Here is a 56321-nt window from a genome sequence, read left to right as displayed (position 1 = left end):
CTTCGCGCTCACCTTCACGGTCATCATCGGTGCGCTCATCGGCGAGAGCATCGGGTTCGCCCTCGGCCGCTGGTTCGGCCCGCACATCCACCGCTCGTGGCTCGGCCGCAAGATCGGCGATGAGAACTGGTCTCGCGCCGAGCGCTACCTCGACCGCCGCGGCGGTCCGGCCGTCTTCATCTCGCGATTCCTGCCCGTGCTGCACTCGCTCATCCCGCTCACGGTCGGCATGAGTTCGATGCGGTACCGCAAGTTCATGGCGTGGACCGTGCCCGCGTGCGTCATCTGGGCGTTCTCCTACGTGACCGTCGGCTGGCTCGCGGCCGGCAGCTACCGCGAACTCAGCAGGGAGCTGCACTGGGCCGGCTACCTGTTCGTCGGCGTGATCGCCCTCTTCCTGGCAGCGGCCTGGGGCGTGAAGAAGCTCCTCGTGCGCTCCGAGGCCAAGCACATGGAGGCGACGGACGCCCCGGCGCAGGTACCTGAAACAGACGCCGACGCACGCGAAGACGGCGAAGGGCCGGATGCCGCGGCATCCGACCCCTCGAATCTCGACGCGAACCGCTAGAACAGCGCCTTCTCGGCGAGCCAGTCCTTCGCGATCTGGTCGGCCGACTGCTGCTCGTCGACGCTCAACGCGTTGAGTGCGACGAGGTCCTCTGCCGTGAGTGCGGTGCTGACGGTGTTGATCACGTCGGCCATCTCATCGGTGACCTTCTCGCTCACGACCGGAACGACGTGCGACGCCAGGAAGAGCCCTTCGGGATCTTCGAGCGTCACCAGGTCGTTGGCCTTGATGTTCGGGTCGGCGCTGTAGATGTTGACGAGCTGCACCTGGTCGTCGACGAGCGCCTTCAACGTCAGCGGACCGCCGCTGTCCTCGATCGGCGTGAACCCCACCTCGACGCCGTAGACCTCCTTCAGGCCCTCCGGGCCATAGGGGCGCGTCTCGAGCTCGGAGTTGCCGCCGAGGGTCAAGGGGGTCGTGACCTTCGCGAGGTCGGCGAGGCTCGTCACCCCGTTCGCGTCTGAGAACTCCTTGGTGACGTTGTACGAGTCCTGATCGGTCGCCGGCGACTGGTCGAGCACGCGCAGGCCCTCCGGCAGCGAGGTCTCGAGTTCGGCATAGACGTCGTCACTCGTCGTCGCCGCCGTGTCGGGCACGTAGTACTGCAGCAGGTTGCCCGTGTACTCGGGGAAGACGTCGATCTCGCCGGCCTCGATCTCGGGGATGTAGACCTCGCGCTGGCCGATGCGAGGCTGCAGCTCGACCGTGAAGCCGTTCGCCTCGAGCGCCTGCGCGTAGATCTCGGCGATGATCTCATTGGAGTAGTAGTCCTGCGAACCGACGACGATCGTCTCCGACGACGCGCCGTCGGAGTTCGATCCGCTGTCCAGCGGATCGCCCGACGCACACCCTGCCAGGGCCACTGTCGCCCCGACCGCGACCGCTGCGAGTGCAACGAGCCGGCCTTTTCCTGCGGTGTTCATTCTCGATTCCCTTCGGTGATGGGTTGCCCCACGACCGCCCGAGGCCGGGTCGGCCGCGAGCGGAGCTCTCTGGTTCTGGTCGCCTGGACCCCGGCGGGCACGACGAGGCGCTGAGTGATCGCGAAGACGCCGTCGATCGCGAGCGCGAGCAGGATCACGAGGATCGAGCCGCCGAGCATCTCGGCGTAGTCGCGGGTCTTCAGTCCGGCGAAGATGTACCGGCCCAGGCCTTCGTCCGCGATGTACGCGGCGAGCGTCGCGGTCGCGACGATCTGCAGGGTCGCCGAGCGGATGCCGCCGACGATGATCGGCATGCCGAGCGGCACCTCGACCTTGCCCACGATCTGCCCCTCGCGCATGCCCATCGCCCTCGCGGCGTCGATCGTGCGCCGGTCGACGGATTCGAGGCCGGAGTAGGCGCCGGCGAGCAGCGGTGGCAGTGCGAGCACGACCAGAGCGATGATCGGCGCCTGCAGGCCGATGCCGAGCCAGAGCGCGAGGAGTGTCAGCAGGCCCAGCGTGGGCAGGGCGCGCAGCCCGCCCGACACCATCACGGCGAGTTCCTTGCCTCGCCCCGTATGACCGACGAACATTCCGACCGGCAGCGCGATGAATGCGGCGATCAGGAGCACGGTCGCAGAGATCGCGAGATGCTGTGCGATGCGCTCGGGGATGCTCCCGGCCCCGGTCCAGTTGGCCGGGTCAAGGATCCAGGCGATGCCTTCGAGGAGGAGGTTCACAGGGTGTCCGCCGCCTTCACGAGCGTCGTCGACGCTGCCTTGCTCGTGTTCGCGTTCGGTCGCGACCACGGCATGAGCAACCGGCCGATCGCCACGCTCGCCCAGTCGAGCCCGATCGCGAGCACCATGGTGGCGACGATGCCAGTGATGATCTCGGCCTGGATTCCGCGCTGCAGGCCGTCGGTGAAGAGGCTGCCGAGGCTCTGCACTCCGATGACGGCGCCGATCGTCGCAAGGCTCACGGTGCTGACGATCACGACGCGCAGGCCGGAGAGCAGCACCGGACCGGCGAGCGGCAGCTCGACGCCCCAGAATCGGCCCGTTGCCGAGTAGCCGACGGCGGTCGCCGACTGCCGCACGTCGGGCTCGACCGCATCGAAGGCGTCGGCGGCGGTGCGCACGATCACGGCGATGCCGTACAGGGTCAGTGCGAACATCAGGTTGATCGGGGAGGTCGTTCGCTGCCCGGTGAAGACCGGGAGGGCGATGAGCAGCGGCAGCGATGGAATCGCGTAGAGCAGGCCGCAGAGCGCGAGCAGCACGCCCCGCGACCACCGCTGACGGTGCGCGATCCAACCGATCGGAATCGAGATCACGAAGCTCAGTATGATCGCGGGCACCGACAATGCCAGGTGCACGAGCATGAGCTCGCCGACCAGGTCGAGATTCGACCAGAGCCAGTTCACGAGGCGAGCACTCCCGCGGGTCGGCCGTCGTCGTCGACGACGATCCGGCGCCCGTCGACCTCGGTCAGGTGGAGGGCGCGCTTGCCCCGATTCGCGCCGACGAAGTCGGCGACGAAGTCGTCGGCCGGGTTCGCGAGGATCTCTGCCGGCGACGCGGCCTGCGAGATCTGCCCGCCGTGCTGCATGATCACGACCTGGTCGCCGAGCAGGAACGCCTCGTCGATGTCGTGCGTGACGAAGACCACCGTCTTGCCGAGCTCGCCCTGCAGGCGCAGCAGCTCCTGCTGCAGCTCGGCGCGCACGATCGGGTCGACCGCGCCGAACGGTTCGTCCATGAGCAGGATGTTCGGGTCGACGGCGAGACCTCGGGCGACGCCGACGCGCTGCTGCTGCCCGCCGGAGAGCTGGCTCGGGTACTTGTCGGCGAGCGAACGATCCAGCCCGACCGTATCGAGCAGCTCGAGTGCGTGCGCGTGCGCCGCGGCCTTCTTCTCACCGCGGAGCAGCGGCACCGTCGCGACGTTGTCGACCACCTTGCGGTGCGGCAGCAACCCGGAGTTCTGCATCACGTAGCCGATGCTGCGCCGGAGCCCGACGGGTTCGAGCGTCGCGACATCCGTGCCGTCGATGAGGACCTGGCCCGAGGTCGGATCGACCATGCGGTTGATCATGCGCAGCAGCGTCGTCTTGCCGGAGCCCGAGGACCCGACGAAGACGGTCGTCTTCCGGGGCGGGATGACGATGTCGACACCCGACACGGCGACGGTGCCGTCGGGGAACTGCTTCGTGACGCCTCGGAACTCGATCATGCCGCCTCACTCCACGCCCGGCGTTCGCCGGACCGACTCCCAGCCAAACACCAATCGGGTGTCGAGGCAACGAGCGTTGCGCGGCGCGTCGCGTCGCGGCGGGCCGTCAGGCGGCGTTGCTGGCGGCGCGCGCCTCGCCGAGGTGCTCGGTGAGGTAGTCGCGCACGAGGCGCTTCGCTTCGGCGAGGTACCGTTCGTCGCCGTCGGCATCGCGCTCGAAGGCCCGGCTGATGAGCGCGTCGCCGAGCTCGATCGAGACGCCGAGGCGGAACCTGAGCTCCGGCAGGTCGAGGTCGCCGCCGAACTCGGCCTCGATGAGGCGGGCGAGGCGGTGGGCGAGCTCGGGCTCGACGTCGCCCTCTGGAGTCTCGCGGCGCGCGGCGTGCACGACGCTGAACCCCGGCTCGTCGCGGTACATCGCGGCGCAGGCGTCGATCGCCAGGTCCATGACGTGCCACCAGCTGACGAGTTCGATGCCGTCCATGTCGTCGGCGACGCGTTCGCGGAAACGCCGGACCGAGCGCTCGCGCAGCGCGTAGAGCACGGCGACGCGGTCGGGGAAGTACCGGTAGACCGTGCCGATCGAGGCGCCGGCACGTTCGGCGACCATCTGCGTGGTCAGGCGCTCGAATCCGGACTCGTCGACGATCTCCGCCGCTGCATCCAGCAGCGCATCGAGCCGCTGCGTACTGCGTCGCTGCGTCGGCTCGGTTCGGATCGAGCGTCTCCGGCTCGGATCGGCCCCCAGGATCAGGTCGACATTCGGCACGGAACCTCCTCAGTTGCCCGTCCACTCTACCCGGAGCTCCGCGGGTCATCCGACCATTCCCGGCTCGTTTCGCGACGCGGCGTCGACGCATGACAGACTGAGTGGATGCCGGCGAGCTCCCCCCTTCCGGCCGGACAACGAGAGCGCCAGGTCCGGCATCGTGCCGCGCGCCTCGAAGACCGCGTGCACGAGATCCGCGAGCGCTGGGCGCGACGCCGAGGTCACGTGCCGACGGTCGTGCCGTACACCGGTTACGGATCGACCGAGTGGGTGCGCGTGCTCTGCCGTGTACTGCTCAGCAAACCGGTCGACCCCGACGAGACGTCGAAGCGTCGTCGCCGCCGCGGCGAGCAGGGCATCCGCGGATGGCGCAGCTTCACGAGCGTGCCCGTCGGCGACGTGCCCGTGGTGATCGAAGTCGGCGGCAAGCGCATCGAGGTGCTCGCCGACCGCGGCGGCGTGGTCGACACGAAGGTGCCGGTCTCGCTCGAGCCGGGATGGCATCAGGCGACGCTCCGCACCGAGGGATCCGAGCCGGTCGAGGCGCCGATCTGGATCGTCGGGCCCGATGTGCGCTTCGGCATCATCTCCGACGTCGACGACACGGTGATGGTCACCGCGCTCCCCCGCCCGTTGGTCGCGTTCTGGAACACCTTCGTGCTCGACGAGCACGCGCGCATCCCCACCCCCGGCATGGCGGTGCTGTTCGAACGCCTCGTTCGCTCGCACCCCGGCTCGCCGGTCATCTACCTGTCGACCGGCGCCTGGAACGTGGCGCCGACGCTCACGAGATTCCTGTCGCGCAACCTCTACCCGGCCGGGCCGCTGCTGCTCACCGACTGGGGACCCACGCACGATCGCTGGTTCCGGAGCGGTCATGAGCACAAGCAGGAGAACCTCCGGCGTCTCGCCGAGGAGTTCCCCGACATGCGCTGGCTCCTCATCGGCGACGACGGCCAGCACGACGAGGAGCACTACGAGCGCTTCGCGCTCGAGCATCCCGACCGGGTCGCCGCCGTCGCGATCCGCCGCCTCTCGAAGGGCGAGGCCGTGCTCGCCGGAGGCCGCACCAAGACCGAGCAGCACGGCTCCGGCGTGCCCTGGGTCTCGGCGAACGACGGATCGACGATCGCCGACCGGCTCGCCGACCTCGGCGTGCTCTGAGCGCCGTTACGCGGCGACTGCTGCGCGTCGGCTCCGCGCGAACCTCGCCAGCCCGCGGTTGACCTGCCTGGCCCAGAACGGACCCCGGTAGATGAACGCCGAGTAGCCCTGCACGAGCGTGGCGCCCGCGTCGAGCCGGTCCTGCACGTCGGCAGCCGTCTCGACGCCGCCGACCGAGACGACGCAGAGCTCGGCCGGCACCTGGGCGCGGATGAGTCGCAGCACCTCGAGCGAGCGGGCGGCGAGCGGCGCCCCAGAGAGCCCGCCTGCGCCGATCGCCTCGACGACGGATGCCTCGGCGCGGAGTCCCTCGCGGGAGATGGTGGTGTTCGTGGCGATGATGCCGTCGAGTCCGAGGCGGCCGACGAGTTCGCAGATGCGCACGATCTCGGCGTCGTCGAGGTCGGGCGCGATCTTCACGAGCAACGGCGTGTCGCCGGCGGCCGCACGCACCGTCTCGAGCAGCGGCGCCAGCGAATCGATCTCCTGCAGGCCGCGGAGCCCCGGCGTATTCGGTGAGCTGACGTTGACGACGAGGTAGTCGGCGAAGGGCGCGAGCACCCGCGCGCTCCGCTCGTAGTCGGCGACCGCGTCTTCGACCGCCGTGACCCGGCTCTTGCCGATGTTCACGCCGAGCACCGGCCGGTCGCGACGGCGCGACAGCCGTGAGAGACGGCCCGCCGCGGCATCCGCACCGCCGTTGTTGAAGCCCATTCGATTGACGAGTGCCCGGTCGCTCACGAGCCGGAAGAGCCGCGGCCGCGGGTTGCCCGGCTGGGCGATCGCCGTGATGGTGCCGACCTCGACGTGCCCGAATCCGAGCTGGCCGAGACCGCGCACCGCGAGACCGTCCTTGTCGAATCCGGCCGCGACGCCGAACGGCGACGGGAAGCGCAGTCCCAGTGCCTCGACCGCGAGCGACGGGTCGGGCGCGGTGAATCGCTCGACGAGCTTGCCGAAGCCCAGAGTCGGCAGGCCGCGGATGACCCGGAACGCGAGGTGGTGCGCGTCTTCAGGGTCCATGTGGGAGAGGAAGGCGGTGAAGAGAAGTCGATACATCGCGCCTCAGGCTACCGGAGTGGGAGCGGCCGCCCCGACGTCACTCGACCGGTCGCGCCGGCAGACGGCCGTGCTCCTCGCGGAGCTGGTCGATCGCGGACTCGAAATCGTCGAGCGAATCGAACGCCTGGTAGACGCTCGCGAAGCGCAGGTACGCCACCTCGTCGAGTTCGCGCAGCGGCGGCAGGATCGCGAGGCCGATGTCGTTCGCCTCGATCTGCGACGCGCCCGTCGAACGGATCGTCTCCTCGACCTTCTGCGCGAGCACCGCGAGGTCGGAGTCGGTCACCGGGCGCCCCTGGCACGCCTTCCTGACGCCCAGCACGACCTTCTCGCGACTGAACGGCTCGACCACGCCGGACCGCTTGATGACGACGAGGCTCGCCGTCTCGGTCGTCGAGAACCGGCGCCCGCACTCGGGGCACTGGCGACGGCGCCGGATCGAGAGCCCGTCGTCGCTCGTGCGGGAGTCGATGACGCGGGAATCGGGGTGACGGCAGAAGGGACAGTACATGGTGCTCCCAGCCTAGCGGCGGCGGTCGATGCAGCCGGTGACCATGCCGACCGACGTACGGGCGAAGCGCAGCGTGGTCAGTCCGCGACGCGGTCAGTCCGCGAAGCGGGCGGTGATCGCCTCGCCGTGCGCCGGCAGGTCCTCCTCGGCGGAGAGCGCCGCGATCACCGGGGCGACCTCGCGCAGCGCCGCCTCGTCGTAGCGCACGACCTGCTGCGGGCGCAGGAACGTCGACGCGGAGAGCCCCGAGGCGTGGCGCGCCTGGCCTCCGGTCGGCAGCACGTGATTCGAACCGGCCGCGTAGTCGCCGAGGCTGACTGGAGAGAAGGAGCCGACGAAGATCGCACCCGCGTTCTCGATGCGGGCGAGCGTCGCGTCGGCGTCGCGCACCTGGATCTCGAGGTGCTCGGGCCCGAAGGCGTTCGCGAAGTCGGCGGCCTGCTCGAGGTCGTCGACGAGCACGAGCGCCGACTGCACGCCGTCGATCGCCTCTCGCACGCGTGCACTGTGCCTGGTGGCCTCGACCCGGGCCTCGAGCCGCTCGACGACGCGAGCCGCGAGATCTCCGGAGTCGGTGACGAGCACCGCCGCGGCGAGCTCGTCGTGCTCGGCCTGGCTCACGAGGTCGGCCGCGACGAAGTCGGGGTCGGCACTGTCGTCGGCGATGACGAGGATGTCGGTCGGACCGGCCTCGGCATCGATGCCCGTGACCGCCTGCACGACCCGCTTCGCCGCGGCCACGAAGACGTTGCCGGGCCCGGTGACCCGCTGCACCGGCTCGAGCCCGATGCCCTCGACCCCGTACGCGAACGCGCCGATCGCGCCGGCGCCGCCCATGGCGTAGACCTCGGTGATGCCGAGGAGCGCCGCGATGCCGGCGATGGTCGGGTGGACGCGCCCGCCGAACTCGGACTGCGGCGGGGAGGCGAGCGCGATCGACTGCACTCCGGCCACCTGGGCCGGCACGACGTTCATGATCACGCTCGACGGGTAGACCGCCTTGCCGCCGGGCACGTAGAGGCCGACGCGGGCGACGGGCTGCCAGCGCTGCTCGACGACGGCACCGGCCGAGAGCACGGTCGTCTGCGGCGCAGGCACCTGGGCCTCGCTCGCCGCGCGCACCCGATCGATCGTCTGGAGCGCTGCCGAACGGATCTCGGGAGCGAGCGCCTCGAGGGCTGCGGCCAGTTCATCGGCCGGCACGCGCACCGCCGTCGGACGAACGCCGTCGAAGCGTTCGGCCTGATCGAGCAGGGCGGTCTCGCCGTGCTCGCGCACCTCGTCGATGATCGAGCGGGCGGCGTCGAGGGCCGCCGAGACGTCGGTCGCGGCCCGGGGCACGAGGGCGAGGAGCCCTGCGGTCGTCGGTCGGGTTCCACGGAGATCGATGGTGCGCAGCATGATGGCTCCCAGCCTATCGACGTGTCACCGAACGAACCGGGTTCGCGTCACACGAGGCAGTTCGGGCCCAGCAGGCTCTTCAGCTCGCCGTAGAGGTCGGCGGTCACCTTGACCGGGTACTGCCCGACCTCGAAGACGCGACCGACGCGGCCCTTCGTCAGCGTGATCCGGACCTCGGTCTCCCCGTGATGACGCACGAGCACGTCTCGGAGCGCCTCGGTCGTCTCCTGCGTCGCCCGTTGGTCGGGCAGGGTGATCTTCACGATGCCCGATTCTTCGTCCTGACCGAGTTCCGGCGTGAACACGCTGTAGGCATGCAGGTTCATGCCGTCGTCGCGCATGCTGACCCGCCCACGCACGACCACGATCGAATCGGCCTGCAGGCCGGGCGCGAACTCCTGGTAGGCCTTGCCCATGAACATCACCGTGATCTCACCCGAGAAGTCCTCGACCGTGATCATGCCGTACTGGTTGCCCGAGGCCTTCGCAATGCGGTGCTGGACACTCGTGACGAGACCCGCGACCGTGACGGTGTCGGCATCCTGCGTCGCATCCGAGGTCATCAGTTCGGTGATGGTCGTCGACGCGTGTTTCGCGAGTGGCGCCTCGAGCCCCGCGAGCGGGTGATCGGACACGTAGAGCCCCAGCATGTCGCGCTCGAAGGCCAGCTTCTGCTTCTTCGGCCATTCCGGACGCGCGGGCACGAGCGACGGCGCGGCATCCCGCTCGTCGTCGTCGAAGAGGCTGTCGAAGTCGAAGCCGAAGTCGCCGACCTCCTCGGCCCGCTTCTCCTTGACGACCGACTCGACCGCCCCCTCGTGGATCTCGACGAGCGAGCGACGCGTGTGCCCCAGCGAGTCGAATGCGCCCGCCTTCACGAGCGACTCGACCGTGCGCTTGTTCGCCACCGGGAGCGGCGACTTCTTCAGGAAGTCGTGGAAGGACTCGAACCGGCCCTTCGTCTCGCGTGCCCCGCGGATCGCGTCGACCACGTTGAACCCGACGTTGCGGACCGCGCCGAGTCCGAATCGGATGTCCTCGCCGACGGCGGCGAAGTAGCCGATCGATTCGTTCACGTCGGGCGGCAGCACCTTGATGCCCATGCGCCGGCATTCGTTGAGGTAGAGCGCGAGCTTGTCACGCGCATCGCCGACGCTCGTGAGCAGCGCCGCCATGTACTCGGCCGGGTAGTGGGCTTTCAGATATGCGGTCCAGTAGCTCAGCACGCCGTAGGCGGCCGAGTGCGCCTTGTTGAACGCGTAATCCGAGAACGGGAGCAGAATCTCCCAGAGCTTCTGGATCGCGGCATCCGAATAGCCGTTGGCCTTCATGCCTCCGGAGAAGCCCTCGTACTGCTTGTCGAGCTCGGACTTCTTCTTCTTGCCCATCGCGCGGCGCAGGATGTCGGCCTGGCCGAGCGAGAACCCGGCGACCTTCTGCGCGATCGCCATGACCTGCTCCTGATAGATGATCAGGCCGTAGCTCGTGTCCAGGATCTCCCGAAGCGACTCCTCGAACTCGGGGTGGATCGGGGTGATCTCCTGCAGGCGGTTCTTGCGCAGCGCGTAGTTGATGTGCGAGTTCGCACCCATGGGGCCCGGACGGTAGAGCGCGATGACGGCCGAGATGTCTTCGAAGTTGTCGGGCTTCATCTGGCGCAGCAGCGACCGCATGGGCCCGCCGTCGAGCTGGAAGACGCCGAGCGTGTCGCCCCTCGCGAGCAGGTCGTAGGCGCCCTGGTCGTCGAGCGCGAGGTCTTCGAGCACCGGACGGTGGCCACGGTTGGCCTCGATGTTGTCGAGCGCATCGTCGATGATCGTGAGGTTGCGCAGCCCCAGGAAGTCCATCTTGATGAGGCCGAGCGACTCGCACGCCGGGTAGTCGAATTGCGTGACGATCTGACCGTCTTGTTCGCGCTTCATGATCGGGATGATGTCGACGAGCGGGTCGCTCGACATGATCACGCCGGCAGCGTGCACACCCCACTGGCGCTTCAGGTTCTCGAGGCCGAGCGCCGTCTCGAAGACCGTCTTCGCCTCGGGGTCGGTCTCGACGATGGCCCGGATGTCGGACGCCTCTTTGTACCGCGGATGCTTCGTGTCGAAGATGCCGGTGAGCGGGATGTCCTTGCCCATGACCGCGGGCGGCATCGCCTTCGTGAGCTTCTCGCCCATCGAGAACGGGAAGCCGAGCACGCGGCCCGAGTCCTTGAGCGCCTGCTTCGCCTTGATCGTGCCGTAGGTCACGATCTGCGCGACGCGCTCGTCGCCGTACTTCTCGGTCACGTACCTGATGACCTCGCCGCGACGACGCTCGTCGAAGTCGACATCGAAGTCGGGCATCGAGACACGATCGGGGTTCAGGAACCGTTCGAAGATCAGGCCGTGCTGCAGCGGGTCGAGGTCGGTGATGCGCATGGCGTACGCCGCCATCGAGCCGGCACCGGAACCACGACCGGGACCGACGCGGATGCCGTTGTTCTTCGACCAGTTGATGAAGTCCGCGACGACGAGGAAGTATCCGGGGAAGCCCATCTGCAGGATCACGCCGACCTCGTAGTCGGCCTGCTTGCGCACCTCGGCTGGGATGCCGTTCGGGTACCGCACCTCGAGGCCGCGGTCGACCTCCTTCACGAACCAGGTGTCTTCGCTCTCACCCTCGGGCACCGGGAACCGCGGCATGTAGTTGGCGTTGGTGTTGAACCGCACGTCGGCGCGCTCGGCGATGAGCAGTGTGTTGTCGCACGCCTCGGGGTAGTCGCGGAAGACGTGCCGCATCTCGGCGGCGGTCTTCAGGTAGAACTCGTCGGCGTCGAACTTGAAGCGGTTGGGGTCGTCGAGTGTCGAGCCCGATTGCACGCAGAGCAGGGCGGCGTGGCTCTTGGCATCGGCGGCGTGCGTGTAGTGCAGGTCGTTCGTGGCGACGAGCGGGAGCGCGAGGTCCTTCGCGAGCCGGTGCAGATCCTCCATGATGCGGCGCTCGATGCCGAGCCCGTGGTCCATGATCTCGGCGAAGTAGTTCTCTTTGCCGAAGATGTCGCGGAAGTCGGATGCCGCCTTCACCGCTTCGTCGTACTGCCCGAGCCGGAGGCGCGTCTGCACCTCGCCCGACGGGCAGCCGGTCGTGGCGATGAGCCCCTTCGAGTACATCGACAGCAGTTCGCGGTCCATGCGCGGCTTGAAGTAGTAGCCCTCGATCGACGCACGGCTCGAGAGCCGGAAGAGGTTGTGCATGCCCTCGGTCGTCTCGGAGAGCAGCGTCATGTGCGTGTACGCGCCCGAGCCCGAGACGTCGTCGCCGCCGCCGTTGCCCCAGCGGATCCTGGTCTTGTCGCCGCGCGCCGTACCCGGGGTGATGTAGGCCTCGGTGCCGATGATCGGCTTGATTCCGGCGTCGGTCGCCTGCTTCCAGAAGTCGTACGCGCCGAACACGTTGCCGTGGTCGGTGATCGCGACCGCGGGCATTCCCTCGCCCTTCGCCGCCTGGATGAGCTCCCCCACCCTCGCTGCGCCGTCGAGCATCGAGTACTCGCTGTGCACGTGCAGATGGACGAAGGAATCGGTGGCCACTGGGCTCCTCATCGGGTACGGCGAGTGTGTTTCGGGGGTCTTCGAAGTCTACGGCGACCGTGCGACGCCAGGCCGCCCGGCCCGCGAGCGGGCGGGATTCAGTCGCCGCGGAGCACGCCGAGCGCGTGTGCGAGGTCGGCAGGGTACTCCGACACGAACGTCGTCCACTCGCCGTCGCCGGGATGGGTGAAGGCGAGCTGCTTGGCGTGCAGCCACTGCCGTTCGAGGCCGAGCCTCGCAGACAGCGTCGGGTCGGCACCGTACATCGAGTCACCGGCGCACGGATGGCGCTGGGCGGCCATGTGCACCCGGATCTGGTGCGTGCGGCCGGTCTCGAGATGCACCTCGAGCAGCGACGCGTACGGGAACGCCTCGATCGTCTCGTAGTGGGTCACGGCGTGCTTGCCGTCGGCGGTGACCGCGAACTTCCACTCGGATCTGGGGTGGCGGCCGACCGGCGCGTCGATGGTCCCGGCGAGCGGATCGGGATGGCCCTGCACGATCGTGTGGTAGATCTTCTCGACCTCGCGGTCGTGGAACTGGCGCTTCAGCTCGGTGTAGGCGCGCTCCGACTTCGCGACGACCATGAGGCCGCTGGTGCCCGCGTCGAGGCGGTGCACGACGCCCTGTCGCTCAGACGCGCCCGAGGTCGAGATGCGGAAGCCCGCGGCCGCGAGCGCCCCGACGACGGTCGGACCGTTCCAGCCCACTGAAGGGTGCGCCGCGACGCCGGCCGGCTTGTCGACGACCACGAGGTCGTCGTCGTCGTGGATGATGCCGAGGTCGGGCACGGCGATCGGATCGATCGTGAGACCGCGCGGCTCCTCCCAGCTCACTTCGAGCCAGGCGCCGGCGCGGAGCCGGTCGGATTTGTCGACGGATGCCCCGTCGAGCGAGACGCCGCCCGCCGAGGCGATGTCGGCAGCGAGCGTGCGCGAGAAGCCGAGGAGCTTCGCCAGGCCCGCGTCGACGCGCGAGCCCTCGAGCCCGTCGGGAACGGGGAAGGAACGGTGCTCCATCAGGCGCCGGAGACGGCTTCGCGAAGCGGGGCGTCACCCTCCGCCGACGTGACCGTCGGCGCCTCGCTCGCAGCTGCGGGTTCGGATCCGTCCTTGACCGGACGCGCCTCGCGCGATCCGTCGAGGCCGATGCCGCGGATGGTGAGGATCATGAAGAGCACCATGCTCGACACGATCGCGATGTCGGCGATGTTGTAGATCGCCGGGATCAGCCACGGAGTCGAGATGAAGTCGATCACGTGCCCGAGGCCGAACGACGGCTCTCGGAAGAGCCGGTCGGTCAGGTTGCCGAGCACGCCGCCGAGCAGGAGTCCGAAGACGACGGCCCAGGCGATCGAGCGGATGCGCCGGGCGAACCACACGATGAAGGTGATCACGCCGGCGGCGAGGATCGTGAAGATCCAGGTCATCCCGCTCGCGAGCGAGAAGGCCGCGCCGGGGTTGCGCACGAACTGCCATTGCAGCACCGAGCCGAGCACCGGGACGATCTCGCCCTCGGTGAGGTTCGAGACGACGAGGAACTTGCTCGACTGGTCGAGGCCGTACGCCGCGAGAGCGGCGCCGGCCACGACCAGGAGGGCGGTGGTGGAGCCGACCTTCGCGGCCCGCTCAGCCTCCAAAGCCCTGGAACGTCGGTGCGGGCTGCTCCGCGGGCATGCCCGAGGCGCCGACCGGCGACGAGAAGCCCTGGTTGCCGGTCACCTGCACGGGGGCCGCGGTGTCGAGTTCGCGCAGCTGGCCCTCGATGTAGTTCTTGAGCTTCGCACGGTAGTCGCGCTCGAACACGCGGAGCTCGTCGACGCGCTTCTCGAGCGCGACGCGCTCCTGGTCGAGCACGCCGATCTGGGCGCGCTGCTTGGCCTCGGCCTCGGCGACGACCCGCGCTGCGGTGGCGTGCCCCTCGGCGATGAGCGCATCGCGCTTCTCGACGCCCTCGCGGACGTGCTCCTCGTGCAGGCGACGGGCGAGCTGCAGGAGGTTCGTCGTGCTCGCCTGCTCGTCGAAGTCCGACTGCTGCGAGACGGGCTGCTGCATCGGCACCGCGACCGTGGGCGGCGGAGCCGCCGGCTCGGTGTAGACCGCGGCAGCTGCCGGCGCAGCGGCGGCGGGAGCCTTGGCGGCCTCCGCAGCACGGGCCTCGGCCGCGGACAGCCGCTGACGCAGCTCCTCGTTCTCCCCGTTCAGTCGACGAAGCTCGACGACGACCTCGTCGAGGAAGTCGTCGACCTCGTCTTGGTCATACCCTTCCCGGAACTTCGTCGCTTGGAAGCGCTTGTTGACCACATCTTCCGGAGTTAGCGCCATGGCTTTCCACCCTCAAATCTGTCGAACTTGTTCGATCACGTTCAGCTAACGGTAGCAAAGACATCCTCAGAGTCGTGAGTGCCGATCGTCTCGACCTCGACCCTCGCAGGAGATCATCAGCCGGACACGGACGCCGCCTGTGCCAGCAGGTTCACCACGGTCATCGCCACGATCACGACGAGCATGGCGAGACTCCACCCCAGATCCAGTGCGACCTGGCCGATGCGGATCGGCGGCACGAGCCGCCTGAAGAAGCGCACCGGCGGATCGGTGAGGCTGTAGACAGCCTCCACGAGCACGAGCCAGGCGCCGCTCGGGCGCCACGACCTGTTGAAGGTGCGCACCAGATCCAGCACGAACCGCCCCCACATCACGAAGAAGTAGATGAGCAGCAGGAGGTAGAGGATGTTCCAGACGACGAGCAGCGCGCCCATTACGGGCTACGCGTGCGTGAAGAACGACGCGTCCACGTCGCCTTCACTCTCGCCGGTCTCCCCCGAGACGACCACATGGGCGGGCGAGAGCAGGAACACCTTGCTCGTCACGCGCTCGATCTTTCCGTAGAGGCCCTGCGAGAGGCCGCTCGCGAAGTCGATGAGACGCCGCGCATCGGCATCCGACATCTGCGAGAGGTTGATGATCACGGGGACTCCCTCACGGAAGGACTCGGCGATCACCTGCGCGTCACGGTACTGACGCGGGTGGACGGTCAGGATCTCGTTCATCTCCGCCTGCGGTGTGCTCGGTTGGACATGGTTCTTGCGCAGCGGCGTCACCGATGCACCGGTCCTCGGTGCAGGCGCCGCGTTCGCGACCGGGGTCACCGGTGCTGGCGCGTGTGTCTGCGTGGTCTCCTCTTCGAGCTCTTCATCGGCGAGTCCGAGATAGACCATCGTCTTCTTGAGCGGGTTCGACATCGCTGCCTCCGTCTGTGTTCCGTCTCTTCGAGGTTAACCGGCGACCGGCCGATTCCCGGTGATTGCCGTTCCGATTCTCAGGTGTGTCGCACCCTCCATGATCGCGTCGCGAAAATCGTGCGACATCCCCATGGACAGATCACGCGCGGTGGGCTCGAGTTTCTGCACCTGCTCGGACATCGCGCGAACACGGGCGAACGCCGGCCGCGCGGGTTCGTCGAGCGGCGCGACCGCCATGAGCCCGCGCAGGCGCAGGCCGGGCGTCTCGAGCACGTGCGCCACGAGCGCCTCCAGCGCCTCGGGAGCGACTCCTCCGCGGCCGGGATCGTCGGTGAGGTTCACCTGCACGAAGCAGTCGACGGATGCCTCTTCGGAACGCAGCGCGTCGACGAGCGCCGGCCGGTCCACTGAGTGGATCGCAGAGGCGTACGCGCGCACCTGCCTGGCCTTCTTGCTTTGCAGCTGCCCCACGAAGTGCCAGCGCAGGTCGAGTCCCGCGAGCTCTGCGGCCTTCGCCTGCGCCTCCTGATGACGGTTCTCGCCGACATCGCGCACGCCGAGAGCCGCGAGCTGCTCCACGAGCGACGCGGGGTGGAACTTCGTGACGACGATCGTGGTGATCTCGGCAGGGTCGCGACCCGCGTCCGTCGCGGCATCCGCGACCCGACCGGTCACCTCGGCGAGGCGCGCGGCCAGGGAACCGGAGGCCGGCGCCGCGTCGGAGCCGGGATCGACGCTCACTTCAGGAAATCGGGGATGTCGAGGTCGTCGTCGTCGGTGTCGAACGCGGGGTCCGAGACGATCTGATCGGCCGTCGCCGACTCGACCTCGCCCCAGTTCGCCGTCTCGACGAGCTCGTCGATGTCGATCTCGGAGATGACGTCGGCCGCCTCGCTCGAGATGGCACCGCCGCCGACGGCCGCGCCCACTGCAGCAGGCACGAAGTTCGTGCGCCGCGCCTCGACCGGCTTCGCATTGGGCTCGCCGCCATCGAAGCCCGCAGCGATGACCGTGACGCGCACCTCGTCGCCGAGCGTGTCGTCGATGACCGCACCGAAGATGATGTTCGCCTCGGGGTGCACCGCCTCCTGCACGAGCCGGGCGGCGTCGTTGATCTCGAAGATGCCGAGGTTCGAGCCGCCCTGGATCGAGAGCAGCACGCCGTGGGCGCCGTCGATCGACGCCTCGAGCAGCGGGCTCGCGACGGCGAGTTCGGCGGCCTTGATCGCACGATCGGCCCCCCGCGACGAGCCGATGCCCATGAGCGCGGAGCCCGCACCCTGCATGACCGACTTCACATCGGCGAAGTCGAGGTTGATGAGGCCAGGGGTCGTGATGAGGTCCGTGATGCCCTGGACACCGGCGAGCAGCACCTGGTCGGCCGTGGCGAAGGCCTCGAGCATGGAGATGCCGCGGTCGCTGATCTCGAGCAGGCGGTCGTTCGGCACCACGATGAGGGTGTCGACCTCTTCCTTCAGGCGCGCGACGCCCTGTTCGGCCTGGGTCTGGCGACGCTTGCCCTCGAACCCGAACGGCTTCGTGACGACACCGATGGTGAGCGCGCCGATCGACTTCGCGATGCGTGCAACGACCGGCGCACCGCCGGTTCCGGTGCCACCGCCCTCGCCCGCCGTGACGAAGACCATGTCGGCGCCCGCGAGCGCCTCCTCGATCTCTTCCGCGTGGTCTTCGGCGGCACGACGCCCCACCTCGGGGTCGGCGCCCGCGCCGAGGCCGCGAGTGAGGTCGCGCCCCACGTCGAGCTTCACGTCGGCGTCCGACATGAGCAGCGCCTGCGCGTCGGTGTTGATCGCGATGAACTCGACCCCGCGGAGGCCGAGCTCGATCATTCGATTGACGGCGTTGACACCGCCGCCGCCGATACCGACGACCTTGATGACGGCGAGGTAGTTCTGGTTTGTCGACATGACCGGCCTTCCGTGCGAACTCTGAACCCTGAACCTCTAGTCGAAGGTTAAAGTTTTGCTGAGTATGCAATTCCTGTGATCACGGTAGGCGTACCGCGCCTTCGGCGGCGAACGGCGCGCCCGCGTGTCGCGAACCACCCGGCGGATCGGCCCGGAATCGACGCGATCGGGCGCTCGATCAGCGCGTGACGGCGCTCGTCGGCGACGACACGTCGTACTCGCCGACCGTGTCGGGCGGCGCATAGGCCATCAGTTTGGCGAGCACCGCGGCCTTCTGCCCCGACTCCTCGGCGCTCCCCCAGACGACGGTCGCCCCGCTCGCGAGCTCGAGGCGCACGTCGTCCGCGGTCGCCGCCGTGGCGCCGACGAGCTGACCGCGCACCTCGGCCGGAAGGCTCCTGATCACCGCGGCCGCCGCGCGGAACCCCTCGCCGGCCACGCCGCCCTCTGCGACGATCATCGGCTGGCCCTCCGGGCGCTCCGCCGGTCGCTCGATGACGACGCCCGCTGCGTCGACGAGTTCCAGACCCTCGCCCGTGTCGACGACGCCCACCGGCACCCGCTCGACGATGCGCACGACGAGGGTGCCCGGCGGGATGGTCTCCGTCGAGTAGGTCTCGATGAGCGGGAAGTCCGAGAGCGCCGCGAGCACGTCGGCGCTCGCGATGAGCGGCAGCGGAGTGCCGAGCTGGTCGTCGAACGCCGCCTGCACCTCGGCGACCGGGATGCGAGCGGCCCCCTCGACCCGAACCTCCCGAAGTGCCATGAGCGGCGAGTACGCGCCGACCGCGACGACGACCACGAGCGCCACGATCGAGCCGAGCACGACCGACCACGCGATGCGTCGACGGCGCGAGCGCTTCGTGAAGCGACGCACCTCCTGCCGCTCGTACTTGCGACGTTCGCGGCTCGCGGCCGCCAGCTCCCGCTTCGTCGCCCTCGCGGTCTTCGGCGGCGCGGCTGCAGCACGCGCTGCCATCGGGGCATCCGGAGCATCGCCCGCGGCGACCGAACCCGCAGGTGCCGCGAGAACCGACGTGGCCTGTCCGGCCGATCCGGTCGGGACGGACACCGCGGGCGCACCGGTGACGACCGTGATCGGCTCCGTCGAGACGTCGTCGGCGCGGTACCCGGCGGCGGTACTCGATGCGCGACCGGCGTTCGATGCCGGGCCGGCCTGCGATCGCGCACCCGCCGAGGCGCTCGGCCGTTGGGGCCGCTGCGGTTCGGGTGCCGTCTCAGGCGCAGGGCGTCGGTCGCGCGGCGCCCGCGCGACCGGTTCGTCGAACCCCTGGGGCCGTTTCACGCGGGCTCCGACGTCATCCGCGCTCCCGCTCGAGCGAGCCGAGCAGCTGCGGCACGATGCGATAGACGTCGCCGCAGCCGAGGGTGATCACGAAGTCGCCGTCACGCGCGATGCTCGCGGTGTAGTCGGCGGCCTGCTGCCAGTCGGGCACGAAGGAGACGTGGGCGGGGTCGGCGAACCGCTCGCTGACGAGCGCACCGGTCACGCCGGGCACCGGGTCTTCGCGCGCGCCGTAGACGTCGAGCACGACCGTCTCGTCGGCGTACTGCTCGAGCACCTCGGCGAACTCCCTCGCGAAGGTCTGCGTGCGGCTGTACGTGTGCGGCTGGTGCACCGCGATGATCCGGCCCTCGCCGACCACGGTGCGGGCGGCCGCAAGGGCCGCGGCGACCTCGGTGGGGTGGTGCGCGTAGTCGTCGTAGACGCTCACGCCGCCGACGGTGCCGTGCAGTTCGAACCGACGGCCGGTGCCGGCGAACCGGGCGATGCCCGCGAGGGATGCCTCGGGGTCGAACCCGAGGCCGACGAGCACCGCGAACGCGCCCGCCGCGTTGATCGCATTGTGCAGTCCGGGGATGCGCAGGGTCGCCGTGTACGTCGCACCGGCGTAGTCCACGGCGAAGGAGACGGGACCGTCGGTCTCGACCGAGTGCACGCGCACCGTGGCATCCTCAGCCTGGCCGAACGTCACCACGTTCGGGTTCGAGAGCTTCTCGGTGACCCGCTTCGCGCCGGCATCGTCGGAGGAGACGACCACGAGCTCCCGCGCCGCGTCGCCGAACGACACGAACGCCTGCTCGAAGGCATCGCGCGAACCGTAGTGGTCGAGGTGGTCGGGGTCGACGTTCGTGATGAGGGCGACCGACGTGTCGTAGAGCAGGAACGAGCCGTCGGACTCGTCTGCCTCGACGACGAACAGCTCGCCGTCGCCGGCGGCCGACGAGACGCCGAGCCCCTCGATGACGCCGCCGTTGACGAAGTTCGGATCCTCGCCGAGGGCGAGCAGGCCCGTGACGATCATGCCCGTCGACGTGGTCTTGCCGTGCGCGCCCGCGACCGACACGAGTCGGCGGCCGGCGATCAGTGCGGCGAGGGCGAGCGAGCGGTGCAGCACCGGCAGGCCGCGCTCGAGCGCGAGGCGGTATTCGGGGTTGTCCTCCCAGAGCGCGCCGGTGACGACCACGGTGTCGATGTCGTCGGCGAGGTTCGCGGCATCGTGTCCGATCGCGATCTCGGCACCGAGTTCGCGGAGCGCCGCGATGTTGGCGGAGTCGCGCACGTCGGAGCCGGTGACCCGGTGCCCGTCGCCGAGCATGAGGCGGGCGATGCCGCTCATGCCCGAGCCGCCGATGCCGACGAAGTGCACGGCGCCGAGTTCGGCGGGGATCTGGGCGGAGAGGTCGGGCTTGATCGTCACGGTGCTGCGGCTTCCTGGGTGCGGTGCGGTCGGGATGCGGACGGGTGCGGTACGCCGAAGCGCGAGGTTCTGAACGAGCGGATGCCGCGACATCCGCTCACTCCACGTTACGCGCCTTGCGGGTGGTCGTCGGCTGCCCCGCCGAGGGCTTCGTCGACGAGCGCGACCATGCGGTCGGTGCCGTCGCGGAACCCGACGGACGCCGCGGCGTCGGCCATCGCGCCGAGTCGTTCGGCGTCGGCGAGCATCGGCAGCAGGGTCGCGTCGACCCACTCGGGGACGAACGCGGCGTCGTCGACGAGCACTGCTCCCCCGGCCGAGACGACGCCGGCGGCGTTGAACCGCTGCTCGCCGTTGCCGACCGGGTACGGCACGAAGACCGCGGGGATGCCGAGCGCCGAGAGCTCGCAGACCGTGGCGGCTCCGGCGCGCGAGACCGCGGCGTCGGCGACGGCGAGGGCGAGGTCCATGCGGTCGGCGTACTCGACCATGCGGTAGTCGGCCAGGCCCGGGTCGGCGACCTCGGACTTCGCACCGGTGACGTGCAGCACCTGCCACCCGGCTGCCGTGATGGCGGCGGCCGAGTCGACCATCGTGCGGTTGATGCGCCGGGCGCCGAGGGAACCGCCGGTGGCGAGGAGCACGGGGCGAGACGGGTCGAGACCGAAGTGGACGGCCGCCGCGTCTCGGAGTGCCGCTGGATCGAGCGTCTCGATCTCGCGGCGGAGCGGCATGCCCACGAGCCGCGCGCCGGGCAGCGGCGTGCCCTCGAACGCGACCCCGACGGTCGCTGCGAATCGGGCGCCGAGGCGGTTCGCGAGGCCCGGGCGCGCGTTCGCCTCGTGGATCGCGACCGGGATGCCGCTGCGACGCGCTGCGAGGTAGGCGGGCGTCGAGACGTAGCCGCCGAAGCCCACGACGACGTCGACGCCGCGCTCCTCGATGATGCGGCGAACCTCGGCGATCGACTCGCGGAACCGGGCGGGGAACGCGACGGCCGCACGATTCGGCCGCCGTGGGAACGGGACCTTCGCGATCGTCAGCAGCTCGTAGCCGCGAGCCGGCACGAGGCGCGCCTCGAGGCCCTCGGCCGTTCCCAGCACGAGCACGGTCGCTTCGGGATCGCGTTCGCGCAACCGGTCGGCGACCGCCAGCAGCGGATTGACGTGACCGGCCGTGCCGCCGCCCGCGAGGAGGTACGTGGCGCTCATCGCGCGGCTCGCGTGGCCGAGGAGCGACCGCTCTTGCGGGCTGCCGCGCGCGCCGCGGCGCGCGCCGGGGCCTCCGGGTCGCGCGCGACCGACAGCACGATGCCGATCGCGAAGAGCGTGGTGAGCAGGGCCGTGCCACCCGCGGAGACGAGCGGCAACGGCACACCGAGGACAGGGAAGACGCCGAGCACGACACCGATATTGACACACGCCTGACCGATGATCCACACGAGCACCGCCGCCGAGACCGTGCGAGCGAAGGGCGTGCGCGCACCTCGGAGCACGCGTCCGAGCGCCACGGCGAGCACCACGAACATCGCGATGACCACGATCGCGCCGATCAGGCCGAGCTCCTCGCCGATGATCGCGAAGATGAAGTCGTTGTCGGCAGCGGGAAGCCAGGACCACTTCGCGGCCGAGTTGCCGAGCCCGACGCCGAAGATCCCGCCGTTCGCGAGGGCGAACGAGCCGTGCTGGATCTGCCAGCAGTCGCTGATGGCATCGCCCGTGCCGCCGTTCTCGCAGTTCGCGTCGAGGAACGACGTGATGCGCCGCATGCGGTTCTCGCTCGAGATCGCGACGAGCCCGAAGACCAGGAGCGCGGCGAGGATCGGCGGAAGCAGCAACCGCAGCCGGACGCCGATGAGGAAGAGCGCGCCGAGGAGCATCGCGCCCATGATCATGACCGTGCCGAGGTCGCCGCCGAGGAGCACCAGGCCGATCGCGCTGCCGCCGACGAGGACGATCGGCAGCACGCCGTGCGTGAAGTCGCCGAGCTGCGCCTCCTTCTTCGTGACGATGAGTCCCAGCCACATGACGAGCGCCACCTTGATGAGCTCCGACGGCTGGAATTGCATGGGCCCGAGCTGGATCCAGTTGGTGTTGCCGCCGACCTCGATACCGAGCGGCGTCGCCACGACGAGGAGCTGCAGGACGCACGAGACGATGAGCGTCGGCCAGGCGATCCGCATCCAGAACTTCTCGGGCATACGGCTCGCGATGAGCATGATCGGAATGCCGAAGACGGCGAAGAGCCCCTGGCGCAGCGCCTGCGCGAAGAAGCTCTCGTCCTCGAGGTGCGACTGCACGACGGAGGCGGAGAGCACCATCACGAGGCCGAAGACGACCAGGAAGAGCGTCGTGCCGAGCAGCAGGAAGTAATCGGCCGACTCGACGCGGAACACGCGCCCGAGACGGATCCTGGAGGCGGAGACGCCCGACCGCTCAGGCTCCTGGGAGCGGTTCGCGCGGGGCGGAGTCGCCATCCGCCTCACCTCCCAGCATCGATCCGACCGCTTCGTGGAACCGCCGTCCGCGGTCGCCGTAGTCGGCGAACTGGTCCATCGATGCCGCAGCGGGCGCGAGGAGCACAGTGTCGCCCTCTTCAGCGACCGCCGCGGCCAGGGCGACCGCGTCGGGCATCACCGTTTCAGTGTCATCCGTGATCACTTCGAAGAGCGGCAGCTCCGGCGCGTGTCGGCGGAACGCGGCGACGAGTGCCGCCCGATCGACGCCGATCACGATCGCTGCGCGGAGGCGTGCGACGTGGGCCGCGACGAGCGCATCGGCGTCGACGCCCTTCAGGAGGCCCCCGACGATCCAGACAACCGTGCCGAAGGCGCGGAGCGACGCTTCGGCCGCGTGCGGATTCGTCGCCTTGGAGTCGTCGACCCAGCGGATGCCGCCGGACACCGCCACCGTCTCGATGCGGTGCGCGTCGAGACGGAACTCGCCGAGCGCGTCGTGGATCACGCCCACCGGCACGCCGAACGAGCGGGCGAGGGCGGAGGCGGCGAGGATGTTGGCGACGACGTGCGGCGCGGCGAGACCGTTCGGTTCGAGTTCGTCGAGCGTGATGAGCTCGAGCGCCGCCGAATGGCGATCGTCGAGGAACGCCCGGTCGCAGAGGATCCCGTCGACGACGCCGAAGTCGCTCGGCCCCGGCACATCGAGCCCGAAGCCGATGGCGCGGGCGCCCTCCTCGACCTGGGCGTCCTCGACCATGCGGCGCGTGACCTCGTCGGCGCGGTTGTACACGCACGCGATCTTCGTGTTCTCGTAGACGGTCGCCTTGGCGGCCCGGTACGCCTCGAACGAGCCGTGCCAGTCGAGGTGGTCGTCGGCGATGTTCAGGACCGTGCTCGCCCACGGGTGCAGGGCTCCCGGCCCCGAAGTCGGCAGGTGGTGCAGCTGGTAGCTGGAAAGCTCCACGACGAGCACGTCGAAGCCGCCGGGGTCGCGCACGGCATCGAGCACCGGCACGCCGATGTTGCCGCACGGTGCCGCCCGCAGCCCGTTCGCGGCGAGGAAGGTCGCCGCCATCTGCACGGTCGTCGTCTTGCCGTTCGTGCCGGTGACGAGGATCCACTCGGCGGTGTTCACCTTGTCGCGCACCCGCCAGGCGAGCTCGATGTCGCCCCAGACCGCGATCGACGAATCCGCCGCCCAGGTGAGCATCGGGTGATCGGGATGGAAGCCCGGCGAGGCCACGATGAGCTCGGGCGCGAAGTCGACGACCTCTGCGGGCACGACGTCGAGCGGATGCCGCAGCAGACCGGCCCCGATGACCTCGAGGATGCGCGCGCGGTCGTCGTCGACCTCGGGCGCGACGACGAGCACCGACGCTCCGAGCTCGGTCAGGGTGTCGGCCACGGCGAACCCCGTGACACCGAGACCCATAACGACGACGCGGAGGCCGCGCCAGTCGGCGTTCCAGCTGGTCAGCGCATCCAGGCGATCGGAGGTGGGCGAAGCGGCATCCGTCATCAGCTCTGCAGCCACTCGAAGTAGAAGGCGCCGACGCCCGCTGCGACGAGCAGGCCGCCGATGATCCAGAAGCGCACGACGATCGTGACCTCGGCCCATCCCTTCAGTTCGAAGTGATGGTGGATCGGACTCATCAGGAAGATGCGTTTGCCGTGGGTGAGCTTGAAGTACGCGCGCTGCACGATGACCGAACCGGTCTCGATCACGAAGAGTCCGCCGATGAGCAGGAGGAGGAGCTCGGTGTGGCTGACGATCGCGAGCGCCGCGAGCGCCCCGCCGAGGGCGAGGGAGCCCGTGTCGCCCATGTAGATCTTCGCGGGGTTGGTGTTCCACCACAGGAAGCCGATGAGTCCGCCGACGATCGCCGTCGCCACGATCGCGATGTCGAGCGGGTCGCGCACGTCGTACGCACGGTAGAGGTCGGCCTGGTTCAGGTTCTCGCTGAACCGCGACTGGTTGAACTGCCAGAAGCCGATGACGACGAAGGAGCCGATCGCGAGGATCGACGCACCGGTGGCGAGGCCGTCGAGGCCGTCGGTGACGTTCACGGCGTTCGACGTGCCCGTCGTGATCAGGCAGATCCACAGCACGTAGAGGATGACGCCGACGATGGTGCCGAAGACCATGAAGTCGAGCGGGAGGTCCCTGATGAACGAGATCTTCGTGTTCGCCGGCGTGACGCCGTACTCGTTCGGGAACTGGAGCGCGAGCAGCGCGAACACGCCGGCCACGATCACCTGGCCCGAGACCTTCGCCCAGCCGCCGAGACCGAGGCTCTGCTTCTTGCGGGTCTTCAGGAAGTCATCGAGGAATCCGACGGCGCCGAGCCCGACCATCATGAAGAGCACGAGCAGTCCCGACGCCGTCGGTTGCTCGTTGCTGACGAGGAGGGTCGCGATGAAGTATCCGAACAGGGTGCCCAGGATGAAGATGATGCCGCCCATCGTGGGCGTGCCGCGCTTGACGTGATGGCTCTGCGGCCCGTCGTCGCGGATGAACTGCCCCCACCCGAGCCGAGTGAACAGCCGGATGAACAGCGGGGTCAGAAACAGCGTGAAGGCGAGCGACAACGCCCCAGCGGTCAGCAGTGCTCTCACGCGAACCATTCTCCCAGTCGGTCGTGAGGCAGGCCGGCCATCTGGCCAGCCCCGCCGAGTTCCAGCACAGCGCTCACGCGAACCATTCTCCCAGTCGGTCGCCCAGCAGGCGGAGACCCGCCGAGTTGGACGATTTCACCAAAACCGTGTCGCCGGGGCGCACGGACGACGTGACGAGGTCGAACGCCTCGTCTGCGGACTCGACGAATGCGGATTCGCCGTCCCAAGAGCCCTCGTTGATCGCCGTGATGTGCAGGCGACGCGCGCCGGCTCCCACCACGACGAGCTGCGAGATGCCGAGTCGCACCGCGAGGAGGCCGATGCGATCGTGCTCCTCGCCCGAGAACTCGCCCAGCTCGCTCATCTCGCCGAGCACCGCGATCGTGCGGGCCTCGGGGTTCTTCACCTGCGCGAGCGTCTTCAGAGCCGCCGACATCGAGTCGGGGCTCGCGTTGTACGCATCGTTGATGACCGTGACGCCGTCCCTGCCGCCCATGACCTGCATGCGCCAGCGCTCGGCGAGCGTCACCTGTTCGAGGGCGGCGACCACCGAGGCGAGCGGCACGCCGAGCTCGACGGATGCCGCGATCGCCGCGAGTGCGTTCATGACGTGGTGCTCGCCGAGCACCGAGAAGTGCACGCGGGCCGTCTCGCCGCCGGGGATCGTCACCGTGAACTCGGTGCCTCGGGCATGCGCGCGGATGTCGGTCGCCCGCACATCGGCGGACTCGCCGAACCCGAACCAGACGACGCGCGCAGGGGTGAGGCCCGCCATGGGCACCACGCGCGGGTCGTCGGAGTTCAGCACCGCGACATCCGTGTCGACGAGGTCGGCGACCATCTCGGACTTGGCCAGCACGGTCTGCTCGATGCCGCCGAACTCGCCGGCGTGGGCGAGGCCCACCTTCAGCACGATGCCGACGTCGGGCCGGGCCATGCGCACGAGTCTCGCGATCTCGCCGACGCCGGAGGCGCCCATCTCGGCGACGAGGAACTCGGTCTCGTTCGTCAGCTCGAGCATCGTGATCGGCGCACCGACCTCGTTGTTGAACGAGGCGCGGGCGGCGACGGTCGGGCCGACGCGCTCGAGCACGGTGCGCAGCAGGTTCTTCGTGGTCGTCTTGCCGTTGGAGCCGGTGACGCCGACGATGCGGAGTCGTCCGAGCGCGCGGACGCGGGCCACGACCTCGGTCGCGAGCGCGCCGAGCGCGTCGACCGAGTCGGCGACGACGATCTGCGGCACCGGGAGGTCGAGCGCGTGTTCGACGATGAGCAGTGCGGCGCCCTGTTCGGCGGCGGCGGGCGCGAAGCGGTGGCCGTCGTCGAACTCGCCGCGCTTGGCGACGAACACGCTGCCGGCGACGACCTCTCGGGAGTCGGTCGTCACGACACCGTCGACGATCGTGTCGGGAGCAGCCTGCGTCCCGTCGAGTCGGAGCGCGCCGCCGACGGCCGAGGCGATCTCGGCCAGGGTCAGGGCGATCATGCGAGCCACCCCGCGTCGCGCAGCGCCTGCCGGGAATCGTCTCTGGCGGAGTACGGGATCTTGATGCCCTTCACCTCGTGGTAGTCCTCATGGCCGGGGCCGGCGTAGAGGATCGCGTCTCCGTCGCCCGCCAGGGCGAGCGCGGCGCGGAACGCCTCGCGCGGGTCGGCGATCTCGTGGATCTCGCGGTCGGGCACGGCGTCGCGTGCGCCCGCGATGAGGGCGGCGCGGATCGACGCCGGGTCCTCGAACCGCGGGTGGAAGTCGGTGACGACGACGACGTCGGCACCGCGTGCGGCGATCGCGCCCATCTCGGCGCGCTTGGTGGTGTCACGGTCGCCGTCGGCGCCGAAGACCATGACGACGCGCCCGTCGGTCGCGCGACGGATCGCGCCGAGCGTCTGCAGGAACGCGTCGGGGCTGTGGCCGTAGTCGATGTAGACGACCGGCCCGCGGTCGCCCGAGATGCGCTCGGCGCGACCCGGGATGTACGCGTCGACGCCGCCGTCGCGCTCGAGCGCTGCCGCGATGAGGTCGAGGTCGTATCCGGCCTCGGTGAGCATGACGATCGCGAGGGCGGCGTTGGCGGCCATGTACCAGCCGAGCAGCGGCACCTGGGTCTCGAGCCGGCGATCGCCCGGGCCTTCGAGCAGGAACGAGGTGTGATCGGCGCCCTCTTCGAGCACGGTGATGCGCCAGTCCGCCTCGACGCCCTCGACCGAGGTGAGGGTCGTCACCGGGATGCGCGATTCGGCGACGAGACGACGTCCCCACTCCGAATCGACGGTGACCACGCCGCGACGCGAGCGCTCGGGCTGGAACAGCTCGCGCTTCGCCTCGAAGTACTCGTCCATCGACGCGTAGTCGTCGAGGTGGTCGTGGGTGAGGTTCGTGAACCCGACGACGTCGAAGACGAGTCCGTCGACGCGGTGACGCGACAGCGCCTGCGCCGAGACCTCGATGCCGACGGCGCGCACGTCGACCTCGCGCATGCGTGCGAGGAGCGCATGCAGCTCGCTCGCCTCGGGGGTCGTGAGCGAACTCGTCACGGCCTCGTCTCCGATGCGGCGCTCGGCCGTCGAGGTGAGGCCGGCGATGACGCCGAGCTGGCGGAGGATGCCGTACAGCAGGTAGACGACGCTCGTCTTACCGTTGGTGCCGGTGACCGCGAAGAAGGTCGCGGGGTTGTCGGCCGTGCGGTGGATCCAGGCCGCGACGTCGCCGAGCGCTGCGCGCACGTCGTCGGTCACGAGGATCGGCAGGCCCGCATCGGCCGCCCGCGCGGCACCGGCGGCGTCGGTGAGCAGCGCGACGGCGCCCGCCTCGCGAGCGGATGCGGCGAAGTCAGCGCCGTGGGCGTTGCGCCCCGGCACGCCGACGTAGAGGTCGCCGGGTTGCACGGTCTTGGAGGAGAGGCCGACACCGGTGACCTCGATGCCGCTGATCTTGCCGAGCACGGTGAACCCGAACACTTCGACGAGACCGGGAAGCGATCGAGGACTCGGGTGCTTCGGCCGGAGAGCCGTGAGAGGCGATCCGGTCACGAACCCAACTTTCTCACCAGGTAGCTGGCAGCTCGGGCGCCGGGGCGCCGGATGGAACGGTCCGATACTTCTTCAGCACCTGGCTCATCACCTCTTGGAAGACGGGAGCGGATGCGGCGGACGAATTCATCTTAACGGGATTCATGATGCTCACCGAAACGACGAACTGCGGATCGTCGGCCGGGGCGAAGCCCGAGACCGATACGAGGTACTCCTTGCGGTAGCCGCCTTCGCCGTCGGGGAACTGGGCGGTGCCGGTCTTCGCGGCGACTCGGTAGCCCGGGATGTTCCACTCGTCGGAGAGCCAGGCGTCCTGGTAGACGCGCTCGAGCATCTGGCTCGTCTCGGACGCGGCCTCCGCCGAGATCACCTGTTCACCCTGCGACGGCGCCGTCGTCGCGTTGCCGTCCTCGCTCACGCAGCCGTCGACGAGGGTGACGGGCATGCGCACGCCGCCGTTCGCGATGGTCTGGTAGACGCTCGCGATCTGCACCGCCGTCGTGGTGAGGCCCTGGCCGAACATCGTGGCGTACTTGGTCTGGTTGTCCCAGTCGTCAGGATCGCCGTGCAGATCGCCGGGCTCCTCAGCTGGGAAGCCAACCTCGGTCTCGGTGCCGAGACCGAACTTCAGCATGTCGTCGTAGCGCTCACGGTCGGTCATCAGCTCGCCGAACTGCGACATTCCGGTGTTCGACGACTCGATGAGCACGCCGGTGAGCGTGAGCTGCTGATCGGCGTGGCGGGAGCTGTCGTTGACGTCGGCCCCGTTGGGGAAGTTGATGCGGTACGGCGCGACGACCTCGCTGAGCGGGTCGGCCTTGCCGGCGTTGATGACGGATGCCGCGGTGAGCGCCTTGAACGTCGAACCGGGCTCGAACGGCGCCGTGAAGGAGCGGGATCCCCGATCCTCCGCGTCGATCGCGGATGGGTCGTTCGGATCGACGGTCGGCACGTCGGCCACCGCCAGCAGCCGGCCGGTCTTCGCCTCCATCACGGTCACGGTCGCCCACTCGGCACCGGTCTCCTGCACCCGGGCCTCGGCGATGCGCTGCACCGCCCACTGCAGGTCGGTGTCGATCGTGAGCTTCAGCGTGCCGCCGTCGTGCACCGGCTTGTGCACGATCTCGGTGCCCGGGATCTTCACCCAGTCCTGCAGGCTGTGCAGGTAACTGACCTCGCCGTTCTCGCTCGCGAGGCACTCGTCCTCGCCCAGCTCGAGGCCGGCGCCAGGATCGCCGTCGGATTCCATGAACCCGATGAGGTTGCCTGCCACCGCACCGTTCGGGTAGCGCCGACTCGGATGCTCGTCGACGTAGACCCACGGGATGTCGAGGGCCTTCACCGCTTCATAGGTCTCGGTGTCGACGAGTTTCGCGACGTAGGCGTAGTCCGAGTTCGGATCGTCTGCGAGCTCCGAGGCGATGATCCCCTGCACCTGGTCACCGGTCAGCCCGACGACCGCGCCGAGCTCGGCGGCGAGCTCCGGCAACGGCACGATGACGTCCTTCGTCTTGTCGGGATTCTCCGGATCGGGCACCTCGCGTTCGACGACCGCCTTGGACGCTTGCTTCGGCGACAGTGTGATGTCGTAACGCATCACGCTGTCGGCGAGCACCTTGCCGTTCACGTCGACGATGTCGCCGCGTGCGCCGTAGACCGTGACCGGCTGGGAGCGCGCCTCCTGCGCCTGCTCGTTCAGTTCGGCCGCCCGCACGACCTGGATGTCGACGAGGCGCACGACGAAGACGCCGACCAGCGCCACCAGGAGGGCGGCGGAGAGCAGGATCCGCCGCATCGGATGGCGGCTGGTGCGGTTCATCGGGTCTGTCCTCGCAAACGTCGGGCGGTCAGTGCGTGGCGGGTGTCGGCAGTCCGCCGTCGAGCGGCGCTGCCGGCGCTCCTGCCGGAACCTCGGGTGCCGCACCTCCCGCCTGACCGGGTGTTCCTCCGATCGGAGTCTCCCCCTTCGGCGATCCTGCACCGGGCGGCACGCCGTCGATCAGTGCATTCGGGACGAGCGGCGCGGATGATCCCGATCCGCCTTCGGCCGCCGTCGGCTCGCCGAGCACGGCGCCGTCGGAGAGCCGGAGGTAGACCGGGTTCGAATTCGGCACCATGCCGAGCCCTTCGGCCCGCGTTGCGAGGTACTGGGGAGACTCGACGCGGTCGACCTCTTCGGCGAGCTTCTGCTCTTCACGGGTCAGCGTGGCCTGCTGCATCTGCAGGGCGTCGATCTCGTAGGCCCCCTGTGTGACCGCGATCGAGAGCAGCAGCTGCGCGACGATGATGACCGCCACTCCCCCGAGGGCGATGACCGCATAGCCGAGGCGCGGCTTCGCGCGCGGGGCGCGTTCGGGCGCCGGACGCAGGCGACGCGGCGCGCGTTCGGGTCCGACCCGGCGCGGCGCGGGAAGGGACTGGGCCGGCACAGCACTCATGACGGCCTCCTCACTCGTTCGGCGGCACGGAGCCGCACGGGCTTCGCCCGCGGGTTCTCGGCCTGCTCGTCCTCGCTCGCGAGTTCGGCGCCCCGAACGAGGAGCTTGAACTCTGGGCGGTGCTCGGGCAGCTCCATCGGCAGCCCGGCCGGGGCCGTCGAGCTGGAGGCTGCGGCGAGCGATCGCTTGACGATCCGGTCTTCGAGCGACTGGTAGGCCAGCACGACGATGCGACCGCCGACGGCGATCGTGTCGAGCGCGGCGGGCATCGCCCGCTCGAGCACGGAGAGCTCTTCGTTGACCTCGATGCGCAACGCCTGGAAGACCCGCTTCGCGGGGTGACCCTGGCGCTGCACTGCAACCGGCGTCGCCGCCTGGATGACCGCGACGAGCTCCGCGGAGCGGGTGATCGGCGCTTCCGCCCTGGCCCGCACGATCGCCCGGGCGTACCGGGCGGCGAGCTTCTCCTCGCCGTAGTCGAGGAAGATGCGGCGCAGCTCTTCTTCGCTCTCCTCGGCGATCACGTCGGCCGCGGTGCGCCCGCTCGTGAAGTCCATGCGCATGTCGAGCGGCGCATCCTTCGAGTAGGCGAAGCCGCGCTCGGCGCGGTCCAGCTGCAGGGAGGAGACGCCGAGGTCGAAGAGCACGCCCTGCACCTCGCGGAATCCTTCGCCGCGGACGGCCTCGACGATGCCGTCGTAGACGGTGTGCACGAACCGGGCGCGGTCGCCGAACTTCGCGAGGCGCTCGCGGGCGATGCCGAGCGCGTCGGTGTCGCGGTCGAGGCCGATGACGGTGAGCTTCGGGAACCGCTCGAGGAACGCGGCGGTGTGGCCGCCCATGCCGAGCGTCGCGTCGACCATGACGGCGCCGTCGGCCTCGAGGGCGGGGGCCAGGAGTTCGAGCGTGCGCTCGAGCATGACCGGGGTGTGAATGCGTTCGATGTCCATGATTCCGCCTTGTCTTCGTGGCCTCGGGTTCCGATCCCCATCCGTTCGTCCTGATGCGGGGAAGTGCACCAGGCGCGGCCGACTGGGAGTCGGAGCCCGAGGACTAGAAGAGTCCGGGGATCACCTCCTCCGCCGTGTCCGCGAAGGCCGCCTCTTGCTCGGCGAGGTAGCTCGCCCATGCGGTCGCGTCCCAGATCTCCACCCGGCTGCCCGTTCCGATGACCGTGAGGTCCCGGTCGAGACCCGCATAGGCGCGGAGCGTGGCGGGGATGGTGACGCGATGCTGCTTGTCGGGGGTCTCCGCGGAAGCCCCCGAGAGGAAGACGCGCATGTAATCGCGCGCCTGCTTGCTCGTTACCGGGGCTTGGCGGATCTTGTCGCTCATGCTCTCGAACTCCCGTGCACTGAACACGTAGATGCAGTGTTCCTGCCCGCGTGTGAGCACGAGGCCGCTCGAGAGCTCCTCCCGGAATTTCGCCGGAAGAATGACGCGGCCCTTCTCATCGAGCTTTGGTTCGTAGCTACCGAGGAACACCACACCACCCCCTTTCCTCCGGCCAGAATCCAGGTAACCCCACTTTACTCCACTCTCATCCACTGATCAACGACATTCGCTCGTTTTGGCGTGTTGTCGCCTCCGAGTTGCCTGTGAACACTGGGATTCACGTGGTGGAGTGGAGTGGAGGGAGTTGGGCGGAGGTCGATGAATCGAGGCGGCATCGAGCGATCGAGGGCAGCGGATGCCGCACCGGCAGCGCCGCTCGACGGGCCGGATGACTCACCGGGCGCACGAAAAACGGGCCGATCCGAAGATCGACCCGTTCAGGTGGTGCGAAGTGGAGGGATCAGTCGTGGCCGTCTTGACGGCGGTCCCAACGCTCGTTCATGCGGTCCATGAAGCTGCCGCCCGTCGTGCCGCGTGCTCGCCCGCGCTGCGTTGAGGCCGCAGGTTCGGCGGGAGCAGCTGCGGCGGCGCCGCGCTTGGACGGGGTGATCGCCACGAGCACCCCGGTGAACATCAACGCGAAGCCGACGACTCCGATGATGAGGAGCTGCGAGGCCACGCCCGCGATGAGTGCGCCGGCACCGGCGACGGCCAGCAGCACTCCGAGCACGATGGCCCGGTAGTTCGGTCGTCGACCACGAACGCCGCCGACCGCTTGCACGAAGTCGGCGTCATTGCGATAGAGGTTCCGCTCCATCTCCTCGAGAAGACGTTGCTCCTGCTCTGAAAGCGGCATCTCATTCCCCTCAGGCTCGGGATCGACGCATCCGAGTCCATTCTAGCCCTGCTCCGCCTCGCTAGGCTAGGCAGGTGGCTCACGGTTCTCGACTGGTCGATATGGTGCACGAACGCATCGAGGGTTTCCTCGCCGAACGCACTTCCATTCTCCGGGAGATCAGCCCCGACCTCGAACCGCTCGATGCGTTCTCAAGGCGGTTTCTCAGCGGAGGCAAGCGGTTCAGGGCGCTGTTCTGCTACTGGGGCTGGGAGGCCGTCGGCGGGCGCACCTTCGACCCGTTCGCCGCGGAAGGCGGACGCGATCGGTTCCCCGTCGTCTCCGCGGCATCCGCTCTCGAGCTGTTCCACGCCGCAGCGCTGCTGCACGACGACATCATCGACAACTCCGACACCCGCCGCGGAGCCCCGTCGGGCCATCGTCTCTTCGAACAGCTGCACGCCGAGTCCGGCTGGGACGGCTCGGCGCCGGACTTCGGCCGCGCCGCCGCGATCCTGCTCGGCGACCTCCTCCTCGGGTGGAGCGACGAACTGCTCGACGAAGGCCTCGCCGCCCTCCCCGACAAGGACGCGGCCCGTCGGGCACGCATCGAGTTCATGCGCATGCGCACCGAGGTGACCGCCGGGCAGTACCTCGACATCCTCGAGGAGCGCGCGTGGCGCAGCCAGGCCGAGTCCGAGCAGCGCCTGCGCGCCGAACGCGTCATCGTCTTCAAGTCGGCCAAGTACAGCATCGAGGCGCCGCTCGTGATCGGCGGTGCGATCGCCGGGGCCACGGCCGCGCAGTTCGCCGCCCTCCGCGCCTTCGGACTGCCCCTCGGCATCGCGTACCAGCTGCGCGACGACCTGCTCGGGGTCTTCGGCGACCCGGAGGTCACCGGCAAGCCGAGCGGCGACGACCTGCGCGAGGGCAAGCGCACCATGCTCATCGCGATCGCGCGCGAGCGACTCGCGCCAGGTCAGCGACGACTCCTCGACGAACTCCTCGGCGACCCCGAGCTCGCACCCGAACAGGTGCGGATGCTGCAGCAGACCATCCGCGAGTGCGGCGCCGTCGACGAGGTCGAGGCGCTCATCACGTCGAACGTCGCGACCGCGATGTCGGCGCTCGAGGACGCCCCGCTCAGCCGGAGCGCTCGCTCAGAACTCGGCTCGCTCGCGAAGGCGGTCACCCGCCGCACGAGCTGAGCCGGTGCGGCCTCAGCTCAGGCGAGCGCCTGGGCGATGCGGCGCACCTCGGCCTTGCGGCCGGCGAGGAGTGCGGCGATCGGCGAGGTGCCGAGGCTATCCTCTTCGGCGAGCATCCACTCGAGCGCCTCGGCGTCGGTGAATCCGGCGTCGGCGAGCACGTTGGCCGTGCCGTGCAGTTCGGGCAGCGGGGCGTCGTCGCGCAGGAACACCGCGGGCACCTTCAGCACGCCGTCGATGCGCGCGGCGAGCAGGTGCCGGTCGTCGATGAGTCGCCGAATGCGGCTCGGGCTCTGCCCGAGCATCTCGACGAGGTCGGGAACGGTCAGCCAGGCGGTTTCGGCAGCATCGGTCACGGTTCAAGCCTGCCATGAGCCGGCCGCCTTCCGGAACCCATCGCGCGCGACACGCGCCGACGGGCTCGCAGATCGGCTTCGACGGACTCGCGTCGAGGTGTTTGACTCGCCTTTCCCCCTATGCGACGGTTGCCGCGGGGCCGGGAGCTCGACGCCGGCATAGGGGGAAACGATGACGTACGACGCCGCGCCCGCTGACGACTCGGCCGGGGGAACACGCCGGGCGAGGTCCGAGACCGACCGACGCCGCGGCATCCGTCGCCTGATCGCACTCCCACTGGCCGTCATCGGGACGGTCGCCGTCACGATCGGCATCGCGCAGCCCGCGGAAGCGGCGCACCAGCCCGCCAAGCGGATGCCGAAGGCGAAGGCCACGAGCGATGCCGCGCAGCGGCAGGCGCCACGCTCCGTCGCGGCGTCGTCGAACACGGTGCCCGCCGAGGTGACCGTCGGCGACGGCGACACCGTGAGCAGCATCGCCGAACGGTACGGCGTGCCCACCGCCGACATCCTCGCGCTCAACGGCCTCAGCTGGTCGAGCCTGATCTTCCCCGGGCAGCGACTCGCCCTGCCCGGCGGCACTGCGACCCCTGCTCCCGCCCCCGTCGCCGCGGAGCTCCCCCGCCACGCCGTCGTCGCCGGCGACACGATGAGCGGCATCGCCGCCGCGTACGGCGTCGCCCTCGACCAGATGCTGAGCGCGAACGGACTGAGTCGGCAGAGCCTGATCTTCCCCGGCCAGTCGATCGTGCTGCCGCCCGGCGGAGGTGGCACCGCCGCGACCGCGGCCCCTGCCTCACCGCCCGCAGCTCCCCCGCCGCCGGCCGAACCCATCGCCGCGAGCGGCGACGTCTACACCGTCGTCGACGGCGACACGCTGTGGGACATCGCCGCGCGACACGGCCTCGACGTCTCGGAGCTCACCTCGATCAACGGGCTCGACGCCTCAGCCGTGATCAGGGCGGGCCAGGTGCTCCGGGTCGCACGCCCGGTGGCGGTCGTCGCCGTCGCCTCGGTCAACGTCGCGCTCACGGATGAGATGCGCGCGAACGCACGCATCATCGTCGACGTGGGCCGCACGCTCGGCGTGCCCGAGCAGGGCATCGTCGTCGCGCTCGCGGCCGCCGCGCAGGAGTCGGGCCTCAAGAACCCCGAGTACGGCGACCTCGACTCGCTCGGCCTGTTCCAGCAGCGGCCGAGTCAGGGATGGGGCACGGTCGAAGAGGTGCTCGACCCGGTGCGGGCCGCGACGGCCTTCTACGGCGGCGCCGCTGATCCCAACGCCGGACGCACCCGCGGCCTGCTCGACATCCCCGGTTGGGAGTCGCTCACCGTGACCCAGGCCGCGCAGGCCGTGCAGCTGAGCGCCCACCCCGAGCACTACGCGAAGTGGGAGACCTCAGCGCGCGCCTGGCTCTCCGAACTCGGCTGATCGGCGTCCTCGAGCATCACGATGGGATTGCGATCGGCGCGCCATCGGCGTTTACGCGGGTTGGGGCATATAGCTCTTCGTAGACTCTCAGAGTGACCACTGCGCCTGTCGACCCCATGATCGGCCGTCTCATCGACGGCCGCTATCAGGTGCGCTCCCGGATCGCCCGCGGCGGCATGGCCACGGTGTACCTCGCGACCGACCTGCGCCTCGAGCGCCGCGTCGCGATCAAGATCATGCACGGCCACCTCGCCGACGACAACACGTTCAAGACCCGCTTCGTGCAGGAGGCCCGCTCCGCTGCCCGCCTCGCGCACCCGAACGTCGTGAACGTCTTCGACCAGGGCCAGGACGCCGATATGGCCTACCTCGTCATGGAGTACCTGCCCGGCATCACGCTGCGCGAGCTACTGAAGGACTACAAGAAGCTCACGCCCGAGCAGACCGTCGACATCATGGACGCCGTGCTCGCCGGCCTCGCCGCCGCGCACAAGGCGGGCATCGTGCACCGCGACCTGAAGCCCGAGAACGTGCTGCTGGCCGACGACGGCCGCATCAAGCTCGGCGACTTCGGCCTGGCCCGTGCCGCGAGTGCCAACACGGCCACCGGCCAGGCACTGCTCGGCACGATCGCCTACCTCTCCCCCGAGCTCGTGACGCGCGGGGTGGCAGATGCCCGCAGCGACATCTACGCGGTCGGCATCATGATGTACGAGATGCTCACCGGCGAGCAGCCCTACGTCGGCGAGGCGCCGATGACGATCGCGTACCAGCACGCGAACGACCAGGTGCCGACGCCGAGCTCGAAGAACCCCGCCGTCCCCGTCGAGCTCGACGAGCTCGTGGTGTGGGCCACGGCCCGCGATCCCGAAGAGCGGCCGAACGACGCACGCGAGATGCTCGAGCGCCTGCGCGAGGTCGAACCGTCGATCCGGTCGTCCCATCAGCCGCTGCAGACGCAGGCGACGATGATCCTGTCGGATGCCGCGCTGCCCGCCGCGGTGACGGCGGAGACGCGCGTGCTCGGTGCCGCCGCCGCGCCCGTCGCCGTCACGGCGACGGCGATCGCCGAGGCATCCGACGGCGACGACACCGAAGCACTCGCGAAGAGCGCCGACCGTCGCAAACGGCGCGGCTACTGGATCATCGCCCTCGTGCTGCTGCTCACCGGACTCGCTGCGGGCACCGGCTGGTACTTCGGCGCCGGTCCAGGGGCGCTCGCACCGGTGCCCGAGACGGCGACGCTCACCCCCGCCGCCGCGACCGACCTGCTCGAGGAGGCCGGATTCACGGTCGAACCCGCCGAACGCAACGACCCGATCGTGCCGGCCGGCCAGGTCTCCGGCACCGACCCCGAGGGCGGCGAGCAGGCGCAGCGCGGCTCGACCGTGACGCTCTTCGTCTCGAAGGGGCCGAGCATCCTGCCGGTGCCCGAGGTCCGCGGCTCGCCGTCCGCGGATGCCCGCGCAACCTTGAAGGACTTCACGGTCGTCGAACCCGATCTCCGCGAGTTCACGAGCGAGGTCGAGGCCGGTCTCGTCATCGACGTGCTCGATGCCGACGGCAACCCGGTGGGTGCGGAGTACGCCGAACTCGGCGAGCTGACCCTCGTGGTGTCGGCCGGCCCGGTTCCCGACGTCGTCGGACTGCCGGGCGCCGAAGCCGAGGCGGCGCTGACGGAGGCCGGATTGCAGGTCGCCTACCTCGACTCCGTCTTCGACAACTCGGGCGGCGTCCCCGACGGACACGTCTTCGCGGCAGAGCCGACGACCGAGGTCGTCCGGCAGGGCGACACCATCAACCTGACCCTCTCGAAGGGGCAGGACCTCGTCGCGGTGCCGAACGTCGTGGGCAAGACGATGGCCGAGGCGATCGCGCTGCTCGAGGCCGCCGGCCTCAAGGCGAGCTACGAGCTGCCCGACCTCTTCCTGCCGATCGCGACCGTGAAGTCGCAGGATCCCGCCGGCGACACGCAGGCGGTGCGCGACAGCACCGTGCGCCTCGTCGGCTCGCTCACGCTCTGAGTTCGGGCCGGAATCGTCGCGAACGGTCGACGATCGCGTCGGCAACGCATCGACGCCGCGGTGACGGCGACTCTCCACCGCCGGGGACGACGAAGGCGCGGGGCGTCCGTCACCGGATGCCCCGCGCCTGATCCGCGCGTCAGCGGGCTGCGAGTTCCTCGGCCACGAGGAACGCCAGCTCGAGGGACTGCATGTGGTTCAGCCGCGGGTCGCAGAGCGACTCGTAGCGCGTGGCCAGCGTCTCCTCATCGATGTGCTCGGAGCCGCCGAGGCACTCCGTGACATCGTCACCGGTCAGTTCGACGTGGATGCCGCCCGGGTGGGTGCCCGCATCGCGGTGCGCCTCGAAGAAGCCCTTCACCTCGTCGACGACGTCGTCGAAGCGACGCGTCTTGTAGCCGTTGGGCGTCGTGATGCCATTGCCGTGCATGGGGTCGGTGACCCACAGCGGGCTGGCGTCGCTCGCCTTGATCGCCTCGAGCAGCGGCGGCAGCGCCTCGCGGATCCTGCCTGCACCCATGCGCGTGATGAAGGTGAGTCGACCGGGCTCCCGCTCGGGGTCGAGCTTCTCGACGAGTTCGAGCATGGTCTCGGGCGTCGTCGACGGGCCGAGCTTGACGCCGATCGGGTTGCGCACCCGCGAGAGGAAGTCGACGTGCGCACCGTCGAGCTCACGCGTGCGCTCGCCGATCCAGATGAAGTGGCTCGAGGTGTCGTAGGGCGTCCCCGTGCGCGAGTCGATGCGGGTCATGGGGCGCTCGTAGTCCATGAGCAGGCCCTCGTGGCCGGTGTAGAACTCGGTGTGCTTGATCGCCTCGAAGTCGGCGCCGCACGCCTCCATGAACTTGATCGCGCGGTCGATCTCGCGAGCCATGTTCTCGTAGCGGGCGTTCGCGGGGTTCGCCGCGAAGCCCTGGTTCCACGAGTGCACCTGGCGCAGGTCGGCGAACCCGCCCTGCGTGAAGGCGCGGATGAGGTTCAGCGTCGAGGCCGCCGTGTGGTAGCCCTTGATCAGCCGGTTGGGGTCGGCCGCGCGCGACTCGGGGGTGAAGTCGTAGCCGTTCACGATGTCGCCGCGGTACGCGGGCAGGGTGACGTCGCCGCGCGTCTCGGTGTCGCTGGAGCGGGGCTTCGCGAACTGCCCGGCCATGCGGCCCATCTTCACGACCGGCATCGACGCGCCGTACGTGAGCACGACCGCCATCTGCAGCACCGTCTTGACGCGGTTGCGGATCTGATCAGCCGTCGCACCCGCGAAGGTCTCGGCGCAGTCGCCGCCTTGCAGGAGGAAGGCCTCGCCGCGCGACGCTGCGGCCAGGCGGTCGCGAAGCGTGTCGACCTCGCCGGCGAAGACGAGCGGCGGCAGGGTCGCCAGTTCAGCGGATGCCGCGTGCGCCGCTTCGGGGTCGGGCCACGACGGCTGCTGCTTGATGGGGAGCGTGCGCCAATAGTCGAGGCCGGCAATCACGGAGGGATCTGCATTCACGACCGGCTCGACGAGCTGTACCACGGGGACGTCCTGAGGGTTCGGGGCGCACTTGGCGCCGGAAATGAAAGCGGCGACGCACGTCGCGTCGCCGCGGAACGAGCCTATCGCGATTGCGAGGCGCGCCTCTCCTTCACCGAACTGGCATAGACGTCAACGTATTCCTGGCCGCTCAGCCCGCGAAGATCGTAGACGAGTTCGTCCGTCACGGAACGCAACACGAACCGATCTCCCTCGAGTCCCTCGAAGCGGCTGAAGTCGACGGGCTCGCCGAGGATGATGCCGATGCGACGGACCTTGGGCAGGCGCGAACCGATCGGCATCACGTGCTCGGTGCCGATCATGGCGACGGGAATGACCGGCACCCCGGCCTCGAGCACCATGCGCGCGACGCCGGTGCGCCCGCGGTAGAGCTTGCCGTCGGGACTGCGGGTGCCCTCGGGGTAGATGCCGAGGATCTTGCCTTCGCCCAGCACGCGGAGACCGGTCTCGAGCGAGGCCTCGGAGGCCTTGCCGCCCGAACGATCGATCGGCAGCTGTCCAGCCGCCTGGAAGAAGACCTTGGTCGCCCAGCCCTTCAGGCCCTTGCCCGTGAAGTACTCGCTCTTGGCGAGGAAGACGACCGGGCGGTCGACGATGAGCGGCAGGAAGATCGAGTCGATGAACGACAGGTGGTTCGAGGCGAGCACGACCGCGCCCTCTTTCGGCACGTTCTCGAGGCCGACGACCCACGGACGGAAGATCGAGAGGAGGATCGGACCGATCACGAGGTTCTTCATGATCCAGTAGAACACCGTGGTCCCCCTTCCCTCTTCAGCACCGACTCAGCCTAGCGTCGCGCGGCTCAGGCGTGCTCGGCGACCCACACGCGGGCGAGGTCGGCCGCGCCGACGACTCCGGCGTCGTTGACGAGTTCGGCGATCACGAAGTCGGGCTCGGGGTGGTAGCCACGGGCCGGCAGGTGGTCGAGATACGCCGCACGGATCGGCTCGAGCAGGAGTTCGCCGGCCACGGCGACCCCGCCGCCGAAGACGAAGCGCTGCGGGTCGAGCACAGCAGAGAGGCTCGCAGCAGCCTGGCCGAGCCAATGGCCGAGCTGACGCAGTGCAGCGGTCGCACCGGCGTCGCCGGCCTGGATGAGGTCGCCGACGAGGCCGCCGTCGAGCTCGCCGTGCTCCGCACGGACCCGTGCGAGGCCCTGGCCGATGCCGCCGGCGTCGGCGATCTCGTCGGCCATGCGCAGCAGCGCCCGACCCGAACCGTACTGCTCGATGCATCCGCGCTGGCCGCACCCGCAGGCCAGCCCGTCGGGCACGACTCGGAGGTGGCCGAGTTCGGCGCCGGCGCCGAAGCCGCCTCGGAACAGACGATCGCCCGCGACGATCGCTCCGCCGACACCGGTGCCGATCGTCAGCATCACCATGTCGCTGACGAGGCGTCCGGCGCCGAACCTGAACTCGGCCCAGCCGGCCGCGTTGGCGTCGTTGTCGACGACGACGGCCGTGCCCACGCGCGCCTCGAGCTTCTCGCGGAACGGCTCGTTGCGCCAGTCGATGTTGGGCGCGTAGTAGACGGTCGACTGAGCGGCGTCGACGAAGCCCGCGGCGGCGACGCCGATCGCGACGATCTCCTCGTCGGCGCGCGCACGCAGCGACTCGATCATCTGCACGACCGCGTCCTCGAGAAGCGTCGAATCTCCGGCGGGCGTCGGCACGCGCTCGCTCACGACGATGTTGCCGAGCTGGTCGACGATCGCGCCCGCGATCTTCGTACCGCCGATGTCGATACCGATCGCATGCACCGGAAGGCTGCCTTTCAGAGGGGGACGAAGCGTGATGGAGCTGAGACCTGAGGCGGCCGTGAGCAACGACTAGAGTGTAATCGACCCCAATGCCGAGGTTCGCGCTGGTGCCCGAGCCCTTGCGCAGCCCGCCCGGTGCCGAAGGAGCTACCGTGATCGAATTCGCTACCCCACCCGTGGTCGCAGCAGACCCCGAAGCGAACACCACAGACCTGCTCGTCGACCGCGTCGCCGCGACGCCCGACTCCGTGCTGTTCTCGCTCCCGACCGCCGACGGCGGCTGGTCGCCGGTCACCACGAAGGAGTTCTACGACCAGGTGATCGCCCTCGCGAAGGGCCTCGTCGCCGCCGGCATCCAGCCCGGCGACAAGATCGGGCTGATGTGCAAGACCCGGTACGAGTGGACGCTGATCGACTTCGCCACCTGGTTCGCCGGCGCCGTGCTCGTGCCGATCTACGAGACGAGCTCCCCCTCGCAGGTGCGGTGGAACCTGAGCGACTCGGGCGCCATCGGCGTCATCGTCGAGACTCCCGACCACTTCGCGCGCTTCGATGAGGTGCACCCCGACCTCCCCGCCATCCGCAGCGTCTGGCAGATCGACCTCGGCGACCTCGACAAGCTCGTCGCGGGCGGCACCGGGGTGGCCGACGAGGAGATCGAGCGTCGCCGCAACCTCGCCGTCGGCTCCGACATCGCCACGCTCATCTACACCTCCGGCTCGACCGGCAAGCCCAAGGGCTGCGTGCTCACGCACTCGAACTTCGTCGAACTCTCCCGCAACGCCGCGGTGGCGCTCGACGAGGTCGTGCTCGACCCCAACGGCGCCTCGACGCTCCTCTTCATCACCACGGCGCACGTGTTCGCCCGCTTCATCGCGGTGCTCTCGGTGCACGCCGGCGTGCGCGTCGGCCACCAGGCCGACACGAAGCAGCTGCTGCCGTCGCTCGCGAGCTTCAAGCCGACGTTCCTCCTGGCCGTGCCACGAGTGTTCGAGAAGGTCTACAACGCCTCGGAGCAGAAGGCCGAGGCCGGCGGCAAGGGCAAGATCTTCCGCGCGGCCGCCGATACCGCCGTCGCCTACTCGATGGCGAAGGAGGCCGGCTCCGTTCCGCTCGGCCTGAAGCTGAAGTTCAAGGTGCTCGACTCGCTCGTGCTGTCCAAGCTCCGTGCGGCCATGGGCGGCAACGTCAAGTACGCCGTGTCCGGCTCCGCGCCACTCGGCCCGCGCCTCGGCCACTTCTACCACGCGCTCGGCATCACGATCCTCGAGGGCTACGGCCTCACCGAGTCGACCGCGCCGGCCACCGTGAACCTGCCCAGCAAGTCGAAGATCGGCACCGTCGGCCCGACCCTGCCTGGCGTCTCGGTGCGGCTCGCCGACGACGGCGAGGTCCAGATCAAGGGGATCGACGTCTTCAAGGAGTACTGGAAGAACCCCGAGGCGACCGCCGAGGCGTTCGACGGCGAGTGGTTCAAGACCGGCGACATCGGTGCCTTCGACGCCGACGGCTTCCTCACGATCACCGGTCGCAAGAAGGAGATCATCGTCACCGCCGGAGGCAAGAACGTCTCCCCCGCGGCGCTCGAAGACCCGATCCGCGCGAACCCGCTCGTCGGCCAGGTCGTCGTCGTCGGCGACAAGAAGCCGTTCATCTCGGCCCTCATCACGCTCGACCCCGAGATGCTTCCGGTGTGGCTGAACAACAATGGTGAAGACGCCGGCATGTCGGTCGAAGAGGCGACGGTCAACCCTGCGGTGCTCGCCGAGGTGCAGCGCGCCATCGACGCCGCGAACGAGACCGTTTCGCGTGCGGAGTCGATCCGCAAGTTCACGCTGCTGCCGACCGAGCTCACCGAGGCCAGCGGCCACCTGACGCCCAAGCTCAGCATCAAGCGCAACATCATCCTCGAGGACTTCGCCGGTCACATCGAGGCGATGTACTCGGGCGCCCCGGCAACCGAGGGCCACTCGATCGTGCACTGAGCCCAGGTCTGCATGACGAAGGCCCCCGCGGATCTCCGCGGGGGCCTTCGTCATACGTCCGAGACGACTGGGAATCAGAACCAGTCGGACTCGCGCACCTCTTTCATCGCGAGACGCCGTTCGTCCTTCTCGAGGCGATCGAGGTAGAGCAATCCGTCGAGGTGGTCGGTCTCGTGCTGCAGCGCCTGAGCCATGAGTCCGGTGCCCGAGAGCTCGATCTCGTTGCCGTCGAGGTCGATGCCCCGCACCCGCGCGAACGGATGCCGCGGCGTCTTGTGCCAGAGACCCGGCACCGAGAGGCATCCTTCGTCGATCAGTTCCTTCTCGCCCGAGACCTCGAGCTCGGGGTTCAGGATGTACCCGACCTCGCCGTCGACGTTGTAGCTGAACGCGCGCAGGTTCACGCCGATCTGGGACGCCGCGACACCGGCCCGGCCGGGCAGCCTGACACTGTCGAGCAGATCGGCGACGAGCCCGCGCACGCGATCGTCGACCTGTTCGACGGGGGTGGAGATGGTCTTCAAGACAGGGTCGCCGAACAGGCGAATGGGGCGTTCCGGCAAGGGTTCTCCGTTTCAGTGCTCGCGCTCGGCGGGCATGCCTTCCACCACGAGCGCCGCGAGCTCACGAGCCGCGTGCTGGGTGACGGGTCGCAGCTCGTGCCAGTTCACGACGGAACCTGCGGCGAGCTGGGGGTCGTATGGGATGCGCACGATCTCGCGCACCCTCGATTGGAAGTGCGCCTCGATCTCGTCGACCTTCACGAGGTGCGTTCCCTGTGTGGCGAGGTTGATCGCGACGACCGCGTTGCGCACGAGTTCGCCGTAGCCGTTGGCCTCGAGCCAGGTGAGCGTCTCCGATGCCAGGCGTGCCTCGTCGACGCTGCCGCCCGACACGATCACGACGGAGTCGGCACGCTGCAGCGTCGCCCGCATGACGGAGTGCACGATGCCCGTGCCGCAGTCGGTGAGCACGATCGAGTAGTACCGCGCCGCGAGACCGGCGACGACGTTGTAGTCGTTGTCGTCGAACGCCTCGGAGAGGGTCGGATCGGTGTCGGAGGCCAGGATGTCGAGGCGCGTCTCGTCGCGCGAGACGAAACGCGAGAAGTCGGTGTAGCCGCCGATCGACGAGGCCTTGGCGACGACGTCGCGCACCGTCTCGCGGGTCTGGCGGTCGACGCGTTCGGCGAGCGTGCCCCGGTCGGGGTTCGCGTCGATCGCGATGATGCGGTCGTCACGCGCGTCGGCGAGTGCCATGCCGAGGAGCGCCGTGATCGTCGTCTTGCCGACGCCGCCCTTTCGGGTGAGCACGGGCACGAAGCGTGCACCGCCCTCGAAGCGCCGTTGGATGCGCTGGCTCATGGCCTTGTAGGCCTGCACCTTCGGCGAGTCGCCGAGGTTCACCAGGTGCAGAGATGCCTCGTAGACGAGCCGGTTGAACCCGCCCTGCGGTGCCGGCCGCGTGGTGCGGTTCAGGTCGATGAGCCGGTCGGCGGTGAGCGAGTCCGCGGTCTCGGGCACCTCGGCGGGCACCGCGGGGTCGCCGGGAACGTCGACGATGGCGACATGGCTGCCGGTGTCGGTGCTCACCCGCTCGCGACGGAGCTTCGAGGCATCGGAGGCGAGCAGGGCGCTGTACGGCGAGGGTTCGCGCCGAGCGCCGCCGCGGTAGCCGGCGCCTGCGAGCGCCGGCGTGATGACCTCGACCGACGTCGTGCTGCTGCCACCGCCGACGAGGCTGCCCGGGTTCACCGCGACGTCGTCGATCGCCACGGCGACCTCATCGTCGGGCATCTCGTGCACCGGTGCCGGTGGCAGGTCGACCCGCACGTTCGGGTTCTCCGCGACGTCTCCGGCCGAATGCGCGCCGGACGCCGGCGACCTGCGGCCGTGGTCGAGTGCCGAAGCACGTGCTCCGGTACCTCGACGCAACGCAGTGCCCTCGTCGATCTCGTCTTCAGTCACCGATACCCCTCCTCATCAGTGCCAACAGGTACTCAGCCTAGCGCGGCCGCACCACGACGAGCAGGTCACCCGCCTCGACCTGCTGCGTCTTGGGGATCGCGACGCGCTCGACCACGCCCGCGATGGGCGAGGTGATCGCGGCCTCCATCTTCATCGCCTCGATGGAGGCGACGCTCTGGCCCGCTGCGATCTCAGCACCGGCTTCGACCTGGAGGGTCACGACGCCGGAGAACGGCGCCGCGATCTGCCCGGGCTGCGAGGCATCCGCCTTCTCGGCAGCGCGGGTCTCGACGACGATCGAGCGGTCGCGCACGAAGACCGGGCGGAGCTGCCCGTTCAGGATCGTCATGACCGTGCGCATGCCCTTGTCGTCGGCCTCGCCGATCGCCTCGAGGCCGGCGTACAGCCGCACACCCGTCGCGATCTCCACGACGTGCTCGGCACCCTGGCGGAGTCCGTACAGGTAGTCGGCGGTGTCGACGACCGACAGGTCGCCGAACAGCTCGCGGATCTGCTCGAACTGGCGCGTCGGCGCCGGGAAGAGGAGCGCGTTCAGCATCGCCCGCCGGGTGGTGCTGTCGGCCTCGAGAGCCGCCCGCTGCTCGGACGTGAGCTCGGTCACGCCGATGCGGATGTCCTTGCCCGCCAGCACCTTCGTGCGGAACGGCTCGGGCCATCCGCCGGGAAGGTCGCCCAGCTCGCCGGCCATGAAGCCGATCACCGAGTCGGGCACGTCGTACTTCTCGGGGTTCGCCGCGAAGTCGTCGGGATCGGCCTTGACCGCCGCGAGGTGGAGGGCGAGGTCGCCGACGACCTTCGACGACGGCGTGACCTTCGGCACCCGGCCGAGGATGCGGTCGGCCGCGGCGTACATGTCCTCGATGAGCTCGAAGTCGTCGGCGAGGCCGAGTGCGATCGCCTGCTGGCGGAGGTTCGACAGCTGACCGCCCGGGATCTCGTGGTGGTACACGCGGCCGGTGGGGCCGGGCAGGCCCGACTCGAACGGACGGTACAGGCGGCGCACGGCCTCCCAGTACGGTTCGAGGTCGGAGACCGCGTCGAGCGAGATGCCCGTGTCGCGCTCGGTGTGCGCGAGTGCGGCGACGAGCGACGAGGCGGACGGCTGGCTCGTGGTGCCGGCCATGGGCGCGCTCGCGACATCGACGGCGTCGACCCCGGCGCGGCTCGCCGCCAGGAGGGTCGCCAGCTGGCCGCCTGCGGTGTCGTGGGTGTGCAGGTGCACGGGAACGTCGAACCGCTCGCGCAGCGCCCCCACGAGCTTCTCAGCGGCCGTCGGGCGCAGGAGACCCGCCATGTCCTTGATCGCGAGCACGTGCGCACCGGCGTCGACGATCTGCTCGGCGAGCCCGAGGTAGTAGTCGAGGGTGTAGAGGTCTTCGGCCGGGTCGAGCAGATCACCCGTGTAGCAGAGCGCGACCTCGGCCACCGTATGGCCGGTCGAGAGCACCGAGTCGATCGCCGGACGCATCTGCGAGACGTCGTTGAGCGCGTCGAAGATGCGGAAGATGTCGACACCGGTCGACGCGGCCTCGCGTACGAACGCGTCGGTCACCTCGGTCGGGTACGGCGTGTAGCCGACCGTGTTGCGCCCGCGCAGGAGCATCTGGATGTTGATGTTCGGCAGGGCCTCGCGGAGCGCCGCGAGACGCTCCCACGGGTCTTCGCCGAGGAAGCGGAGCGCGACGTCGTAGGTCGCGCCGCCCCATGCCTCGACCGAGAGGAGCTCGGGGGTCATGCGTGCCACATATGGCGCGACGGCGACGAGGTCGCGAGTGCGCACCCGGGTCGCGAGGAGCGACTGGTGGGCGTCGCGGAACGTGGTCTCGGTGACCGCGAGCGGCGTCTGCGCGCGAAGGGCCGTCGCGAACCCGGTCGGGCCGAGCTCGAGCAGGCGCTGACGCGAGCCGGCCGGGGCGGGAGCCGAGAGGTCGATGGCGGGCAGCTTCTCGACGGGACTGACGGTCGTCGGGGCGGGGCCGTTCGGCTGGTTCACCGTGACGTCCGCGAGCCAGTTGAGGATCTTGGTGCCGCGGTCCTTCGACACGCGGCCGCGCAGCAGCTGCGGACGCTCGTCGATGAACGAGGTGCTGAGGTCGCCGGCGACGAACGCCGGGTCTTCGAGCACGGCCTGCAGGAAGGGGATGTTCGTCGAGACGCCGCGGATGCGGAACTCGGCGAGGGCGCGCTTGGCGCGGGCGACCGCGGCCGGGTAGTCGCGCCCACGGCAGGTGAGCTTGGCGAGCATCGAGTCGAAATGCGGGCTGATCTGCGCACCGGGGTTGATGGTGCCGCCGTCGAGGCGGATGCCGGCGCCGCCGGGCGAGCGGTACGTCGTGATCTTGCCCGTGTCCGGGCGGAACCCGGCGGTCGGGTCTTCAGTCGTGATGCGGCACTGCAGCGCAGCGCCCCGCAGACGGATCGAATCCTGCTGCAGGCCGAGCTCTGCGAGCGACTCCCCCGCCGCGATGCGGATCTGGGAGACGACGAGGTCGACGTCGGTGACCTCTTCGGTGACCGTGTGCTCGACCTGGATGCGCGGGTTCATCTCGATGAACACGTGTTCGCCCGCTCGCTCGCCCGCGGTGTCGAGGAGGAACTCGACGGTGCCGGCGTTGACGTAGCCGATGGACTTGGCGAAGGCGATCGCGTCGCGGTAGAGCGACTGGCGCACCTCGTCGGAGAGGTTCGGGGCCGGGGCGATCTCGATGACCTTCTGGTGGCGGCGCTGCACCGAGCAGTCGCGCTCGAAGAGGTGCACGGTCTCGCCCGAGGCATCCGCGAGCACCTGGACCTCGATGTGGCGGGGCCGGAGCACGGCCTGCTCGAGGAACATGGTCGGGTCGCCGAAGGCGCTGTCGGCCTCGCGCATGGCCTCTTCGAGGGCAGCGCGCAGGTCGTCCTTCGACGCGACACGTCGCATGCCGCGACCGCCGCCGCCGGCGACCGCCTTGGCGAAGATCGGGAAGCCGACCTCGTCGGCCTGCGACACGAGTACGTCGATGTCACGCGACGGCGGGGTGGACTTCAGCACCGGAACACCGGCCGCGATCGCGTGCTCCTTCGCCGTGACCTTGTTGCCGGCCATCTCGAGCACGCGCTTGGGCGGGCCGATGAAGGTGATGCCGGCCGCCTCAGCCGCCTGGGCGAGTTCGGGGTTCTCGGAGAGGAATCCGTAGCCCGGATAGATCGCGTCGGCACCTGACAGCTTCGCCACTCGGATGATCTCGGTGACGTCGAGGTAGGCGCGGACCGGATGTCCCGGCTCGCCGATCTGGTACGCCTCGTCGGCCTTCAGCCGGTGCAGCGAGTTGCGGTCTTCGAACGGATACACCGCGACCGTCTTCGCACCGAGTTCGACTGCAGCTCGGAACGCGCGAATGGCGATCTCGCCGCGATTGGCAACCAGGATCTTCGTGAACATGCAGACCTTTCAGACGGACAGCAGGTGAGCGTGGCGCACAGCGAACGTTTAGGTATCGCCCGAGTAGTAAAGGTAACGTATCTGTTCGTGCACGTACTCAGCGTCAGTTCTCTGAAGGGCGGTGTCGGGAAGACCACCGTCACCCTCGGGCTGGCGTCTGCGGCGTTCGCGCGCGGCGTCCGCACCCTCGTGGTCGATCTCGATCCCCAATCCGACGTCTCGACCGGCATGGACATCCAGGTCGCCGGTCATCTCAACGTCGCCGATGTGCTCGCCTCCCCCAAGGAGAAGATCGTGCGTTCCGCGATCGCACCGAGCGGATGGGCGCGTTCGAATCCGCAGTCGACGATCGACGTCATGATCGGCAGCCCGTCGGCGATCAACTTCGACGGGCCGCACCCGTCGATCCGCGACATCTGGAAGCTCGAGGAGGCGCTCGCCAACGTCGAGGCCGACTACGAGCTCGTGCTGATCGACTGCGCACCGTCGCTGAACGCACTGACCCGCACCGCGTGGGCCGCGAGCGACCGCGTCGCCGTGGTGACCGAGCCGGGGCTCTTCTCTGTGGCGGCCGCCGACCGCGCGCTCCGCGCGATCGAGGAGATCCGGCGTGGCCTCTCGCCGCGACTCCAGCCGCTCGGCATCATCGTGAACCGTGCACGCGTGCAGTCCCTCGAGCACCAGTTCCGCATCAAGGAACTGCGCGACATGTTCGGCCCGCTCGTGCTCTCGCCGCAGCTCCCAGAGCGCACGTCGCTCCAGCAGGCGCAGGGCGCCGCGAAGCCGCTGCACATGTGGCCCGGCGAGAGCGCTGAGGAGATGTCGTCGAACTTCGACCAGCTGCTCGAGCGGGTGCTCCGCACCGCTCGCATCGGCGAGTTCGCGGGCGCGCCGCTCGAAGCACCGACGACCGCGGTCTGAGCCGCCGTTCGGGCATGCTGCCGCGCAGCATGAGCACGTGGACGATCGACCCCGGGGGCGCCGTCGACGAGGGCCCGTGACGGCGCCTTCAGCCGCGCTGGTCGCGGCTCAGGAGATCTTGCGCGAACGTTCACCGCGACGCGCGGCGAGCTCGTCCATCGGGTCGGCCGGCTGCGTGTCGATCTCGACGAGCGTCGACTCGACCTCGCGCAGCACCTTGCCGACGGCGATGCCGAACACGCCCTGGCCGCGGTTCACGAGATCGATGACCTCGTCGTCTGAGGTGCAGAGGTAGACGCTCGCGCCGTCGCTCATGAGCGTCGTCTGCGCGAGATCGTCGATGCCCGCCTCGCGGAGCTGGGTCACGGCGGTTCTGATCTGCTGCAGCGAGATGCCGGTGTCGAGAAGTCGCTTCACGAGCTTCAGCACGAGGATGTCGCGGAACCCGTACAGGCGCTGCGAACCGGATCCGGCGGCGCTGCGCACCGTGGGCTCGACGAGCTGCGTACGCGCCCAGTAGTCGAGCTGTCGATAGCTGATTCCCGCCGCTCGAGCCGCGATCGCACCGCGATACCCGGTGGCATCGTCGTGCTCGGGCATGCCGTCGGTGAAGAGCAGCCCGAGGTCGTAGCGCGAGCGTGGAGTCCGGTCGAGCTCACTCATCCGATTCGCCCCTCACTCTCCGCCGGCACCCCGTCGACGCGAGTTCCACGCTACCGACGGCAGCAGGCTCTGTCGAACACATCCGGCCGAACGTCACGGCGTGTCGCGAGATCAACGTGCGAGTCGGCCGAGCGAGGCCCGTACGACGCTCGAATGCACAGCCTCGAGATGCTGCGCGAGTTCGAGGCCGCGTTCGGCGGCGCGCGCCTTGTCGGCGGCATCGGCTCGCCGCGATGGCGCGATCGCACGTTCGACGAGGGCGGCTTCGCGCTCGGCAGCCGCACGCACGCCGCGAAGGTGTCGCGGCTCGATGCCGACCTCGCGGAGCGCGACGAGCGAGCGGAGCACGCCGAGCGCCTCGTCGCCGTAGTACTCCGCGGCGGGCAGGAGCGAGGCCGAGACCGCGTCACCGAGCAGGGCGGCTGTGGCCCCGGCCTGGGCGATGAGTTCGTCGCGTCGGAATCTGCGCGCACCGGCGAGGAACGCCGCTGCGCTCGTCGCCCCGGGCAGCGCAGGGGTCTCGCCGGCGTCGATCGCCTCGAGGTGCGTGCGGATCACCTTCAGCGGAAGATAGTGGTCGCGCTGCATGGAGAGCACGACCGTGATGCGCTCGACGTCGGCCGTCGAGAACTTGCGATACCCGGCCGCGGTGCGGGCCGGGGAGACGAGACGTTGTTCTTCGAGGAAGCGCAGCTTCGACGGCGTCAGCTCGGGGAACTCGGGCTGAAGCCGTGCGAGCACCTGACCGATGCCCAGAAGTGGCGCCTGGCCGCTCGCGCGCGTGGACGCAGCGGGAGCCGACACTATTCGCTCGCCACCGGAGCCAGGTCGCGTCGCGAGGCGTAGAAGGTGAGACGGAACTTGCCGATCTGCACCTCCGCCCCATCGCTCAGGAGCGCCGTCTCGATGCGCACTCCGTCGTAGTACGTGCCGTTCAGCGAGCTGAGGTCGCGCACTTCGAACGCGGAGCGATGCCGCACGAATTCCGCGTGCTTGCGGGAGACGGTGACGTCGTCGAGGAAGATGTCGGCATCGGGGTGCCGGCCGACGACCGTGACATCGGTGTCGAGCAGGAACCGTGCGCCGCTGTTCGGACCGCGGCGCACGATGAGCAGCGCCGACCCCGAGGGCAGCGCGGCGATCGCCTCGTGCTCTTCGGCCGTGACGTCGGCGTCGAGCGCGCTCAGCTGCGCCGCCGTCTCACGGCTGAAGCCGATGGTCGTGTCGGTGGCACCGTCGACGGAGGCTTGCGTCGACGTGGTCGTCGACGGTTCACCCCCGGCCTTGTCAGTACCGCCGGCCTGAGTGTTGTCGGAATCCGCCACACTAACCTCCCTGTTCCAGCGTATCCGATCGAGGCTCGTCCGCCACCCGCGGAATGCGGATGACGCGAGCGGTCTCGATCGCGTAGATGATGCCCGCCCACCAGTACAGGAACGCACCCCAGAGGGTGATCGCCCAGCCGACCGGCTGACTGATGGCGGCGACGGCAGGGAACGCGAGCCCGAGCATGATCACCGGCAGGCCGAAGAACAACGCGAACGTGGCGACCTTGCCGAGTTGATGCACGGGCAACGGCCCGAATCCGTGGTTGGCGAGCACGACCCCGAGCACGAGCAGGAAGACGTCGCGGGCGACGATGACGACGACGATCCACCATGGAACGAGGCCCTGCGCGGCGAGGCCGACGAGCGCGGCGAAGATGTACAGCCGGTCGGCGGCGGGATCGAGCAGTTGCCCCAGACGCGTGACCTGCCCGAGTCGACGCGCGAGGTAGCCGTCGAGCAGGTCGGTCAGGCTCGCGACGATGAGCACGACGAGCGAGACCACGTAGTCGCCGCGGACGATGAAGACGAGGAACACCGGCACGAGTGCGAGTCGGAGCATGCTGAGGATGTTCGGGATCGTCCAGATCTCCGAACCAGCCTCCCCCGAGCGCTCCCCAGCCACGTCTCGATCCTATCGATCCGTGGATCGCGGCCAGGTGTCCGCTCATCGTGTGTCTCGTCTTCCGCGCCGTGATCGCACCCGCGACACGGGGCCGCGACTGAAGCGGGAGGCGTCGGTCAGAGCCGGGCGGCGAGGGCGGACCATGCTTCGGCGAATCGCGGATGCAGCGGCAGCTCCCCGACCCGGTCGACCGCGATCCAGCGCAGCTCGATGCTCTCGGGGTCGTTGACGACGGGCTCGAAACGTTCGGAGGCATCCGCGACGACCGTCGTGTACGACCAGTAGCCGAGGTCGAGGACGGAGCTGAACCGCACCTCCAGGAGCCTCGGCGGCACGCCGGCCTCTTCGCCGGCCTCCCTGACGGCGGCCTCGACCGCGCTCTCGTGTTCGTGCCGTGCACCACCCGGCATGCCCCAGGTGCCGCCGAAGTGGCTCCACAGCGCCCGATGCTGCAGGAGCACCTCGGCATCGGGGCTCACGACGAGCAGGCCCGCGGCCCCGTACCGTCCCCAGTACTTGGATCCGTCGGGGCCCACGACCCATTCGTCGCCGCTCGCACCGCTCATGAGTCCAGCATGACGCACGATCGGTCGGCGCGCGGCGCCGCAGCCGTAGGCTGATGGCATGAACGGCGAGTCCCCCGTGCGCGTCGACGCCTGGCTCTGGGCGGTGCGGCAGTTCAAGACGCGATCCGCGGCCACCGCGGCATGCCGCGCCGGACATGTGCGAGTGAACGGCGAGCGGGCGAAGGCTGCGCAGTCCGTGCGCCCCGGAGACGAGGTGCGCGTGCGCATCGACGGGTTCGACCGCATGCTCGTCGTGCGGCAGACGCTCGTCAAGCGCGTCTCAGCGGCGGTCGCCGCGACCGCGGTCGAGGACCGCACGCCTCCCCCGCCGCCGCGCGAGACCGTCGCGGTCGTCGCGGTGCGCGACCGCGGTGCCGGCCGGCCGACCAAGCGCGAACGGCGCGACCTCGAGCGCCTCCGCGGACACTGAGTCGTCGCGGCGTAGCCTGATCCTCGTGCACAAGGAACTCAGTCACGAACCCGACGCCCGCCGATACGTGTTGCGGGTCGACGGCGACATCGCGAGCGTGCTCGACTACCGGGAGCTCGGCGATGCCGTCGCATTCACCCGCACGTTCACGAATCCGCCCTATCGCGGCAGCGGCCTGGCGGGCGAGCTCGTCGAGTTCGCGGCCGACGACGTCGAGGCGAACTCGGCCCGGCGTATCGTGCCGAGCTGCTGGTACGTGGGCGAGTGGTTCGACCGGCACCCCGATCGGGCCGGCCTGCTCGATCCGCGGACGATCTGACCGCCGTTCCGAACGTTCGCGACGCCCGGCGGGCGATGGAACCCATCGCTCCGCTCGGGCGTCGCTTCGGCTCAGCGCTTGCGGTGCGTCGCCTCGGTCACGGCGTCGCTGCCTGCGCGCTGCTCGACCTTCGCCTTCTTGTCGGCGCGCTTCTCTTTGAGGGTCTTGCTCGCCGCCGTCTTGGACGACGACTTCTTCGGCGACTTGTCTGACATGGATTTGCCCTTTGGTCGGAGGCCTGGGCGGCCTCGTGCGGGCAACCCTACGCGAGATACCCCGGGGTCAGTACCAGTTCATCGACTGCGAGTGCGACCATGCGTTGCACGGCGTGCCGTACCCGCGCGCGATGTAGTCGAGGCCCCAGCTGATCTGGGTCGCGGCGTTCGTCTGCCAATCGGAACCGGCCGACGCCATCTTGCTGCCGGGCAGTGACTGCGGAATGCCGGTGGCACCGCTCGAGGCGTTGTAGGCCGTGTACGACCAGCTGGACTCCTTCTGCCAGAGCTGGTTCAGGCACTGGAACTGCGACTCGTTCCAGCCGTACTTCGAAGCGGCGAGCGATCGCGCCGTGGCACGTGCCCCGTCGGGCGTGTTCGCCTGCGCGAGCGCCGCGGCGGCTGCGGCGGCCTGTTCGGCCTTCACACGGTCGTACTCGGCGGCAGCGGCGGTGGCCTTCTCGGTCTCGGCGCGGGTCTGCTTCGTGAGGTCGACGATCGAGTCGAGCGGGAGGCGCTCGTACTCGCCGAGCGAGGCGACGGATGCCGCGAGCCCACTGGAGTCGACCTTGCCGTCGACTGCGGCGAGCGTGGCGCTGGCCACCGTGAGGGTGTCCTGCGCGCTGTTGCGCGTGCGCGCCTCGGCGATCGCACTGTAGGCGCCGAGCTGCTCGTGACGGATGCCCGTCGATTCGGCGAGCGCGGTCGTCTCGTCGATGCTCGCCTGGGTCGAGATGGCCGACTGCACCGTGAAGCCGGTGCCGACGATCAGGCCGGCGGCGACGATCGCACCGGCGGCGATGAGTCGTTTCCGGCCGATGCGGCGCTTGCGGATGCTGCGGCGCGGGTGCTGGTGCTGGGTTTCGGGGGCGGTTGCGGTTTCGGGAGGAGTGAGTTCGTTTCGCATAGGTTCTGGGGTGCTCGGATCAGGTTGGGGGACGCCCCCGAGCGAGGGCACAAGTCAGCCACTCTGCCCCGAGATTCTGAAGAGTTCCTCATTTCTTCCTGTGCAGACCATGGGGACGGCCACCCAGGGCCGCGATACTGGGAGGATGCCGACCGCCGCTCCCCCACCCCGTCCGGCCGCCGACGAGCGGTGCCCGTGCCTCAGCGGCGACGTCTTCGGGCAGTGCTGCGGCCCACTGCTCGCAGGCGACTCCGATGCGCCCACCGCCGCGGCGCTCATGCGCTCGCGCTACACGGCCTTCGCGGTCGGCGATGCCGCGTACCTCCGAGCAAGCTGGCACCCGGACACGCGGCCCGATTCCCTCGAGCTCGATCCGGAGACGCGGTGGTATCGCCTCGACATCCTGGGCACCGCGCGCGGCGGGCCGTTCGACCGCGACGGCACCGTCGAGTTCCGCGCCTCCTACCGTTCCGGTGACGAGCGCGGCGTCCTCCACGAGCTGAGCCGCTTCACCCGCGCGGGCGGTCGCTGGTTCTACGTCGACGGCGAGCTCTGACTCGGGGCAGGACCTTCACTCGCGCTCGGCCTCCGTGCCGAATCCGTCGCGCAGCGCCCGCTCCTCGGAGCCTTCGAGCTCTTCGAACACCGTGATCTGCAGCCCGGCCGGCGCATCGAGCCGTGAGTTGAGCGAGCGCCATGGCGTCTCGACGGGTTCGGCGACGACGGTCGCCCCCGCCTCGGCGAGCCGTCTGGTCGTGCCGGCACCGTCGGTCACCTCGAAGGCGAGCCGGATGCGCTGGCTGGGGAGCCCGCCGGCTTCGAGCCCATCGATCACGCGCTTGTGCGTCGGGTTCGCGATCTCGATCGTCGCGCGTCCGGCTTCGAGGATCGTCACCCGGTCGTCGCCGCCCTCGGCGTAGGCCATGAGTTCGGGCATGCCGAGCGCGTCGCGGTAGAAGGCGACGGCCCGTTCGTAGTCCTCCGCCTCGATGACGACTCGGAGTTGCAGGACCGGTGGCTGCGCGGCATCCGTCATGCCTGCATCCTCCCAGATCGGCTCGGGCGAGGTCAGGCCGCGTCCCTTGCGACGGGCCAGCACCGGGTCGTCACGCCGATGGCGTCCCACACGTTGATCACGATGACGAGCGAGATGAGCGCGGCCGTGCGCTCCTCGCCGAAGATCGCGGTCGCCGTGGTGACGTCCTCCTCGGGCACGTGCGTCTCCGAGAGTCGCGTGATCGACTCGGTGAGGTTGAGGGCCGCCCGCTCCGCGGCGGTGAACAGTCCCGAGTCGCGCCAGACCGCGACGGCGTGCAGCTTCTGCTCGCTCGCACCGGCGGTGCGCGCGTCCTTCGAGTGCAGGTCGACGCAGTAGACGCATCCGTTGATCTGCGAGGCGCGGAGCCGCACCATCTCGCGCAGCTGCCGGTCGAATCCGACCCGGTCGAGTTCGGCGGTGGCGGCGTGGTCGAGTGAGGCGACCGCGCGGGAGAAGCGCGGAACGATCGCGTCGAAGTCGAGGCGGACGGGGATGTCGACGAGTGCATCGGTGATGGTCATGGCTCTACAGTACGAAGCGATCGGCCCACTGCTACAGTCCAATTCCATGGGTGAATCATGGGCCATTCGCGGCCTCGATCTGCACCTCGATCTCGATCGGCGCAGGAAGGCGGCGTCGCTCGAGGACACGCTCCGCGCCGCCGTGCGCGACGGGCGCCTCGAGGCCGGAGCCCGGCTGCCCGCGAGCCGCACGCTCGCCGCCGATCTCGGCGTCGCCCGCAACGTCGTCGCCGAGGTCTACGGCCGACTCGTCGCAGAGGGCTGGCTCGAGGCCCGCGTCGGC

56 protein-coding genes (2 of these 56 cut by a window edge) are annotated in these 56321 nt (G+C 69.5%); 11 read left to right on the top strand and 45 right to left on the bottom strand.

Annotated elements, in window-relative coordinates; translation table 11 throughout:
- Positions 1–568, top strand: the 3' portion of a protein-coding gene (locus tag ASE14_RS00825; protein ID WP_056649422.1) for a DedA family protein. The gene continues 176 nt to the left of window position 1, outside the view; only the last 568 of its 744 coding nucleotides appear in the window; its start codon lies off the left edge, out of view; its stop codon occupies positions 566–568.
- Here ASE14_RS00825 and ASE14_RS00820 read toward each other — a convergent pair.
- The 5 genes from ASE14_RS00820 to ASE14_RS00800 all read right to left on the bottom strand — a co-directional run bounded on the left by ASE14_RS00820 (position 565) and on the right by ASE14_RS00800 (position 4495).
- The gene (locus ASE14_RS00820; RefSeq protein WP_056649419.1) at positions 565–1491 is read right to left on the bottom strand and encodes an ABC transporter substrate-binding protein; all 927 of its coding nucleotides are present in this window, start codon (positions 1489–1491) and stop codon (positions 565–567) included. The two genes, ASE14_RS00825 and ASE14_RS00820, sit on opposite strands and share 4 nt — an antisense overlap.
- Positions 1488–2231, bottom strand: a complete 744-nt coding sequence (locus ASE14_RS00815; RefSeq protein WP_056649414.1) for an ABC transporter permease — start codon at positions 2229–2231, stop codon at positions 1488–1490. Before ASE14_RS00815 ends, ASE14_RS00820 begins: the two co-directional genes overlap by 4 nt.
- Entirely contained in the window at positions 2228–2917 is a 690-nt protein-coding gene (locus ASE14_RS00810; protein ID WP_056649412.1) for an ABC transporter permease, read from the bottom strand. Before ASE14_RS00810 ends, ASE14_RS00815 begins: the two co-directional genes overlap by 4 nt.
- A complete protein-coding gene (locus ASE14_RS00805) occupies positions 2914–3726 on the bottom strand; it encodes an ABC transporter ATP-binding protein (RefSeq protein WP_056649410.1) in 813 nt (270 codons plus the stop codon). Before ASE14_RS00805 ends, ASE14_RS00810 begins: the two co-directional genes overlap by 4 nt.
- Positions 3727–3832: 106 nt before the next feature.
- Positions 3833–4495, bottom strand: coding sequence for a TetR/AcrR family transcriptional regulator (locus ASE14_RS00800; RefSeq protein ID WP_082599874.1), 663 nt, complete (start codon positions 4493–4495; stop codon positions 3833–3835).
- A 105-nt stretch (positions 4496–4600) separates the two neighbouring features.
- Here ASE14_RS00800 and ASE14_RS00795 point away from each other — a divergent pair, with 105 nt between their 5' ends.
- Positions 4601–5659: an App1 family protein gene (locus ASE14_RS00795; RefSeq protein ID WP_056649406.1), complete on the top strand. Its 1059-nt coding sequence runs from the start codon at positions 4601–4603 to the stop codon at positions 5657–5659.
- 6 nt (positions 5660–5665) lie between these two features.
- On the opposite strand, the gene ASE14_RS00790 is transcribed toward ASE14_RS00795, so the two are convergent.
- The 24 genes from ASE14_RS00790 to ASE14_RS00675 form a co-directional block, all read right to left on the bottom strand.
- Positions 5666–6718 carry a quinone-dependent dihydroorotate dehydrogenase gene (locus ASE14_RS00790; RefSeq protein ID WP_056649403.1) on the bottom strand — a complete coding sequence of 351 codons (1053 nt, stop codon included), beginning with the start codon at positions 6716–6718 and terminating at the stop codon, positions 5666–5668.
- A gap of 40 nt (positions 6719–6758) precedes the next feature.
- Positions 6759–7232: a transcriptional regulator NrdR gene (nrdR, locus tag ASE14_RS00785; protein ID WP_056008298.1), complete on the bottom strand. Its 474-nt coding sequence runs from the start codon at positions 7230–7232 to the stop codon at positions 6759–6761.
- Positions 7233–7325: 93 nt separating this feature from the next.
- Positions 7326–8633, bottom strand: a complete 1308-nt coding sequence (gene hisD / locus ASE14_RS00780) for a histidinol dehydrogenase (protein ID WP_056649399.1) — start codon at positions 8631–8633, stop codon at positions 7326–7328.
- 47 nt (positions 8634–8680) lie between these two features.
- The gene (gene dnaE, locus ASE14_RS00775) at positions 8681–12214 is read right to left on the bottom strand and encodes a DNA polymerase III subunit alpha (RefSeq protein WP_056649396.1); all 3534 of its coding nucleotides are present in this window, start codon (positions 12212–12214) and stop codon (positions 8681–8683) included.
- Positions 12215–12300: 86 nt separating this feature from the next.
- The gene (locus ASE14_RS00770) at positions 12301–13221 is read right to left on the bottom strand and encodes an RluA family pseudouridine synthase (RefSeq protein ID WP_056649393.1); all 921 of its coding nucleotides are present in this window, start codon (positions 13219–13221) and stop codon (positions 12301–12303) included.
- Entirely contained in the window at positions 13221–13841 is a 621-nt protein-coding gene (gene lspA, locus ASE14_RS00765; protein WP_082599872.1) for a signal peptidase II, read from the bottom strand. The genes ASE14_RS00770 and lspA overlap by 1 nt, the downstream gene beginning before the upstream one ends.
- Positions 13831–14526, bottom strand: coding sequence for a DivIVA domain-containing protein (locus ASE14_RS00760; protein WP_082599870.1), 696 nt, complete (start codon positions 14524–14526; stop codon positions 13831–13833). Before ASE14_RS00760 ends, lspA begins: the two co-directional genes overlap by 11 nt.
- A 116-nt stretch (positions 14527–14642) precedes the next feature.
- Positions 14643–14960, bottom strand: coding sequence for a YggT family protein (locus ASE14_RS00755; protein ID WP_056649390.1), 318 nt, complete (start codon positions 14958–14960; stop codon positions 14643–14645).
- A 6-nt stretch (positions 14961–14966) separates the two neighbouring features.
- Positions 14967–15443, bottom strand: coding sequence for a cell division protein SepF (locus ASE14_RS00750; protein ID WP_056649387.1), 477 nt, complete (start codon positions 15441–15443; stop codon positions 14967–14969).
- A 33-nt stretch (positions 15444–15476) separates the two neighbouring features.
- On the bottom strand, positions 15477–16184 hold the full coding sequence (locus ASE14_RS00745) for a YggS family pyridoxal phosphate-dependent enzyme (RefSeq protein WP_056649383.1): 708 nt from the start codon (positions 16182–16184) through the stop codon (positions 15477–15479).
- Positions 16181–17371: a cell division protein FtsZ gene (gene ftsZ, locus ASE14_RS00740; RefSeq protein WP_056649380.1), complete on the bottom strand. Its 1191-nt coding sequence runs from the start codon at positions 17369–17371 to the stop codon at positions 16181–16183. The genes ASE14_RS00745 and ftsZ overlap by 4 nt, the downstream gene beginning before the upstream one ends.
- A gap of 178 nt (positions 17372–17549) precedes the next feature.
- On the bottom strand, positions 17550–18677 hold the full coding sequence (locus ASE14_RS00735; RefSeq protein WP_235511036.1) for an FtsQ-type POTRA domain-containing protein: 1128 nt from the start codon (positions 18675–18677) through the stop codon (positions 17550–17552).
- A 13-nt stretch (positions 18678–18690) separates the two neighbouring features.
- Positions 18691–20094 carry a UDP-N-acetylmuramate--L-alanine ligase gene (gene murC, locus ASE14_RS00730; RefSeq protein WP_056651567.1) on the bottom strand — a complete coding sequence of 468 codons (1404 nt, stop codon included), beginning with the start codon at positions 20092–20094 and terminating at the stop codon, positions 18691–18693.
- A gap of 107 nt (positions 20095–20201) precedes the next feature.
- Positions 20202–21305 carry an undecaprenyldiphospho-muramoylpentapeptide beta-N-acetylglucosaminyltransferase gene (murG, locus tag ASE14_RS00725; RefSeq protein ID WP_056649378.1) on the bottom strand — a complete coding sequence of 368 codons (1104 nt, stop codon included), beginning with the start codon at positions 21303–21305 and terminating at the stop codon, positions 20202–20204.
- Positions 21302–22570, bottom strand: a complete 1269-nt coding sequence (gene ftsW / locus ASE14_RS00720) for a putative lipid II flippase FtsW (protein ID WP_056649375.1) — start codon at positions 22568–22570, stop codon at positions 21302–21304. Before ftsW ends, murG begins: the two co-directional genes overlap by 4 nt.
- Complete coding sequence (murD, locus tag ASE14_RS00715) at positions 22530–24071, bottom strand: UDP-N-acetylmuramoyl-L-alanine--D-glutamate ligase (protein WP_056649372.1); 1542 nt, start codon at positions 24069–24071, stop codon at positions 22530–22532. Before murD ends, ftsW begins: the two co-directional genes overlap by 41 nt.
- Complete coding sequence (gene mraY, locus ASE14_RS00710) at positions 24071–25168, bottom strand: phospho-N-acetylmuramoyl-pentapeptide-transferase (protein WP_056651564.1); 1098 nt, start codon at positions 25166–25168, stop codon at positions 24071–24073. The genes murD and mraY overlap by 1 nt, the downstream gene beginning before the upstream one ends.
- Before the next feature lie 73 nt (positions 25169–25241).
- Entirely contained in the window at positions 25242–26654 is a 1413-nt protein-coding gene (gene murF, locus ASE14_RS00705; RefSeq protein ID WP_056649368.1) for a UDP-N-acetylmuramoyl-tripeptide--D-alanyl-D-alanine ligase, read from the bottom strand.
- Positions 26651–28198, bottom strand: a complete 1548-nt coding sequence (locus ASE14_RS00700; RefSeq protein WP_056649365.1) for a Mur ligase family protein — start codon at positions 28196–28198, stop codon at positions 26651–26653. The genes murF and ASE14_RS00700 overlap by 4 nt, the downstream gene beginning before the upstream one ends.
- A 13-nt stretch (positions 28199–28211) precedes the next feature.
- A complete protein-coding gene (locus ASE14_RS00695; protein ID WP_056649362.1) occupies positions 28212–30017 on the bottom strand; it encodes a penicillin-binding protein 2 in 1806 nt (601 codons plus the stop codon).
- A 28-nt stretch (positions 30018–30045) separates the two neighbouring features.
- Positions 30046–30636 (bottom strand): hypothetical protein, encoded by a 591-nt coding sequence (locus ASE14_RS00690; protein WP_056649359.1) that lies wholly within the window; start codon positions 30634–30636, stop codon positions 30046–30048.
- The gene (rsmH, locus tag ASE14_RS00685) at positions 30633–31586 is read right to left on the bottom strand and encodes a 16S rRNA (cytosine(1402)-N(4))-methyltransferase RsmH (RefSeq protein WP_056649354.1); all 954 of its coding nucleotides are present in this window, start codon (positions 31584–31586) and stop codon (positions 30633–30635) included. Before rsmH ends, ASE14_RS00690 begins: the two co-directional genes overlap by 4 nt.
- A 103-nt stretch (positions 31587–31689) precedes the next feature.
- Positions 31690–32121, bottom strand: a complete 432-nt coding sequence (mraZ, locus tag ASE14_RS00680) for a division/cell wall cluster transcriptional repressor MraZ (protein WP_056651561.1) — start codon at positions 32119–32121, stop codon at positions 31690–31692.
- A 310-nt stretch (positions 32122–32431) separates the two neighbouring features.
- Positions 32432–32827, bottom strand: a complete 396-nt coding sequence (locus ASE14_RS00675) for a DUF3040 domain-containing protein (RefSeq protein WP_056649351.1) — start codon at positions 32825–32827, stop codon at positions 32432–32434.
- A 74-nt stretch (positions 32828–32901) separates the two neighbouring features.
- Here ASE14_RS00675 and ASE14_RS00670 point away from each other — a divergent pair, with 74 nt between their 5' ends.
- Positions 32902–34014: a polyprenyl synthetase family protein gene (locus tag ASE14_RS00670; RefSeq protein ID WP_082599865.1), complete on the top strand. Its 1113-nt coding sequence runs from the start codon at positions 32902–32904 to the stop codon at positions 34012–34014.
- Positions 34015–34031: 17 nt separating this feature from the next.
- Here the strand turns inward: ASE14_RS00670 and ASE14_RS00665 are convergent, their stop codons facing one another.
- A complete protein-coding gene (locus ASE14_RS00665; RefSeq protein ID WP_056649346.1) occupies positions 34032–34370 on the bottom strand; it encodes an Rv2175c family DNA-binding protein in 339 nt (112 codons plus the stop codon).
- Between the two features lie 172 nt (positions 34371–34542).
- Between ASE14_RS00665 and ASE14_RS00660 the strand changes: the two genes are divergently transcribed.
- Both ASE14_RS00660 and pknB read left to right on the top strand, forming a co-directional pair.
- The gene (locus ASE14_RS00660; protein WP_056649343.1) at positions 34543–35802 is read left to right on the top strand and encodes a LysM peptidoglycan-binding domain-containing protein; all 1260 of its coding nucleotides are present in this window, start codon (positions 34543–34545) and stop codon (positions 35800–35802) included.
- A gap of 92 nt (positions 35803–35894) precedes the next feature.
- Positions 35895–37826 carry a Stk1 family PASTA domain-containing Ser/Thr kinase gene (gene pknB / locus ASE14_RS00655; protein WP_056649340.1) on the top strand — a complete coding sequence of 644 codons (1932 nt, stop codon included), beginning with the start codon at positions 35895–35897 and terminating at the stop codon, positions 37824–37826.
- 139 nt (positions 37827–37965) lie between these two features.
- Here the strand turns inward: pknB and ASE14_RS00650 are convergent, their stop codons facing one another.
- The 3 genes from ASE14_RS00650 to ASE14_RS00640 form a co-directional block, all read right to left on the bottom strand.
- Entirely contained in the window at positions 37966–39336 is a 1371-nt protein-coding gene (locus ASE14_RS00650) for a class II 3-deoxy-7-phosphoheptulonate synthase (RefSeq protein WP_056649337.1), read from the bottom strand.
- Between the two features lie 80 nt (positions 39337–39416).
- Entirely contained in the window at positions 39417–40106 is a 690-nt protein-coding gene (locus ASE14_RS00645; RefSeq protein ID WP_056649334.1) for a 1-acyl-sn-glycerol-3-phosphate acyltransferase, read from the bottom strand.
- A gap of 50 nt (positions 40107–40156) precedes the next feature.
- Positions 40157–41113, bottom strand: a complete 957-nt coding sequence (locus ASE14_RS00640) for an ROK family glucokinase (RefSeq protein ID WP_056649331.1) — start codon at positions 41111–41113, stop codon at positions 40157–40159.
- A 152-nt stretch (positions 41114–41265) separates the two neighbouring features.
- Between ASE14_RS00640 and ASE14_RS00635 the strand changes: the two genes are divergently transcribed.
- Positions 41266–43098: a long-chain fatty acid--CoA ligase gene (locus tag ASE14_RS00635; protein ID WP_056649328.1), complete on the top strand. Its 1833-nt coding sequence runs from the start codon at positions 41266–41268 to the stop codon at positions 43096–43098.
- Positions 43099–43172: 74 nt separating this feature from the next.
- On the opposite strand, the gene def is transcribed toward ASE14_RS00635, so the two are convergent.
- Genes def through ASE14_RS00620 form a run of 3 tightly spaced genes read right to left on the bottom strand, consistent with a single transcriptional unit; the run spans position 43173 to position 48507 of the window.
- Positions 43173–43661, bottom strand: coding sequence for a peptide deformylase (def, locus tag ASE14_RS00630; RefSeq protein WP_056649325.1), 489 nt, complete (start codon positions 43659–43661; stop codon positions 43173–43175).
- A gap of 12 nt (positions 43662–43673) precedes the next feature.
- Positions 43674–45065 (bottom strand): MinD/ParA family protein, encoded by a 1392-nt coding sequence (locus ASE14_RS00625; protein ID WP_235511035.1) that lies wholly within the window; start codon positions 45063–45065, stop codon positions 43674–43676.
- 37 nt (positions 45066–45102) lie between these two features.
- Positions 45103–48507 carry a pyruvate carboxylase gene (locus ASE14_RS00620; protein WP_056649324.1) on the bottom strand — a complete coding sequence of 1135 codons (3405 nt, stop codon included), beginning with the start codon at positions 48505–48507 and terminating at the stop codon, positions 45103–45105.
- 87 nt (positions 48508–48594) lie between these two features.
- On the opposite strand from ASE14_RS00620, the gene ASE14_RS00615 reads away from it, so the two are divergent.
- Positions 48595–49428 (top strand): ParA family protein, encoded by an 834-nt coding sequence (locus ASE14_RS00615; protein WP_056649321.1) that lies wholly within the window; start codon positions 48595–48597, stop codon positions 49426–49428.
- A gap of 108 nt (positions 49429–49536) precedes the next feature.
- Here the strand turns inward: ASE14_RS00615 and ASE14_RS00610 are convergent, their stop codons facing one another.
- From ASE14_RS00610 to ASE14_RS00590, 5 genes are all read right to left on the bottom strand, one after another.
- A complete protein-coding gene (locus tag ASE14_RS00610; protein ID WP_056649318.1) occupies positions 49537–50091 on the bottom strand; it encodes a MerR family transcriptional regulator in 555 nt (184 codons plus the stop codon).
- 111 nt (positions 50092–50202) lie between these two features.
- Positions 50203–50895, bottom strand: a complete 693-nt coding sequence (locus tag ASE14_RS00605) for a MerR family transcriptional regulator (RefSeq protein ID WP_082599863.1) — start codon at positions 50893–50895, stop codon at positions 50203–50205.
- Positions 50895–51416 (bottom strand): FHA domain-containing protein, encoded by a 522-nt coding sequence (locus ASE14_RS00600; RefSeq protein WP_157372698.1) that lies wholly within the window; start codon positions 51414–51416, stop codon positions 50895–50897. The genes ASE14_RS00605 and ASE14_RS00600 overlap by 1 nt, the downstream gene beginning before the upstream one ends.
- Position 51417: 1 nt before the next feature.
- On the bottom strand, positions 51418–52041 hold the full coding sequence (locus ASE14_RS00595; RefSeq protein WP_056649311.1) for a CDP-alcohol phosphatidyltransferase family protein: 624 nt from the start codon (positions 52039–52041) through the stop codon (positions 51418–51420).
- Positions 52042–52157: 116 nt separating this feature from the next.
- Entirely contained in the window at positions 52158–52607 is a 450-nt protein-coding gene (locus tag ASE14_RS00590; RefSeq protein ID WP_056651551.1) for an NUDIX domain-containing protein, read from the bottom strand.
- 58 nt (positions 52608–52665) lie between these two features.
- Here ASE14_RS00590 and ASE14_RS00585 point away from each other — a divergent pair, with 58 nt between their 5' ends.
- The gene (locus tag ASE14_RS00585) at positions 52666–53037 is read left to right on the top strand and encodes an RNA-binding S4 domain-containing protein (RefSeq protein ID WP_056649306.1); all 372 of its coding nucleotides are present in this window, start codon (positions 52666–52668) and stop codon (positions 53035–53037) included.
- Positions 53038–53062: 25 nt separating this feature from the next.
- Positions 53063–53356 (top strand): GNAT family N-acetyltransferase, encoded by a 294-nt coding sequence (locus tag ASE14_RS00580; protein ID WP_056649304.1) that lies wholly within the window; start codon positions 53063–53065, stop codon positions 53354–53356.
- Between the two features lie 71 nt (positions 53357–53427).
- Here ASE14_RS00580 and ASE14_RS20875 read toward each other — a convergent pair whose 3' ends face one another.
- Complete coding sequence (locus tag ASE14_RS20875; RefSeq protein ID WP_200953236.1) at positions 53428–53571, bottom strand: hypothetical protein; 144 nt, start codon at positions 53569–53571, stop codon at positions 53428–53430.
- A 67-nt stretch (positions 53572–53638) separates the two neighbouring features.
- Positions 53639–54478, bottom strand: coding sequence for a hypothetical protein (locus ASE14_RS00575; protein WP_056649301.1), 840 nt, complete (start codon positions 54476–54478; stop codon positions 53639–53641).
- A 145-nt stretch (positions 54479–54623) separates the two neighbouring features.
- On the opposite strand from ASE14_RS00575, the gene ASE14_RS00570 reads away from it, so the two are divergent.
- Complete coding sequence (locus ASE14_RS00570) at positions 54624–55034, top strand: YchJ family protein (RefSeq protein WP_056649298.1); 411 nt, start codon at positions 54624–54626, stop codon at positions 55032–55034.
- A 15-nt stretch (positions 55035–55049) separates the two neighbouring features.
- Here the strand turns inward: ASE14_RS00570 and ASE14_RS00565 are convergent, their stop codons facing one another.
- Positions 55050–55514, bottom strand: coding sequence for a VOC family protein (locus ASE14_RS00565; RefSeq protein WP_056651548.1), 465 nt, complete (start codon positions 55512–55514; stop codon positions 55050–55052).
- Between the two features lie 32 nt (positions 55515–55546).
- Positions 55547–56038: a carboxymuconolactone decarboxylase family protein gene (locus ASE14_RS00560; RefSeq protein ID WP_056649294.1), complete on the bottom strand. Its 492-nt coding sequence runs from the start codon at positions 56036–56038 to the stop codon at positions 55547–55549.
- Positions 56039–56084: 46 nt separating this feature from the next.
- Between ASE14_RS00560 and ASE14_RS00555 the strand changes: the two genes are divergently transcribed.
- Positions 56085–56321, top strand: the start of a protein-coding gene (locus ASE14_RS00555; RefSeq protein ID WP_056649287.1) for a PLP-dependent aminotransferase family protein. It continues 1179 nt past the right edge of the window; 237 of the gene's 1416 nt are visible here — the first part of the coding sequence; its start codon is at positions 56085–56087; the stop codon falls past the right edge of the window.

It is taken from the genome of Agromyces sp. Root81 (genome assembly GCF_001429165.1).
Taxonomy (GTDB): domain Bacteria; phylum Actinomycetota; class Actinomycetes; order Actinomycetales; family Microbacteriaceae; genus Agromyces.
The sequence above is the reverse complement of the archived record's forward strand: the minus strand, read 5'-3'. Positions and strand labels throughout refer to the sequence as shown.

What these genes read in the sequence shown, in the direction of transcription:
- ASE14_RS00820 (WP_056649419.1), bottom strand. Translation starts at nt 1,491, where the DNA reads ATGAACACCGCAGGAAAAGGCCGGCTCGTTGCACTCGCAGCGGTCGCG.
- ASE14_RS00805 (WP_056649410.1), bottom strand. Translation starts at nt 3,726, where the DNA reads ATGATCGAGTTCCGAGGCGTCACGAAGCAGTTCCCCGACGGCACCGTC.
- ASE14_RS00795 (WP_056649406.1), top strand. Translation starts at nt 4,601, where the DNA reads ATGCCGGCGAGCTCCCCCCTTCCGGCCGGACAACGAGAGCGCCAGGTC.
- ASE14_RS00790 (WP_056649403.1), bottom strand. Translation starts at nt 6,718, where the DNA reads ATGTATCGACTTCTCTTCACCGCCTTCCTCTCCCACATGGACCCTGAA.
- nrdR (WP_056008298.1), bottom strand. Translation starts at nt 7,232, where the DNA reads ATGTACTGTCCCTTCTGCCGTCACCCCGATTCCCGCGTCATCGACTCC.
- hisD (WP_056649399.1), bottom strand. Translation starts at nt 8,633, where the DNA reads ATGCTGCGCACCATCGATCTCCGTGGAACCCGACCGACGACCGCAGGG.
- dnaE (WP_056649396.1), bottom strand. Translation starts at nt 12,214, where the DNA reads ATGAGGAGCCCAGTGGCCACCGATTCCTTCGTCCATCTGCACGTGCAC.
- ASE14_RS00770 (WP_056649393.1), bottom strand. Translation starts at nt 13,221, where the DNA reads ATGGAGCACCGTTCCTTCCCCGTTCCCGACGGGCTCGAGGGCTCGCGC.
- ASE14_RS00760 (WP_082599870.1), bottom strand. Translation starts at nt 14,526, where the DNA reads ATGGCGCTAACTCCGGAAGATGTGGTCAACAAGCGCTTCCAAGCGACG.
- ASE14_RS00755 (WP_056649390.1), bottom strand. Translation starts at nt 14,960, where the DNA reads ATGGGCGCGCTGCTCGTCGTCTGGAACATCCTCTACCTCCTGCTGCTC.
- ASE14_RS00750 (WP_056649387.1), bottom strand. Translation starts at nt 15,443, where the DNA reads ATGTCGAACCCGCTCAAGAAGACGATGGTCTATCTCGGACTCGCCGAT.
- ftsZ (WP_056649380.1), bottom strand. Translation starts at nt 17,371, where the DNA reads ATGTCGACAAACCAGAACTACCTCGCCGTCATCAAGGTCGTCGGTATC.
- murG (WP_056649378.1), bottom strand. Translation starts at nt 21,305, where the DNA reads ATGAGCGCCACGTACCTCCTCGCGGGCGGCGGCACGGCCGGTCACGTC.
- ftsW (WP_056649375.1), bottom strand. Translation starts at nt 22,570, where the DNA reads ATGGCGACTCCGCCCCGCGCGAACCGCTCCCAGGAGCCTGAGCGGTCG.
- murD (WP_056649372.1), bottom strand. Translation starts at nt 24,071, where the DNA reads ATGACGGATGCCGCTTCGCCCACCTCCGATCGCCTGGATGCGCTGACC.
- murF (WP_056649368.1), bottom strand. Translation starts at nt 26,654, where the DNA reads ATGATCGCCCTGACCCTGGCCGAGATCGCCTCGGCCGTCGGCGGCGCG.
- ASE14_RS00695 (WP_056649362.1), bottom strand. Translation starts at nt 30,017, where the DNA reads ATGAACCGCACCAGCCGCCATCCGATGCGGCGGATCCTGCTCTCCGCC.
- ASE14_RS00690 (WP_056649359.1), bottom strand. Translation starts at nt 30,636, where the DNA reads ATGAGTGCTGTGCCGGCCCAGTCCCTTCCCGCGCCGCGCCGGGTCGGA.
- rsmH (WP_056649354.1), bottom strand. Translation starts at nt 31,586, where the DNA reads ATGGACATCGAACGCATTCACACCCCGGTCATGCTCGAGCGCACGCTC.
- ASE14_RS00675 (WP_056649351.1), bottom strand. Translation starts at nt 32,827, where the DNA reads ATGCCGCTTTCAGAGCAGGAGCAACGTCTTCTCGAGGAGATGGAGCGG.
- ASE14_RS00660 (WP_056649343.1), top strand. Translation starts at nt 34,543, where the DNA reads ATGACGTACGACGCCGCGCCCGCTGACGACTCGGCCGGGGGAACACGC.
- ASE14_RS00620 (WP_056649324.1), bottom strand. Translation starts at nt 48,507, where the DNA reads ATGTTCACGAAGATCCTGGTTGCCAATCGCGGCGAGATCGCCATTCGC.
- ASE14_RS00610 (WP_056649318.1), bottom strand. Translation starts at nt 50,091, where the DNA reads ATGAGTGAGCTCGACCGGACTCCACGCTCGCGCTACGACCTCGGGCTG.
- ASE14_RS00590 (WP_056651551.1), bottom strand. Translation starts at nt 52,607, where the DNA reads ATGAGCGGTGCGAGCGGCGACGAATGGGTCGTGGGCCCCGACGGATCC.
- ASE14_RS00585 (WP_056649306.1), top strand. Translation starts at nt 52,666, where the DNA reads ATGAACGGCGAGTCCCCCGTGCGCGTCGACGCCTGGCTCTGGGCGGTG.
- ASE14_RS20875 (WP_200953236.1), bottom strand. Translation starts at nt 53,571, where the DNA reads ATGTCAGACAAGTCGCCGAAGAAGTCGTCGTCCAAGACGGCGGCGAGC.
- ASE14_RS00575 (WP_056649301.1), bottom strand. Translation starts at nt 54,478, where the DNA reads ATGCGAAACGAACTCACTCCTCCCGAAACCGCAACCGCCCCCGAAACC.
- ASE14_RS00570 (WP_056649298.1), top strand. Translation starts at nt 54,624, where the DNA reads ATGCCGACCGCCGCTCCCCCACCCCGTCCGGCCGCCGACGAGCGGTGC.
- ASE14_RS00565 (WP_056651548.1), bottom strand. Translation starts at nt 55,514, where the DNA reads ATGACGGATGCCGCGCAGCCACCGGTCCTGCAACTCCGAGTCGTCATC.
- ASE14_RS00560 (WP_056649294.1), bottom strand. Translation starts at nt 56,038, where the DNA reads ATGACCATCACCGATGCACTCGTCGACATCCCCGTCCGCCTCGACTTC.